Raw genomic sequence first — 53,890 nt, 5'->3', positions numbered from 1 at the left:
GGTCGAGGCCCCGAACGTGCTGAACCTGGCCGTTCGCGGGGACTTTGACGACTGCCAGCGGCTGGTGAAGGGGTTGCTGGCCGACGAGAGCCTGCGCGACGGGGGCCGCTTCTCCAGCGTGAACTCGATCAACTGGGCCCGGCTGGCGGGACAGATTCCCTACTATCTGTCAGCGGTTTCACAACTGGCCGCGCTGGGCGAGACGCGGGCGCCGGTCTTTGTGGTCCCGACGGGCAATTTCGGCGACGCTTTTGCCGGGATCGCGGCGTCGCGGATGGGGTTGCCTGTCGCCGGATTCGTCGCCGCCGTGAACCGCAACGACGCCCTGGCGCGCGCCATCAACGACGGCGTCTATGCCAGGAAAGCCGCCGTCGAGACCGCATCGGTCAGCATGGATGTGCAGGCCCCGTCGAACTTCGAGCGTCTGGTGTTCGAGGCCTCGGGTCGCGATGCGGACCTGACCCGCACCCTGTTCGAAACCTTCGCGCGCGAGGGCTCGGTGGCGCTCCCGCCGGCGCTGCTCGACGCGATCCGCGCCGAGGTCTCGGCCGTGTCAGTCAGTGAGGACGCGACGCGTGAACAGATCGCCCATGCCTACGCGACCTGGGGTCAGGTCGTCTGCCCGCACACCGCTGTCGCCCTTTCGGCTGCGCGGGGCGTGAACAGAAGCCGGGGTCCGGTGGTGGCGCTTTCGACCGCCCATCCCGCCAAGTTCGGCAAGGACGTCGCGCCGGTGCTCGGCTTCAATCCCGCCCCGCCCCGTGTCATTCGCGAACTGGGTGACCGGGCCGAGCGGTTCGAGATCATCGACGCCGACGCCGCAGCGGCGAGGGCGGCAGTAAATGGTTTCTCTGGCTAGGCCGAAGGTCCCGATCGCACGGGGTGCGCGCCGTCACGGTTGTTGCTATCGATGGGTGTGACCGATCCAACGCCCTCCGCCCGCCTGACCCACCTCCAGTCACTTGAGGCCGAGGCGATCCATATTTTGCGCGAGGTGGCGGCCGAGATCGAGCGGCCGGTGATGCTGTATTCGATCGGCAAGGATTCCGCTGTGATGCTGCATCTGGCGAGAAAGGCCTTCTTCCCGGGGCCGATCCCCTTCCCGTTGATGCACATCGATACGACGTGGAAGTTCCGGGACATGTATGCTCTGCGCGACCAGGTCGCGGCGGCGGGCGACGTCGATCTGAAGATCTGGGTCAACGAGGATGCGCGGTCGCGGGGGATCAATCCGTTCGATCACGGCTCCATACATACCGACCTGTGGAAGACCGAGGGACTCAAACAGGCGCTGGATCACCACGGCTTCCAGGCGGCGTTCGGCGGCGCCCGGCGCGACGAGGAGAAGTCTCGGGCCAAGGAGCGGGTCTTCTCCTTCCGTTCGGCCGGACATCGCTGGGATCCGAAGAACCAGAGGCCGGAGCTCTGGCGGCTGTACAACACGCGGATCGGGGCGGGGGAGAGCATCCGCGTCTTCCCGATCTCCAACTGGACCGAGCTGGATGTCTGGCAATACATCGAGCAGGAGGCGATCTCGATCGTGCCTCTGTATTTCGCTCGGCCGAGGCCGGTGGTCGAGCGCGACGGGGCGCTGATCATGGTCGATGACCAACGGATGCGGTTGCTGCCCGGCGAGACGCCTTCGGTAAGGTCGGTGCGGTTCCGGACCCTGGGCTGCTATCCGCTGACCGGCGCGGTCGAGAGCGAGGCGACCAGCGTCGCCGACATCATCGCCGAGATGAAGGCCTCCACCACCTCGGAGCGGCAGGGGCGGGTCATCGACCATGACCAGGCCGCCTCGATGGAGAAGAAGAAGGCGGAGGGCTATTTCTGATGAAGTCCTTGCTGCGCTTCATCACCTGCGGCTCGGTGGACGACGGCAAGTCGACCCTGATCGGGCGGCTGCTCTACGACACCAAGACGATCCTCGACGACCAGATGTCGGCGCTGGAAGCGGACTCGAAGAAGGTCGGGACCCAAGGTCAGAACATCGACTTCGCCCTGCTGGTCGACGGGCTGGCGGCCGAGCGCGAGCAGGGCATTACCATCGACGTGGCCTATCGCTTCTTCGCCACCGAGCGGCGGAAATTCATCGTCGCTGATACCCCGGGCCACGAGCAGTACACGCGCAACATGGTCACCGGCGCCTCCACGGCCGATGTGGCCGTGATCCTGATCGACGCGCGCAAGGGTGTGCTGGTCCAGACGCGACGGCACTCCTACCTCTGCGCCCTGCTGGGCATCCGCAAGGTCGTGCTGGCGGTCAACAAGATGGATCTCGTGGGCTGGGATCCGGCCGTGTTCGCCGGGATCGTTGCCGACTATCGCGCGTTCGCCGACAGCATCGGCCTGAGCGATGTGACGCCGATCGCCCTGTCGGGCCTGACGGGGGAGGGGGTGGTCGCGCGGGCGCCGGGCTTCGATCAGCCGACCCTGCTGGAGTGGCTGGAAGGCGTCGAGGTCGGCGACGATGCGGCGGCGCAGCCGTTCCGGATGCCCGTTCAGTGGGTCAATCGTCCGAACCCTGAGTTTCGCGGCTATGCAGGTCTGATCGCGGCCGGAACCGTGCTGCCGGGCGACCGGGTAAGGGTGCTGCCGGCCGGGCGCGAGAGCCGTATCGCGCGGATCGTGGCCATGCCGGGCGACCTCGCCGACGCGGCGGCCGGGCAGTCGGTGACCCTGACGCTCGAGGACGAGATCGACGTCTCGCGCGGCGACGTGATCGCGGCGGCCGAGGCCCCGCCCGAGGTCGCGGACCAGTTCGAGGCGACCGTCGTCTGGATGGACGAGGAGACCCTGTCGCCAGGCCGGTCCTATCTGCTCAAGATCGGCGCCCGTGCGGCGACGGCCCAGGTCACGGCGATCAAGCACCGGGTCAACGTCAATACCCTTGAGAAACTGGCGGCCAAGCGGCTGGAGCTGAACGATATCGCCGTCTGCAACATCTCGCTGGATCGGCCCATCGCCTTCGAGCCCTATGAGAGGAACCGGGATCTGGGCGGCTTCATCCTGATCGACCGGATCACCAACCGCACGGTCGGGGCGGGGATGGTCCGCTTTGCCCTCCGCCGGGCCGACAACATCCACTGGCAGGCCATCGACGTGGACCGCTCGGCGCGGGCGGCGATGAAGGGCCAGAAGGGCGCGGTCGTCTGGCTGACCGGACTGTCCGGGGCAGGAAAGTCGACCATCGCCAACCTGGTCGACAAGCGGCTGCATGCCTTGGGGCGGCACACCTATCTGCTGGACGGGGACAACATCCGTCATGGGTTGAACCGGGACCTGGGCTTCACCGAGGAGGACCGGGTGGAGAACATCCGCCGGGTGGCTGAGGTGGCGAAACTGATGGCCGACGCCGGCCTGATCGTCATCACGGCCTTCATCTCGCCCTTCCGGGCCGAGCGGCGGATGGCGCGCGAAATGATGGCGCAGGGCGAGTTCCTGGAGGTGTTCGTCGATGCGCCTCTGGCGGTCGCCGAGGCGCGCGACGTCAAGGGGCTGTACGCCAAGGCCCGGGCGGGCGACCTTAAGAACTTCACCGGGATCGACAGCCCGTATGAGGCGCCGGAAGCCGCCGAGATCGTCATCGACACCATGGTCCTTGGCGCGGTCGAGGCGGCCGAGGCCATTGTGAAGCGGCTGGGGTTGGGCTGACTTTCGGGCGTCTTGCGCGTATGGGGTCGCCGACGATGACCCATGCCGCCCACAGATTGTCCGTCGCGCCGATGATGGACTGGACCGACCGGCATTGCCGGGCGTTCCACCGCGCCCTGTCGAGCCGGGCGCTGCTCTATACGGAGATGGTCACGGCGCCGGCGGTGATCCATGGCGATCGAGAACGGCTGCTGGGCTTCGACGCGGTCGAGCATCCGGTGGCGCTGCAGCTCGGCGGATCCGATCCGGCCCAGCTGGCCGAGGCGGCGAAGATCGGCGCGGCCATGGGATACGACGAGATCAATCTGAATGTCGGCTGCCCGTCGGATCGGGTGCAGTCGGGGCGGTTCGGGGCCTGTCTGATGAGGGAGCCTGAACTGGTCGCCGACTGTATGGCGGCCATCCGCGAGGCGGTGGATGTGCCGGCCACGGTGAAGTGTCGCATCGGCGTGGACGATCAGGACCCGGCGGTGAGTCTGTTCGCCACGGTGGACGCCTCGGCGGCCGTCGGGGTGACGACCTTCATCGTCCATGCGCGCAAGGCCTGGCTGAGCGGCCTGTCGCCCAAGGAGAACCGCGACGTGCCGCCGCTGGACTATCCGCTGGTGCGCAGCCTGAAGCGGGAGCGGCCCCATCTGACCGTCTGCATCAATGGCGGCATCGGCTCGCTGGACGAGGCGGAGGCGCATCTGGACGCGAGCGACGGCGTGCAGCTGGACGGGGTCATGCTGGGGCGGGCCGCCTATCACGAGCCGGCCTTGCTGGGTCAGGTCGACCGGCGGCTGTTCGGCGCGGCGGGCGCCGATGTCGATCCGTTCGCGGCGGTCGAGCGGTACAAGCCCTATCTGGCCGCGCGGCTGGAGGAGGGCTGGGGCCTGCATGCCATGACACGGCATATGCTGGGCGTAATGCATGGGCGGCCGGGCGCGCGGGCCTTCCGGCGCATTCTGACGGTCGAGGCGATCAGGCCGGGCGCGGGTCTGGATGTCGTCGATCGCGCGGTCGAGGCGGTGCGCGAGGCCGAGGCGCGGCACGACCGGGTCGAAGAGGCCGCCTGACACGGTCAACGGTCCGTTAAGCGTAACCGGGACAAGGCTGCGGCCATGACCCGCATAGTGCTGATCGCTCTCACTCTTTTGACCGGCTCGGCCGGTATGGCGGAGGCCCAGAGCCGTCATCCGCGCTCCCCGATAACGGCCGCCCTGAACGCCGGGACGACGGGCTTGGGCGCCGAAGTGCAGCTTTCGCTGGGTCCAGTGTTTGTAGTGCGGGGGGGCATCGACACGCTGGGGTACGATTTCGATCAGTCGTACAGCGACGTCGATTATTCGGGCCGGTTCGACTTCGACACGGTGTCGGGGTTCGTCGATCTGCATCCGTTCCTGAATGGGTTCCTCATCTCCGGCGGGGTCTATGTGGGAGACCGCACAATCAATCTCAACGGGCAGCCGACGACGCCGGTGGAGATCGGCGGGGCGACGTTCACGCCGGCGCAGGTCGGGACGTTGAGCGGGCGGATCAAGCTGTCGGATACGGCGCCGTTCGTGGGCGTCGGCTATGACGACAGCTTCTATCGCGAGGGGCGTTGGGGCGTCCGCGGCATGGTCGGGGTGGCCTGGAGCCAGCAGCCGGAGGTCGGTTTGTCGTCGAGCGGCGGGACCCTGTCGAACGATCCCATCTTCCGCGCCCGGCTGGAGCAGGAAGCGCGGGACATCCAGGAAGACGCGAAGGACAAGGCCCTCTTCCCGGTCGTGCAGCTTGGCGTGACGGCGCGCTTCTAGAGACGGGCGGGTCGCGCTAGACCGCACCGGTGACTTCCCTTTCCCTGAACGAACTGGCCCTGCTGGCCGCTGCGGTGCTTGCGGCGGGGCTGGCGGGCGGCCTGATCGCGGGCCTGTTCGGGGTCGGCGGCGGGACGGTGCTGGTGCCGGCGCTGTTCTATGCCTTCTCGGTGCTGGGGCTGGGCGGGGAGAGCAACCTGCATGTCGCCATCGGCACCTCCCTGCTGACCATCGTGGCGACGTCCTGGCGGTCGCTGGGGGCGCACCGGGCCCACGGGGCGGTGGACGAACAGGTGCTGAAGACCTGGACGCCCTGGGTCGGGGCGGGCGCGCTGGTCGGTGCCGCGATCGCGGGCCTGACCTCGATGGAGGGGCTGGCGATCGTCTATGGCGTCTGTCTCGCCGTGGTCGCGGCGCAGATGGGGCTGTTACCGGAGAAGGTGCACGTCCGGGAGGACCTGCCGACGGGCTGGTGGCGGCGCGGGATCGGCGGGCTGATCGGCCTGCTATCCGCGATGATGGGGGTCGGGGGCGGCAGTTTCGGCGGGATGCTGATGACCCTGTGCGGGCGGCCGATCCATCAGGCCGTGGCGACGGCGTCAGGATTCGGCATCGCCATCGGGGCCGCGGCGACGGTGGGCTTCGTCGTGTTTGGATTTGGCGCAGATGGCAGGCCGCCGTTGAGCCTGGGTTACGTCAATGTGCCCGTGGCCGTGGCCATGGGCGTGCTGACGACGCTGGTGGCCCCCTATGGCGCGCAGTTGGCGCACCGGCTGAACCGCAAGGTGCTGAGGAAGGCGCTCGCGATCTATCTCTTGCTGACCGCAGTCTCGGTGGTGGTGAAGGCGCTCTAGGGATCGAATTGCAGTCCTGGCGACCTCCGATGAGTTCGCGGCGATTTCAGATAGTGAGTTGCGGCAAAATCCGACGATTTCGGCGAGGGAGGCTACGGCAATTTCTGCAGAAACTGCACAACGCTGCTGAGTCCGCAGAAGGGCAAACCGATGCGATAGGGCGGTGTGCCCGCTTTCTCATCCGTGCGTCCGCGCGACGGCGGGGACCCCAGGTTCAAGCCCCGGCCTGGTGCGCTGGATCTATGGCGGTCCAGACTCGGTAACGCCTGTCGCCCAAAGCACCGGGTCCCCGCCTTCGCGGGGATGCACGGTTGGTGTGGCTCAGGGCCGCAGCGTCAGGCCGCTGGGCCGCGCCTCGAAGGCGGACAGGCGGCCGAGGTAGCTCATGCCCAGAAGGGAGTGGGGCAGGCCTTCTTCGACGACGAGAGCACGGACCTTGTTCACCCGGGCGCCGGCGACGGCGACATGATCCAGATCGATGGGTGCGGCCTTGACGGGGCCCGACGCGGTCTCGACCGTCTGGGTGAAATCGGCAGGGGTCAGGCGCAGGCCGAGACGCAGGGCGTCCTGGCGGGTCAAGGCGACGACGGAGGCGCCGGTATCGACGAGGACGCGGATGGCCCGACCGTCGATGTCGGCCTCGGCCCAGTAATGGCCGTCTGCGGCGCGGGCGATCTGGGTGGGTTGGCCGGGTGCGGCGCGAACGTTGGCCGGAGCCTCGGCGGGGACGACCATAACTGCCGCCTCGGCCGTGCGTGGCTCCTGGTGAGTCAGCCACCAGGCGACGCTCAACGAGGAGACGGTTGCGATGCCCATGACGATCGCTGACTGGATATCTAGACGCAACGCGGCACACCTTCGTGACGGACCGCTTCTGCGGATGGCCGTACAGTGCCTGCGCCGGGTTGGGATGCGGTGAAGCGACGTGGCTGACGAGGGGTTAACGGTTCAACGGCCCAGCTTCGCGGGGTCTATGCGACCCTCTCGTGATGGAAGTTCAGCCATGATTTCAGTGCGTTGATTGTCGGTCAGCTGGCTCCAGCCGCCGATCTCCGCCAAGCTCCGGTAACACCCCAGGCACAGTCCCGTAGGTCCATCGACGATGCAGATCTGCACGCAAGGGGAGGCGATGGAGTGTGGCTGTGGGGCTGCATTTGAAGACATGATTGCGAAAACTGATCCGAAGCCGGACTAAAAAACTTGCAAATCTGCGGAAATGTGCGAGGGTGTCATCGACGCGAAACGACTGAGAGGGTGAAAATCCCTGCGAGCACGACGCGTCTCTTTTCATCGTTCAGCGAAAGGAGACGCCAAGATGAACGACAAGGAGAGAAACCTCCAGCACGCCATGATGTCCTTTGCCCTGTGGGGCGGGATGCTGGTGAGCAATCGACCGTCTCGCCAAAGCGAGCGGGTGGTCAGCCACCCGTCCAACTTCGTGCCCTTCCGGTACGGGAAGAAGGACTGAGATGCATGCCCTCTCCCCTTGCGGGAGAGGGAGATCGCGCACGGCGGCGGAGCCGTCGTTCTGGCGCGGTCGGGTGAGGGGTCACACAGACGCTCACCGGTGAGGCGGCCAGGACCCCTCACCCTTTCGGCTAAACCGCATCGCTACGCTCTGCGAGCCTCAAGCCCTCTCCCGCAAGGGGAGAGGGTCGATTGTCGTCAGCTCGCCGCCCGCGCTTCAGGCGTCTGCATCGAGCGGGTGGCGGGGACGCCGACGGTCGGGGTGCGCGCGGCGCCGGCGGCCTGGCCGGGCTTCATGAACTTCACCAAGACGCGCTGACCGATCAACAGGGGGGCGTCGCCGGCGGTGACGACCACTTCCACCACGCGTTCATCGGACCGCTGCGAGGGGTCGTCCGAGGCCAGTTTGCGGGCGCCGAAGACGGCGGCGCGACGCAGGACGGTGCCGATATAGACCTTCGACGGATCGCCCTCGGGGGTGATCTCGACAGCCTGGCCGGTCGTGACGTTGGGGATGTCCGACTCCACGATCTCGGCGCGGGCGATGCGGGGCGCATTGGGCTCCAGATCGAACATGTTGGACACGTTCAGGGTCGAGGCGCCGGCGCCCGGGTTGGCGTAGCGGCGCACGATGCGGCCGTTGGCCGGCGAGCGGATCACCGTCAGCTCGACATTGTAGGCGGCCTGGTCGCGGCGGGCGCGGGCAGTCTGGACCGCCGCCTGTTGCGAGCCGAGGCGCGCCTGGGCCTGGGCGATGCCGTCGCGGGCCTGGTCGAGACGCTGGGCGGCGACGAAGTTGGTGGCGACGAGGCGTTCCAGCCGATCGTACTCGCGCTGGGCGGTGCGGATATCGACCTGGATCAGGTTGAGCTGGCTCTGGGCCGAGGCGAGGTCGGCGTTCGAGGTCTGAAGCGCCAGACGGGCCTCGTCATCTTCCTGACGGGCCAGGATCTGGCCGGCGACGACGGTATCGCCCTCCTGGACCAGGACTTCGCGGACGATGCCGCCGCGACGGGCCGCGATCTGGATGATGCCGCCCTCAATATCGACCTTGCCGTTGGCGATGGCCGCGTAGGGGCTTTCGACCTTCTGGGCCTCGGCCTTCTCGGCTTCAGCCTTCTTGGACTCGCCCTGGCTGCGCATGAACGAGAATCCGGCCACGAGCACGATGATCAGCACGATGCCGATCCAGAGCCATTTGTTCTTCAGGAAGGCGGGCATGACGGTTTGAATCCTCGGGCGGTCTTAGTGGTGGGACGCCAGGGTGGCGTTCGGATTGGGCGTGCGGCGTTCGTCGGAGATGATGACGCCGTCCTCGATCTTGATGACCCGGTCGGCCCATTCCTCGAGCCGGGGGTCGTGGGTGACGCAGATGACGGCCGCGCCGTATTCATCCGCCGCGCGACGCAGCAGGCGGATGACGACCTGGCCGTTCTCTCCGTCGAGGGCGGAGGTCGGTTCGTCGGCGAACAGGATCTTGGGATCCTTGGCGAGGGCGCGGGCGATGGCGACGCGCTGCTTCTCACCGCCTGACAGGGCCGAAGGACGCTGATGCAGGCGCGGGCCCAGGCCCACCTCCTCCAGAGCCTGGGTGGCGCGCTTCTTCGCCTGGCCAGGCGTCAGGCCCTGGAACTTCAGCACCACCTCGACCTGCTGCAATGCGGTCAGGGCCGGGAACAGGTTGAAGCCCTGGAAGATGAAGCCGCAGTGATCCAGACGGAACTTGTCGATCTTGCCGAGCGACAGCTTCCACAGGTCATCGACGTCGAGGGCGTCCACACGGCCTTCCTCGGGCCGCAGCAGGCCGGACAGGGCGGCGATCAGGGTGGATTTGCCGGAGCCGGACGGGCCCATGACCATGGTCAGGTCGCCGTGACGGGCGTCGAAGTCCACGCCCTTCAGCACTTCGACGAAGGCCTTGCCGGACTTGAAGCGCTTGACCAGTCCCTTAGCCTCGATGGCGAAATCGCCATGCTTGCCGTGAACCTTGGTGTGCTGGACGAAGTCGGTCATCGCAGCAGGTCCGCGGGCTGGCTGTTCTTGAGGATGCCGAGGGACAGCAGGCCCGACAGCATGGCGATGACGATCAGGCCGCCGCCGACGACGACCAGCAAGATCGGCGGCAGGGCGATGATCACGGCGTTGGCCAAGGCGAAAGCCTGAATGCCCATCGTCAGCAGGATCGCGGCCAGCACTCCCACGCAGCCGACCCAGAAGCTGAGTTCCATGACGATGCGGTTCAGCGAGCCCATGCCGACGCCGAGCGCCCGCAGGGAGGCGAACTCCTTGATGTTGGCCATGATCGCGCCGCGCAGGGTCTGCCAGGTGATGGCGATGCCTATGACGGTGCCCAAGAAGACGCAGCCCCCGATGATGATGACGAGGATGCCTTCCTCGAACATGGCGCCGGCGTTGGCGTCAGCCAGTTCCTGACGCGTCCAGGCCTTCCACTGGCCATTGCCGGAGGCGTTGAGCTCGGCGGCGACGCGGATCGCCTGGGTCGGGTCCTTGAGCTTGACCATCAGGGGCCCGACTCTGGCCCCCGTGTCGGCCTGGCCCACCATGCGCAGGGTATCGCGCGACATGATCACGGTGGCCTGCATCATGTTCGGATAGCCGCGCGTGATGCCGACCACGGTGACCGTCTGGCCGTTGTAGAGGGCGCGGTCGCCCAGTTTGACGCCCAGCTTGCTGATGGCCGTCTCGTCGATGGCGACGGTGTAGGGCTGGCGCAGGGCGTCGACCAGTTCCCGGGAGTAGTCGGTCGGGATGGTCACCGAGCCCGGCGTGGTGTCGATGATGGAGGCCTGGACGAACTGCTGGCGCGGCGTGCCCATCTTGGCCCGTTCGGCCTGGGACATCGTCGGATCGATGTCCTTGACCGACTGGAAGCTGCCGCCGGCGCCGTCCAGCGGCTGGACCTCGACCACCTGCGGGTTGTTGTAGACGAGGGGAATGAAGCGGCGTGGCACGCCCGAAGGCCCGCCGATCAGCGACTTGGCCCCCGGTTGCATGACGATGATGTCGGCGCTGGAACGCTCGATGGTCGCGGTGAAGCCCTTGCCGATGCCGATAAAGACACCGGTCATGGCGAGAACGAGCAGACCGGACAGGGCCAGGGCCATGACGGCGGCCATGTAGCGGCGCCACTCGAAGAGCAGCGTGGAAAGCGCGAGCGACATCGTCTTTGAAACATCCCTGACTTGCAGCGTTATCTGACCTGCTGTCGGGTTCCCTCCAAGTTAAATCGGGGTAAGGGAAAATGGGCGTGCCATGGCCACGCTTGCCGCGCCGTCGGCGGCGGGACTAGCTATCGCCACACAAGATCGCCGGGTCGCCGGCGCACCGGGAAGAAACCAGATGCACCATCGTTCGCTCGCCGCCGCCGTTTCGATGGCGGCCCTCGTCTGCGCCGCCATGCCCGCTGCCCCGGCCCGGGCCGAGGAGGGGATGTGGACGTTCGACAACTTCCCCATCGCGCGGGCCAACGCGACGCTGGGGACCTCGATCGACCAGGCGTGGCTTGATCGGGTGCGGTTGAGCTCGGTGAAGTTCGGCGGCTGTTCGGCCGGGATCGTGTCAGGCGCAGGCCTGGTGATGACCAACAACCACTGCGTCGCGACCTGCGTGGCCAACCTGTCGACCCAGGCGGTGAACTACGCCGAGACCGGTTTCACCCCGCGCAATCGAGAGGACGAGGTGAAATGCCCGGGCGGCACGGCCGAGGTGCTGACCGACATCTCCGACGTTACCGACCGGGTGCATGCGGCGGGCGAGGGCCTGACGGGTCAGGCCTTCAACCGTGCGCGCGACGCCGAGATCGGGCGGATCGAGACCGAGGCCTGTGGCGACGCGACGGACAGGCGCTGCCAGGTCGTGACCCTGTATCGGGGCGGACAGTTCAAGCTCTACACCTACAAGAAATACACCGATGTCCGCCTGGCCTTCGCGCCGGAGGATCGGGCCGCGACCTTCGGCGGCGACCTGGACAACTTCTCCTTCCCGCGCTTCGCCATCGATGCGGCCTTTATCCGCCTGTACGAGAACAACGCCCCGGCCGTGACGGCGACCCACTTCGTCTGGAACGCCGACACGCCGGTGGAGGGGACGCCGGTGTTCGTGACCGGCAGTCCCGGCGCGACCCAGCGCCTGCTGACCCAGGATCAGCTGTTCACTGTTCGCGATGTGGTCCTGCCGCTGGACCAGCTGATCGCCTCGGAGCTGAGGGGGCGGCTGATCCGGTTCTCGGAGGAATCGGAGGAGAACGCCTTCATCGCCATGGATCCGATCGTCGGCCTGGAAAACACCTACAAGCGCGGCCTGGGGCGGATGCGCGCCCTGACTGATCCGGGCTTCATGGCGACGCGCGCCGAGGGCGAGGTCGATTTCCGCAGTCGGGTCGCGGCCGACACCGCCCTGGCCGAGCGCGCCGCCGATCCGTGGGGCGCGCTGGCGACCGTCCAGCCGATCGCGCGCGAGCTCTATCCCGCCTACGCCCTGCTGGAAGGCGGCACGGGCATCGGCACGACGCCGGTCGCCGGCGGGTCCCAGCTGTTCCTGTGGGCGCGGACCCTGGTGCGCGGCGCTCAGGAGCGGGCCAAACCCTCGGCCGAGCGCCTGCCGGAGTTCGGCGATGCGCGCCTGTCGGGTGTGCAGTCCGGCCTGTTCGCCGAGCGCCCGACCTATCCGGCGCTGGAGCAGGTGCGGATGGAGTGGTGGCTGTCCAAGACCCGCGAGTGGCTGACCGTCGACAATCCCGCGGTGCGGAGCCTGCTGGGCCGGGAATCGCCCGAGCAGCTGTCGGCGCGTTTGATCGAGGGGACGACACTGGCCGATCCGGGCGCGCGCCGCGCCCTGTGGGAGGGCGGACTGGCGGCCATTGAGGCCTCGGACGACCCGATGATCCAGTACCTGCTGTCGATCCAGGACGAGACCCGCGCCGTGCGTTCGGACTGGGAGACGCGCGTGCAGGCCCCCACCGATCAGGCCGCCGAACGCCTCGCCGCCGCGCGCTTCGCGGCCTATGGCGACACCGTCTATCCGGACGCGACAGGGACGTTGCGACTGACCTATGGCAAGATCGAGGGATCGGACGTGCCCGGCCAGCGCTGGGGGCCCTTCACGACCTTCGCAGGCCTGTGGGACCGGGCGACGGGCTCGGCGCCCTTCGACGTCGCGCCCAAGCTGCTGGCCGCGCGTGATGAGATCGACCCGGACACGGTGCTGAACATGACGCTGTCGTCCGACACCATCGGCGGCTCGTCAGGCTCGCCGGCGGTCAATGCGGCGGGCGAGATGCTGGGGGCTAATTTCGACTCCACCGTCCTGACCCAGCGCAACGCCTATGGCTACGACCGCAACGTCAATCGCAGCGTGATCGTCACCACGGGGGCGGTGACCGTGGCCCTGCGCGATGTCTACGACATGGGCCGGCTGGTGGAGGAGCTGGGGGTCGACTGACCCCCGTCGCCCTGGCCTATCTGGCGTCCGGATCGGCAAGGGACCGTCTCGCCGTGTCGAAATACTGCCAGCCGGTCCAGACCGTGGCGATGGCGGCGAACCAGATCAGGCTGTCGGCGAACAGCTGGAAGTAGGGCAGGTATTCGAAGTCGAGGCCGAAGCCGTCCCAGTTGCGGGCGAACAGCTGGCAGCCCAGGGCGACCAGCTGGACGGTGGTCTTCCACTTGGCCAGCAGGGTGACTTCCAGTGTGACGCGGCCGGCGATGGTTTCGCGCAGGGCCGAAACGGCGAACTCCCGGAACAGGATCAGGCCGCAGGGGATGGCGATCTGCGGCACCGAGCCCGAGGTCAGGACGCCGAGAATGGCGCCGGTGACCAGAACCTTGTCGGCGATGGGATCTAGGATGGCGCCCCAGCGCGTCTCGGCATGCCAGCGCCTGGCCAGATAGCCGTCAACCCAGTCGGTCGAGGCGGCGACCACGAAGATGTAGAAGGCCGCGCGATAGAGGCCGAACTGGTCCTCCGGGCTCAGATAGGACGACAGGATCGGCACCCCGCCGGTCGCGCCCGCCAGGATCAGGAACATCACCACGCCGGCGACCAGGCGCAGGCCGGTCAGGATGTTGGGGATTGGATTGACGTGGTGTGTGGGGGACATGGCGATTCCGTGGGCAGGGCAGGGCAGGGCAGGGCAGGGCAGGGCAGGGCTGGCCGGGACAGGATAGGCGGTCTTCAGCGAACGCGCGCCTAGCTTAGCGGTTCAAATCGGGGAGCCGAAGTCAGCTTGCGCAGCATGCCCTCAGCGATGCCGAAATGCAGACCGGTCAATTCGAGCCGCCCGTCCGCCTCGCGCCCGGCGATCCAGGGGAAGGTGCGCAGATTGTCGAGGGACAGGCGCACGACAGCCTCCTCGGTCGCCTGTTCACAGGATTCCGGCTCGCACATCTCGGCGATCCGGCGGACGACGGGCGTGCCCTGGGCAATCCAGGGGGCCACGAAGTCCTGGACGGTGTCGGGTGCGCCGTATCGCATGGCGGCGACGCCGCCGCAGTGGGCGTGGCCCATGACGACGATGCGGCGGACGTTCAGAACCTTCACCCCGAACTCCAGCGCGGCGGAGACGCCGTGCAACTGGCCGTCCGGCTCATAGGGCGGAACGAGGTTGGCGACGTTGCGGACGACGAACAGTTGGCCGGGCGCGGCGTCGAAGATCAGGGCGGGGTCGGCGCGGCTGTCGGAACAGGCGACGATCAGGGTGTGTGGTGTCTGACCGGCGGCCAGGGCCTCGTACTCCGCACGCGCCGCTGGCCAGTGGTTGGCGCGAAAGCGGTGGTAGCCGGAGATGAGGGGATCGGAAGAATCGTTCGACATGGCGACGGTATAGGCAATCCCCGATGCCGAGGGGAGGGCACCGGAAAGCCTGCTAGCGCCCAGGGGATCGCTTGCCATCGATCAGAACCGCCTGTTGCCAGCGGCTCGGGGCCTTGTCGGTCCGGTGGATGCAGCCGACCCAGCAGCAGGGCCGGGTCTTGCCTTCCAGCAATTCTTCGCCGGTTCTCTGGATGCGACGTTCGCGGGTCCTGGCCTGTTTCGCGTCGTCCACCCAGCAGATGAACTCATTGCGTCCCAGCGGCGTCAGCTTTTGCCACAGGGCGAAGACCTCCGGCGCCGATCGAACGGCGGATTCGAGGTCGGGTCCGGCATTGTGGACGACGCCCTGGGGGAAGTCGCTCAACTGACATCTCCTGTCGATGGTCATTTGGAGGGCATCACGTTAGCGCTGCGTCTCGGGATGGAAGAAGCCGTGAATACGTTCGGCCAGCGGCTGGTTGATGCCCTCGACCTTGACCAGATCGACGACGGCGGCGCGGCCGACGCCCTTGGCCGAACCGAAGGCGTGCAGCAGGGCCTTCTTGCGGCCGGGACCGACGCCCTCGATCTCGTCGAGCGGGTTCTTCTTGATGTCCATCGAGCGGCGGGTGCGGTGGGCGCCGTTGGCGAAGCGGTGGGCCTCGTCGCGCAGGCGCTGGATGTAGTAGAGGGCCGGCGACTTCAGCGGCAGCATGAAGGGCGGTTTGCCGGGTACGAAGAACCGCTCCATCCCCGCGTCGCGGTCCGGCCCCTTGGCGACGCCGACAGCGAGGATGTCGTCCAGACCCAGATCCGCCAGCACGGCCTGTACCTCGGCCAGCTGACCGGCGCCGCCGTCGATCAGCAGCAGGTCGGGACGGACCACCTCCTCGGCGCCGTCTTCCTCGTCCTTGACCAGGCGGCTGAAGCGGCGGCGCATGACTTCGCGCATCATGCCGTAGTCGTCGCCGGGAGTCAGATCGATGCCGCGAATGTTGAATTTGCGGTACTGCGACTTCTGGAAGCCCTCGGGGCCGGCGACGATCATGCCGCCCACCGCATTGGTCCCCTGGATGTGGGCGTTGTCGTAGACCTCGATCCGCTCGGGCGTGCCGTCCAGCCCGAACGCTTCGCAGACCTCGGTCAGGATTTTGCCCTGGGCCGAGCCCTCGGCCATCTTGCGGCCCAGCGCCTCGCGGGCATTGGTGTGGGCGTGGTCGACGAGAGACTTCTTGTCGCCGCGCATCGGCCGTTCGATCGAGACGACGCGGCGGCCGTCCGCCTCCTTCGCCTTCATGGAGAAGGCCTCTTCCAGCAGTTCCTTCTCGAACGGGACGACGTTGGACAGGATCAGGCGGGCGACCGGCTTGTCCTCGTAGAACTGGCCGAGGAAGGCCGAGAGGATTTCCGGATCGGTGTCGGACTTGTCCACGCGCGGGAAATAGGCGCGGCCGCCCCAGTTCTGGCCGCCGCGGTAGAAGAAGACCTGGACGCAGGCCTGACCGCCCTCGCTGAACAGGGCGAAGACATCGGCCTCGGCCACGCTGTCGGCGCTGACCGAATTCTCCATCGTGATGGCCGACAGGGCGCGGATTCGGTCGCGGACGCGGGCGGCCTGTTCGAAGTCCATGGCCTCCGCGGCGGTAGTCATTTCCTGCGACAGTCGGCCGATCACGGCGCGCGACTTGCCGCGCAGGAACAGTGACGCCTCCTCGACCAGGTCGCCGTAATCCTCGAGCGAAATCAGGCCGGTGCAGGGGGCCGAGCAGCGCTTGATCTGGTGCAGCATGCAGGGGCGGGTGCGGGTCTCGTAGACGCTGTCCGAACAGGATCGCAGCAGGAAGGCCTTCTGCAGGGTGTTCAGGGTCCGGTTCACCGCCCAGGTCGAGGCGAATGGGCCGAAATATTCGCCGTCGGTGGTATGGGCGCCGCGATGCTTGCGGACCTGGGGCGCGCGGTGGTCCTTGCGGATCATCAGTTCGGCGAAGGACTTGTCGTCGCGCAGGACGACGTTGAAGCGGGGCTTCAGCTTCTTGATGAAGTTGGATTCGAGCAGCAGGGCCTCGGTCTCGGAGGCGGTGACCACCAGCTCCATCGAGCGGGTCAGGGAGACCATCAGGCCAATGCGCTGGGTGTGGAACCTGCCCTGGGCATACTGGAGGATGCGCTTCTTGATCGAGCGCGCCTTGCCGACATAGAGGCAGGTCCCGTCCTCGCCGTACATGCGGTAGACGCCCGGCTTGTCGGGCGCGCGCCGGGCCTCGTCGCGGATCAGATCGGCGGCGACGAGTGGGACGGTCGAATCAATGGGCGGGGCGTCGGCGGGCATCCCGGCCAATATAGGCGTCGCGCAGCGATCTGTCAGAGCGGCTTGATCGGCTTCGGAGAATGACGGAGGATTCCCGCGACCGGCGGCGCGTCTCCGGTTTCGGGGGCTTCATCATGCAACGCATCGCCATCTCGATCGTCCTTTCGACCCTTGTGGCCGCGTGTGGACAACAGTCGCCCGCTGCCGGTGAGGCCGGGGGCCCGGTCGCCGAACTCGACTTCATCGAGGCTGTGCCGATCGTGGAGGATGAGGTCCCGCCTGTGGCTCAACCCCGGCCCGCCGCGAAGAAGGAAGAGCCCGAGGAGGACCGTGGGCCGGCCGGGGATCAGGCAGCTGAGGCCGCACCGGCCCGGACTGCGCCCCCGTCGCCCGAACCGGCCGCCGACGATGCGACGTCTGCGACGCGGCGGGCCAATGAGACGACGGCGACTCCCGACGTCGCCAAGCCGCCCGAAACCCCATCCCGGCCTGACCAGACGTGAATCAGGCTCCAGATCCTGGCGAGAGCCTGAGTTCCGCTTCGTGTCGGACCCGCGTGGCGTCTCCACCACAAGCGATCTTGCCCTAGGCGAACACATCCAGAAGCGCGCCGGCCATATCGTCGGCGGTCCTGAGCACGGCGATATTGGCCGAAACGGAGGCCCTGGCTTCGATCCGTTCGACCATCTCGGCCTCGAGGTTGTCGAGCGGGGCCCGGGCGGTTCGGACGGCGCTCTGCTCGAACCGGGCCACGGCCGAGGCGAGGCCTCCGGCGGCGATCGCGGCGGCGTTCATCGCGAGATCCTGAGGTTCTCGATGGCCCCGGCGATGCGATCGAAGGCGGCGCCGATGCCGGCCGCGCTGTCGACGGGGAAGTAGTGGTCGTCGTCGGTGGCGCAGCGGCGCAGCAGGGTCTGGGCCGAGCCATCGACCTGGACGGCGACGGTGTACACCTCGATGGCCTGGTCCTTCATGTTGCCGCACATGTCCTCGACCCCTGCGGTCGGGTGGTCGAAGCGGTTGTCCATGGCGGTGCGGCGCTGGGAATTGCTGCCGCTCGTGATGCCGAGCCGGTCCTGATAGATGTAGCCCAGGCCGTTGTAGGTGCCCCGGTTGGGGTTGCGGGCGTCGCTCATGACGTTCTCGCCGTCGGTCATGATGATGATGATCTTTGTCAGGCGCTCCGTGCCATAGGCCCGGCCGTCGCCGAACGGGGCATTGGGCGACAGGGTGTGCCAGCCCCACATCGTACCGAGCGGGACGTTGGTGTTGCCGCTGGCGATCATGTTGTCGACCGCAGTGCGCAGTGCACCATAGTTGTCGGTCAGCCGGATCAGGGGCTGGAGATCGCAGCCCCGGTTCGGACCCCAGTTGGTATTGAGCGTGCCCGACCGCTTGCTGGAGGTCCTGTACCTAGTGCGGTCCCGCAGGCGCAGACCCCACTCGGTCTCGCGCGCCGCGGTGTCCACAAAGGGAACAATAAGACCTTTGCGGGCGTCATCGAGATAGTCGTTGTCCTCGTAGGCGTAGTTCCGCCAGGTCCAGTCTATCGGGTAATCGCCCTCGTCGGGTTGGTCCGGGGCGAAATAGGGCACGAACATCCGGCCCTGGGTGCTCGACAGGGGGGCGGTGTCCCTGATGTCGAAGGGCGCGAGGCGGGCCTCGACACAGCCGCCCCAGGTCGTGCCGACGTTGCCGAACAGGGTGAAGCGGCCGACGGCGGCGCTGAACAGGCTGGTCGGGACGGTCGAATACTGACCGCCGCCCGTGTGGGTCGTGGCGTTCGACATATAACTGGGCACGGTGTTCGAGCCGCCCTGCGAGATGCGCACCGTCTGGGAGAAGGGCACCAGCGAGATCTTGATGGCGTCCGGCTCGATGGACCGGCTGTCGGCCGCTTCCAGCCGGTTGATCAGGTCGATGGCCGCAGCCTTGGTGTTGGTGAGCTTGGCACCGGACATGGATCCGGTGTTGTCGAGGACGAGGGCGACCTCGACGCGGTTGTTCGAACGCAGAACCTCGGAATGGGCGCCGACAGGGATCTGGTCGCCCGTGCCCTGGCCCACCATCGGCAGGATGATGTTGGCGACGAGGGCCGCGACATTGACCCTGGCGTCGCCGACCACGGCGCCGGTGCTGGGGTCCAGAACGAAGGTCGTCTGGGCGGTCAGCAGGGTGATGTCGTTGTAGGGCGCGAGGTTGGCGCGGAGAGAGGCCAGGCCCACGCGGGTGATATCGGTGTCGGCCGTGTACTGGGACCGGGCGGCGGCCAGGGTGGCGGCGTCCAGGGCGTCCTGCAGATTGGCCTTCACCGTCGAGGCACGGTGGATGTCGATTCCGCCGAAGGTGATCAGCAGCAGCACCGGGATCACGAAGGCCGAGATCATGGCGATATTGCCACGCGTGTCGGACGCGAAGCGGCGCGCGACATCCCGCAATCGACGGCTCCCCCGGTTCTCGGTCGTCATGGCCCACCCGTGTGCGCGGCGGCCCCGGACGGAGGGCCGCAATCGACCTCGTCTAGCGCGCGACGGTTAAGGTTTCGGCTAAGGCGGACGGTTAACGGACGATCAGTCCAGCACGCAGGACGCCAGCCCTTCGTTGCGAACGACGCGGGCGTTGGCCTGGACGCTGGCGGCGCGGCGGCGGACATAGGGGCCGGGCGAACCCGCGCTGTAACGGCGCGGACTGGGCAGGATGGCGGCGATGCGGGCGGCCTCGCGCGGGGTCAGGTCGGCGGCGGACTTGCCGAACCAGTGCCGGGCGGCGGCCTCCGCGCCATAGACGCCGGGCCCCATCTCGGCGACATTCAGATAGACTTCCATGATGCGGCGCTTGGACCAGACGGTCTCGATCATCAGGGTGTAGCCGGCCTCGAGACCTTTGCGGATCCAGTCGCGACCGGGCCAGAGGAAGACGTTCTTGGCGGTCTGCTGAGAGATGGTGGAGCCGCCGCGGACCTTGCGGCCGTTCTCGTTGTTCTTCAGCGCTCTTTCGATAGCTTTCATATCGAAGCCGCCGTGGCTGCAGAACCGGGCATCCTCCGCGGCGATGGCCGAGGCGACGAGGTTGGGCGAGATCTGGTTCAGCGAACGCCAGCGATAGTCGAGCCCGTGACCGGCGACGAACTCGCGCGCCATCAGAAGGGTCATGGGCGGGGGCGCCACGGTGTGGATCAACACCCCGCCGATCGGCAGGGCGGCGAGGACCAGCAGGACGGTCAGGATCGGACGGCGCTTGCGGCGCCGCGGCTGTTCGTCAGTCATGATCCCTCCCGGGGCGGAGTTTTGGCCGGGAAGCGTGGCCATGCAAGGGCGAGGCCGGGCCCAGCCTATTTTGCGTTCACGTCCCACAGGAAGATCACGACGAAGGCGCCGATGACGACAAGCACCAGAATGCCGACGGCCATGCAGCCGAAGGCCATTCGCGGCGTCTCGCCTCCCGGTCGACCGTTCATCAGGAACCCCCGTTCGCGCGGACGATAGGGTGCGTCGGCGCAGGGTGTCGAGGCTCAGAGATCGACGACGCCGGCCTGTCCGTCCTCGTCGGCCCAGGCGACGCGGGTCGCGTCGGGGCTCATGGCCAGGGCGATGATGGGCGAGCCCTTGTCAGCCTTGATGAAGTTGAGGCCCTGGCCCGCCGGATCCGCGACCCAGACGCGGCCGTCGGCCAGGCCGGCGGCGAGGCGGCTGTGCGGGTTGGCCGACGCGACGAGGTTGACCAGGGTGGTGTCGTTGAAGCCGATCTCGGACGCCTCGCGACCCATGGGGCCGTTGGAACTGTCGAAGGGCCAGAGCACCGCGCCTTGCGCGCCCGAGGTCGCCAGCAGCCGGCCCCTGGACATGAAACCGACAGAGCGGACCTTGGACGGATAGCCGCCCATCCGCATGTTCTTTGCATCCTTCAGTCGCCAGCCGTGCAGCTGGGCATCCTGCATGGTGGTGACGATGAAGGCGCCGTCGGGCGAGAAGGCCACGCCGGTGTGCGACCCGGCCCAGGCCAGCTTCGACGGCTTCTGTTCGGCGATCCGGGCGTACCACAGCCAGGCGCCACCGTAGGTGGACGCAGCGATCCGCCGGCCCTTGGGATCGAAGGCGACGCCGGAGACGGTTCGCTCATGCTGGAAGTCGCGGCGGAAGCCGGCGTCGGTCGCGTCGATGACGGACAGGGTCTTGCCGGCCGAGAAGGCGATCAGCTTGGTTTCCGCCGAGGCGTCGATGGAGTCGATCCACTGGCCCTTTGCGGTGGCGAGCACGCCCGCGTCGCCCTTGCGGCTCCAGATCACCCGGCCGTCGTCGCCGCCGGTCACCAGGCCGTCGCCGGACGGATGGACCACGGCGCACAGGATCGCGCCGTCATGCACCGCGTCGAAGGTCCGATCCTCGAACCTCACCGTGCCGTCGCCGAGGGCAAAGGCCGCGCCTGAGGATTCGAAATGGGCCGAGGTGACCTGGGCGTCGAAGGTGAATGTGGGCATCAATCTATCTTCCGATCATCCCCGCGAAGGCGGGGCCCCAGTTCTGTGGGCGGCCGGTATCACCAGGTCCGCGTTGAAATCGATCCCGCGCACCGTGCCTCCCAAAAGCACCGGGTCCCCGCATTGGCTGCCACGCGCCGCCCTTCGGGTCGCGGGGATGCACCGGTTGGGGCTAGGCCGCGCAGCTTTCGAAGCCGGCCCTGATCGCGGCCTCGTCGAGGTCGCGGCCGATGAAGACGGCGCGGGACCAGCGGCGTTCGGTGGCCCCCCATTCCCGCTGGAGATCGCCTTCGAGGATCATGTGGACGGCCTGAAAGACCAGACGTTTGTCCTCGCCCTCGACATTGATGATGCCCTTGGCGCGCAGAATGTCCTGACCCTTCTCGCCCAGCAGCTTGTCCAGCCAGGCGGTGAAGCGGACGCGGTTCATGGGTCGGTCGAGGCTGAGGGAGATTCCCTTGATGTCGTCGCCGTGGTCATGGCCGCGAGGGCCATGGTCGTGCCCATGATCATGGTCGTGGTGATCGTGGCCGCAGTGCTCGTCATGGACGTGGCCGGCCTCGCCATGGGCCGGGCCAGACCCTGAGTTGGCGAACTCGGGATTGATGTCGAGGATCCGCTCGAGGTCGAAGCCGTGCAGGCCCAAGACCTGATCCAGCGGCACATTGGCCCGTTCGGCCCGGGTGATGGGGGCCAGCGGGTTCAGCTTGCGCAGCCGCTGTTCGACGGCGACCAGTTCGGCCTCGGTCGCCAGGTCGGTCTTGTTGAGGATGATGCGGTCGGCGAAGGCGACCTGTTCGCGGGCCTCTTTCGAGTCGTCCAGCCGGGCCATGACGTGTTTGGCGTCGACCAGGGCGGTGACGCTGTCGAGCGTGGTCTTGGCCTTGACGTCCTCGTCGACGAAGAAGGTCTGGGCCACCGGGCCGGGGTCGGCCAGGCCGGTAGTCTCGACGATGATGGCGTCGAAGGCGGGGGCGCCGGGCTTCTGGCGCTTCATCAGGCCGGCGACGACACGGATCAGGTCGCCGCGCACCGTGCAGCAGACGCAGCCGTTGTTCATCTCGAACACATCTTCATCGGCGCCGACGACCAGGTCGTTGTCGATGCCGATCTCGCCGAACTCGTTGACGATGACGGCGTAACGCTTGCCGTGGTCCTCGGTCAGGATGCGGTTGAGCAGGGTGGTCTTGCCCGCGCCGAGATAGCCGGTGAGCACGGTGACGGGGATACGGGTGTCGGTCATGAGGCTCATCTAGGGGCACGAGGGCTCAAGCGAAAGGAGCGGTCTCCTCCCCATCGCGCAGCGATGGGGAGGTGGCTCGGAGCGAAGCGGAGAGACGGAGGGGATCTTCGCGCGGCAAGGCCCCCTCCGTCAGATCGCAAGGGCTAGCCACCGCCTCCCCGTGCGCAAGGGCGTGGGGAGGAGACCCCTGCAGGGTCAGCAGGTCGGGCAGTCCGGCATGACATCGGTTTCGAGCTGCAGCGTGGTGTGGCCGATGGCGAACCTTGTCTTCGCCAGGGTTTGGGCCTCGATCAGCAGGGCGCGGGGGTCGCCCCGGTCGTGAACGAGGTGGGCGGTGAGGGCCGTCGACGTCGTCGACATGTTCCAGACGTGCAGGTCGTGGACGGCCGAGACGCCGGGCAGGGCGGCGAGAGCCTCGCGCACCGCCGTGACGTCGACGGAGCGGGGGGCGGCGTCCATGGCGAGGCCGACAGAATCCTTCAGCAGGCCCCAGGTGCCCCACAGGATCACGGCGACGATGGCGATCGAGACGATCGGATCGAGGATCCACCAGCCACTGAACATGATGATCGCGCCGGAGATGACGACACCGATGGAGACGCCTGCATCAGCCATCATGTGCAGATAGGCACCCCGGGCGTTGAGGTCGCTGTGCTGGTCGCGCATGAACATCAGGGCGGTACCCAGATTGATGATGAAGCCGATGCCGGCGACGATCATGATTACGCCCGACTGGACCGGGGCGGGGTCGGTCAGGCGCTGGACCGCTTCGAAGGCGATGGCTCCGCAGGCGAAGATGAGCAGAAGTGCATTGGCCAGTGCGGCGAGGATGGTCGCCTTGCCGAAGCCGTAGGTCAGCTGTTTGCCCGCCGCACGACGGGCGAGGACGGCCGCGCCGCCGGCCATGGCGAGACCGAGCACGTCGGACAGGTTGTGACCGGCGTCGGCGAGCAGGGCGGTCGAGCCCGAATAGATACCGGCCCCGAACTCGCAGGCGACGAAGGCGAGGTTGACGAGCAGGCCGACGAGGTAGCGCCAGTCGCCGGTGTCGACCGGGCCGTGGGCGTGGCCCGCATGGCCGCCTGCGCCATGCGAATGACCATGGGCGTGGTCATGATCGTCGTGAGCGTGATCGTGTGCGGTCATGGTTCCAGCCTAGTGCTGGTGTGTCACGATGACCAACCCGATCGCGATCAGGGCGAGGCCGAGGATGGCGCCCTCGTAGCGCGCCCACCGTTCCAGCCTGAGCACGGAGGCGCCGGCGCGGGCCAGGGCCGTGAAAGTCGCCATGCCCAGAATGGTGCCGAGCGCGAAGGCGAGGGTCAGCAGGGCCAGGGCTCCGACGCCTTCCTGGGCGGACGACATATAGATGGGCAGCAGCACCTCGCCGGGCGACAGGGCCATGACAGCGACCAGGCCCCAGAAGGCGGCGGAGTGCGACACCGTGGGCTCGGCGAGGTCGAGGGCGGGGCCGCCGGCCATCACCGGCCGCCGGATCGCCGACTTGATCAGATAAAAGCCGCCGAAGGCGAAGAGCAGGACCGCCGACAGGTGGGGCAGAAATCCCGCCACCAGTCCGTCCAGCGCAAGGCCGGCGGCGACGATCAGGCTGCCGACGACTGCGGTGCTGGCGATGTGGGCCAGGCCGGCGGCGCTGACGGCCAGCAGGTTCTTCGTCAGGCTCCAGCGCTGTGCTCGGCCGACGAGCACGAACGGCAGCCAGTGCGTCGGCAGGGCCGCGTGCAGGAAGGCCGCGGCGAACCCGCCGGCGACGACAGAAAAGAGGACCGGCTGTTCAAAGGCGGGGGGCGACATTGACCCCGATATAGCGTGTTACTTTATAACGGTCGAGAGGTTTTTCCGGGTCCCTTTCCCGGTGGGAGAGGGACCCCAATCAACGATAAAGACTGCCCCGATCCATCGGAATGCCGCTCGGGCCCGCGCGGCGGCGCTGGGCGACCGTCTGGTAGACGAGGATCGAGCCGCGCTCGAAGCCCTTGGCGCACATGGCGAAGAAGATGAGCCAGAGGCGGGTGCGTTCCTCGCCGACCATGGCGACGGCCTCGTCGCGGCGGGCCATGAGGCGGCGCGACCATTCGGCGGTGGTGGCCTGGAAATGCTCGCGCAGGTCCTCGACGTCCAGAACCTCGAAGCCCAGCCGGCCCATGTTGGTGACCGTCATGCCGATGGTGTCCAGCTCTCCGCCCGGGAAGATGAAGCGGCCGATGGTCCGGGTGGCGTTGGTCTGGGGCGTAATGTTGCCGGCGACGCGGCCTCCACGACGCACGGAGGCCTGGTGGAAATAGAGGCCGCCGGGCTTCAGCAGCCGGCGCATCTCCAGGAAGTGGCGGTCGTGGTTGGCGAAGCCGACGTGTTCGAACATCTCGACCTGACTGACGGCGTCGAACTGCTCGGTCATCTCCAGGTCGCGGTAGTCCTTGAGTTCGAGCGTGATTCTGTCCTGGAGGCCGAGGCGGGCGATCTTCGCATTGGCGAAGGCGAGCTGTTCTTCCGACAGGGTCACGCCGTGGACGGTGACGCCATAATGCCGGGCCGCCCAGCACGACAGGCCGCCCCAGCCGCAGCCGACATCGAGCAGTTTCTGGCCCGGCTTGCGGCGGAGCTTGCGGCAGATGAGGTCCAGCTTGCGGGTCTGAGCGTCCTCCAGCGACTGGTCCGCGTCGGCGTAACAGGCGCTGGAATAGACCATCTCCGGATCCAGGAAGAGGCCGTAGAAGTCGTTGCCGACATCGTAGTGGAAGGAGATGAAGTCCTTGTCCTTGCGGGCGGACTTGTCCCGACGCTGGCCGGCCTCGCCGGTGGGGTCGTAGGCGGCGTCGCCGACGGTGCGGGTGGAGCCGTCGAGCAGGAAGGGAATCAGTTCGCGCGCGATCAGTCCCTTGTTCACGCGCTTGGGCAGGTGGACGGCGCGGCCGTGGTCCCAGCGGTCGGCGGCCTCCAGCGGCGAGCCGCCCTCGATACAGACATCGCCGGTGGCGTAGAGCTCGAACAGGGTCATCAGGCCGGGCTTCAGCACCAGGCGGCGCACGGCGGACGGGTCGGCCAGGACGATGCGGATGTCGTCGCGGGCGTTCGGACCCAGGGGGATGAGTTCGCCGGTCCAGAGCTGAAGCGACAGGTCGGCCTGCAACTGCTCTGCGATATGCGAGGCGATGCGGCGGGCGGCGGTGACCCGGCGGTCGATGGTCTGGGTCATGGTGTCTTCTCTCCTCCAACCTGCGTGCGCCCCGGCGCAATCCGGGGTCCAGTTGGCGGACACCGACCGCTGCAGATCACAGAGGGCTTTAATCCCGGCATCCCGCGTGTGATCTGGACCGCGGCCTTCGCCGGGGTGCACGGTAGAAGAATAAGGGTCAAGCCCAGCGCGGACGCCAATAAGAGGCTGACCAGCGCCTTTCACGTTGACTCCGAGGGGCCGGTCCGTATATGTCGCCGCTCTTCGCCCGCGGGGTCTACCCGGCGGGCGCATCCTTTTTTGCGTTACGCTGAGGCTCCAACATGTACGCGGTGATCAAGACCGGCGGCAAGCAGTACCGGGTTCAACCGGGCGACACGATCGTCGTCGAGAAACTCGATGGCGATGCCGGCCAGGAACTGAAGTTCGACAGCGTCCTGATGCTGGGCGGCGACAAGGGCGTGACCCTGGGCGCGCCGTTGATCGACGGCGCCTTCGTCGGCGCGACCCTGATCGAGACCCGCAAGGGTGAGAAGGTCAAGATCTTCAAGAAGACCCGTCGTCAGGGCTACCGCCGCACCAACGGCCACCGCCAGATGGAATCGGTCCTGCGCATCACCGGCATCGACGGCGCCGGCGAAGTCTCCAAGTGGGACGGCAAGATCGACCTGATGACCAAGGCCGAGATCAACCTGCGCGCCCGTGGCCTGGCCAAGCGCGAAGCGACGTCGGACCTGGGTTCGACCGAGACGGTTGTGACCTCGTCCAAGGGTGGCGAAGTGCAGGCCGCCGTGGTCGAGAGCTCGGCTCCCGCCAAGAAGGCTCCGGCCAAGAAGGCCGCCGCCAAGACCGAAACCGCCGCTTCGACCGACGAAGCCTAAACAAGACGCGCGCCAGCAGGCCCAACGGCCGTTAGCGCAACGAAAAGAGAGTTCAGATGGCTCACAAAAAATCCGGTGGTTCGTCGCGCAACGGTCGCGACTCCCAATCAAAACGCCTCGGCGTGAAGAAGTTCGGCGGCGAGCGCGTTCTGGCCGGCAACATCATCGTGCGCCAACGCGGCACCACCTTCCACCCGGGTGACAACGTTGGCCTAGGCCGCGACCACACCCTGTTCGCCACGGAACATGGCGCGGTGAAGTTCACCAAGAAAGCGAACGGCCGTTGTTACGTGTCGATCATTCCGGCGAACGACGACGCCCAAGTGGCGCTCGCCGCCGAGTAACGCAGAACCGGATGTCGGATCGCGTTGCTCCTTAAAAAGCAGCCGATCCGGACCAGGGAAATTTTCCGCGGGGAGTCTGGATCACAGGCTCCCCGTTTGCGTTCCCGCATCGAAGTCCGCCCGAGCCCTCCAAGGAGGCGGACCGCATACCGAGGCTGGAAACATGTGCGTCATCGAAACCTCTCCGGTCGTTGAGACCCGGCGTCTGGTGCTGCGCGCGCCCGCGTCCCAGGACGTGCCCGCGATCGCCCGCCTGGCCAACGACCATGACATCGCCCGCATGACCAAGCGGATGCCTCACCCTTTCGGACAGGGCGATGCGCAGGACTTCGTTATCGCTGTCGCGGCCCAGAACCCGGCCAGGGCCATGACCTTCCTGATCGAACATGAGGACCACGGTCCCGTCGGCGTCATCGGCCTGTTCAAAGACGAGGATCGGGTTCCGGAGACCGGCTACTGGATCGGGCGGGAGTTCTGGGGCCGCGGCCTGGCGACCGAGGCGCTGGAAGGCGCCCTGGTCTGGGCCTCTAAGCGCTGGAAGCGCCGGGCGCTGGTTGCGGGGCATTTCGCGGACAACCCGGCGTCCGGTCGCGTGCTGGAGAAGGCGGGCTTCCTCTACACCGGCGAGATGCGGCGGGCGTTCAGTCGCGCGCGAAAGGCGGACATCGACACGCGCATGATGGTGTGGCTGGCTTGATCTGAATCCTCCCCCGATGGGGGAGGTGGCGCGGCGCGCCTTCGCGCCGTGACGGAGGGGGCTAACCGCAGACCCAGTTTCCGGGGTCGGCCCCCTCCACCGCTACGCGGTCCCCCTCCCCTGATGGGTGAGGACTTAGCCCGCCAGGCTCGGACCGAACGCCACAACGGCCGCGACGACGCCGCCGATCACGGCCGCACAGGCACCGGCCACGAAGGCGAAGGCCGTGCGGGTCTGGCGGCGGCGCATGCCGCCGGTGCGGACCGAGCGGATGATGACGAACGGCGACCGGTCGAAGGCTTCCGAGCCGATGATATTATGCTGGGACATGGAGACGCTCCCCGAACTGAAGACCGGTCCGTGGCGGACCGGGATCGACGAAGGCGGGGCCGGTGCGTCTGAAAGATGGCGAACGACGTTCAGGCGCGAACCTGTGATCGAATGACCGTGGTTATCCGCAGAAGACCAGTCGACCCGACCAGGCGCGGTAGTAGCCGCTGACCGGGTCGTAGGAGCGATAGCGCGAGGCGCAGTAGGCCGACCGCCCCGAATCGCGACCGTTCGAATATCCGGCGCCGTAATAGTTCTGGACCTGACCGCCGTAACCCGAGCCGGGATAGACCTGATCCGGGCGACCATAGGCGCCGTAGTATTGGGTTCCCTGATTGTAGGGCTGATAGACGTAGCCCCCGCCGTCGTGCTCGCGGCCATAGCGGCTGTAGCGAGGGTTCGAGCTGTAGGACCTGTAAGGCCGCTGGTCGCGCCAGCGGGCGTCGCAGTCTTCGCGAGCCCGGTCCCAATAGGCGTCGCAGCGATAGTCGCCGGGCCGATCCTGCTGGCCGTTGTAGTCGTTTCCGTAGCGGCCGTAGCTCGACCAGGTCCGGGCCTGGTCCGGGTAGCCCCAGTTCTGTGCGGCTACGGGGGCCGCAGCCGGAAGAGCGACCGAGGCGGTCAGGAGGGCGGCGGCTAGGGCTGCGGCTTTCATGGTCAACGCCTCGGCTTGTGCGGGATCGGCCCGCCAGTGGATCGGGGGTAAGCCTTTTACAGGGTGACGTTTGCGGTCGCGCCGGCGCGGGTGACGACGTGGCGCATCAGGACGATACGGTCGCCGCCGGCGCTGACCGGGGTGATCAGGAACCAGCCGCCGTCTGGCAGGCCGTCGAAGCGGAAGCGGCCGTTCTCGCAGGTCGTCGAGCGGACGTAGGAGCGGTAGTCGGCGTTGGGGTCCGGCACGGTGCGGGCGCGGATCACGGCCTCCGGCACCGCAGCCTGATCGGTCGAACCGTACAGGGTCTGGAACCGGGCGCGGGTATAGGGGGTGTCGGGCGTCAGGGCGACCGAGCCCGTGCAGGCGAAGTTCTGGCCATCGCGACCGTAGGCGACGCGGCCGTCGATGCCAGCCGTGCCGGTCCGGACCGACCAGCCGAAATCCGTGGCGTTGAAGGCGGCGGACGGCGAGGGGCCATAGCCGCTGGGGCCGGGGACCGGCGCACAGGCGGCCAGGGTCGAGGCGAACGCAGCGGTGGCGGCGAGGATGGAAACGAGGCGCATGGACATCGGAACTCTCTCTGTCAGGCATGCGGAATCGCCTGACGGGCGAAGCCACATGACGCCTAACGCAGGCGTAAGGTCAAGGTTGCGGGACCTGACGCCGGGCGCCACAAGTCCGGGATAACAGAGCGGCCGGCCGGTTCGGACCTCGCCGCCAAGCTGGTCTACAGGGACCCCATGACAGTCGTATTTGCAGACATCCAGGCGGCACAGGCGCGCATCGCCGGCCAGGTCGATCGCACCCCCGTTCGCCATTCCCGGCGCCTGTCGCAACTGACCGGGGCCGAGGTGTGGGTGAAGTACGACAATCTCCACTTCACCGGCAGCTTCAAGGAGCGCGGGGCGCTGAACCGGCTGCTGTCGCTGACGCCGGACGAGATGAAGCGGGGCGTGGTGGCGGCTTCGGCCGGAAACCATGCCCAGGCCCTAGCCTATCATGGCGGACGGCTGGGCGTGCCGGTGACCATAGTCATGCCGGAGGGCACGCCCTTCACCAAGATCGACGGCACGCGCAGTCACGGGGCGACCGTGGTCATCAAGGGCGCGGACTTTACCGGCTCGACCGAGGAGGCGCATCGTCTGAGAGACGAGGAAGAGTTCGTCTTCATCTCCGCCTTCGACGACGCGGGCATCGTCGCGGGGCAGGGCGTCTGCGCCATCGAGTTTCTCGAGGACGCGCCGGACCTCGACGCCCTGATCATTCCCATCGGCGGCGGCGGGCTGATCGCCGGGTGTTCGATCGCGGCCAGGGCGATTAAGCCGGACATCCGAATCTTCGGCGTCGAGGCGGCCATGTATCCGTCGTTCAGCGCACGTAGGAAGGGCGAGACGCCGAAATGCGGCGGGGCGACGATCGCCGAGGGCATCGCGATCAAGGCCGTCGGCGACATTCCGTTCGCGCTCGCCGATCCGCTGGTCGAGGACGTGCTGGTCGTCGACGAGGAGGATTTCGAAAAGGCGGTGGCCCTGTTCACGACCCTCGAAAAGACGGTAGCCGAGGGCGCCGGCGCCGGCGGTCTGGCGGCCCTGTTGCGCTATCCGGAAAAGTTCAAGGGGATGAAGGTCGGGCTGGTCCTGTGCGGCGGCAATATCGACCCGCGGATGCTGGCCGTGGTGCTGAACCGCGAGATGGTCCGTGAACGGAGGCTTATCGTTTACCGGATCCTCGGCGACGACCGGCCGGGCATGCTGTCGGCCATGGCGGCAGTGATCGGGGGCCTCGGCGGCAACATCATCGACGTGGTCCACAACCGGCTGGCGCTGGACGTCCCGGCCAAGGGGGCGGAGTTCGACATCATGGTCGAAACGCGCGATAGCGCCCACTCCGACGCGATCGGACAGGCTTTGAAGGACCAAGGATATGCGCTTCGGATGGGTTAGCATCGCCGTCATCGGCAGTCTCGCCCTGGCGGGCTGCACCCGTGATGCAGCGGGCGGCGCTGATCTTGAAGCCAATGCCCGGGCGGCGGCCTTCTTCATGGAGACCAACGCCAAGGCCGACGGGATCGAAACCCTGCCGAGCGGCCTGCAGTACAAGGTGGTTCAGTCGGGTCCGTCGGGCGCCGCGACGCCGGACCGCAACGACCTCGTGCGGGTGGACTACGAGGGCGCCCTGACCGACGGGTCGGTGTTCGACAGCTCCTTCTCGCGCGGCCAGCCCTATGTGACGACGGCGGAGCAGGTCGTGCCCGGCTGGACAGAGGCCCTGCAGCGGATGAAGGTCGGCGACGAGTGGATGCTCTATGTGCCGCCGGCGCTGGGCTATGGTGAGCGCGGCCAGGGGGCGGACATTCCGCCGAACTCGGTGCTGGTGTTCCGGATCAAGCTGCTGGACGTGGCGCCCGTGCCGGGCGGGGGACGCGGGACGGGGCTGGCGACGGGGTAGAACGCAGGTTTTTCCATCCCCTTCGGGGAGGGGCGTCGCGTAGCGACGGGGTGGGAACGGCCCGAAATCTGGATTCATACGGTGATTGGCTCGCCTTGCCGCGCCCACCCGGTCTCCGCTTCGCTCCGACAACCCTCCCCCGAGGGGGAGGGAGAGGCCATGCGCCACTCCGCCAACACGCTCTCGTCCTCTTCGCCGGCAAGTCTCGCATCGTGCGCGCCTGCGAACGCATCCGCCTTCATCAACCGCGACAGCGCCCAAACAGCCGCTCCGCGCACCAGTGGCGACCCATCGTCCAGCAGCCGCGTCGCGACCTCGATCAACGCCGCATCCCCGCTGTTGCCGATCGCATAGAGGACGTTGCGCACGAAACGGTCGCGGCCGATGCGCTTGATCGGGCTCTTCGAGAACAGGATGCGGAACGTCGGGTCGTCGAGCGCGGCGAGGTCGGCGAGGCGTGGGCTGACCGAGATTTCGCGCGCAGCCAGCCGCGTTTCGCGCGAGGCGACCGCGAACTTGTTCCAAGGACAGACCGCCAGACAGTCGTCACAGCCGTAGATGCGAGAACCGGTCAGGGCGCGGAACTCCACGGGCCAGGGTCCGGCGTGTTCGATGGTCAGGTAGGACAGGCAGCGCCTCGCATCGAGCTGGAACGGCGCGGGGAAGGCCTTGGTCGGGCAGGCGTCGAGACAGGCGGTGCAGGAACCGCAGTGTTCAGTCTCGGCCGCGTCGGGCTCGATTTCGGCGGCGCAGAGGATTACGCCGAGGAACAGCCAGCTTCCGTGCTCGCGGCTCAGGAGGTTGGTGTGTTTGCCCTGCCAGCCGAGGCCGGCGCGCTGGGCCAGGGGCTTTTCCATCAAGGGGGCGGTATCGACGAAGACCTTCACTTCGGCATTGAGGAGCGAAGCGAGCTGGCCGGCGAGGGTTTTCAACCGGCCCTTGATGACCTCGTGATAGTCGTCGCCGCGGGCGTAGACCGAAATATAGCCGGCGCTTCTGTCTTCCATTTCGGGCAGGGGATCATGTTCGGGCCCGTAGTTAATGCCGAGCACGATGGCGGTGCGGGCGGCGTCCCACATGGCCGTCGGATGGGCGCGGCGTTCGAGGGTGGTCTCCATCCAGCCCATCTCGCCGTGTCGCCCGGCCTCGACGAAATGCTGAAGCCGTTCGCCGGCGGACCAGGGCTCCGATGCCGACGCGAACCGGCACACGTCGAACCCGAGTTCGGCGGCCTTGGCGCGGAGGGTGTCGCGGAGGTCGGACATCCGTGAGCCTTACTCAATCCTCACACACGGGGGGAGGGGGACCACGAAGTGGTGGAGGGGGGCGGCTCCAAACACCGCGTGTGAGGTCAGCCCCGTCCGTCACGTCGCGAAGGCGCGCCGCGCCACCTCCCCTGAAGGGCGAGGATTAAAAATCCAGATCCGCGTACTGCGCCGCCGGGGCCAGGCCCTGGAACCGGTCCGCGAGCAGGGGCCGGAAGCAGGGGCGGGATTTGATCTTCATGTACCAGGTCTTGAGCGCCGGCCAGTGGGCCCAGGACACCTCGCCGAAATAGTCGAGGGTCGACAGATGGGCGGCAGCGACGATGTCGGCCTGGGACAGGCGGCACCCGGCCAGCCAGTCGCGTCGGGCCAGCAGGGCGTCGAAGATGGCCAGGTGGTGCTTCAGGGCCTCGCGACCCTCGCGCAGCATCCGCGCCTCTGGCGGGCCGAGGCGCAGCAGGGGCTTCTCCATCCGCTCGTGCAGCAGGACGGCGTTGACCTCGTCGGTGAAGCGGCGGTCGAACCAGGCGGTCAGCCGACGCGTCTCCGCGCGCTCGGCGGCGTCGGCAGGCATCAGTAGCGGCGTCTTCTGCGCATCCTCGATCCAGCCGAGGATGGCGGGCGCCTCGCACAGGGTCAGGCCCTCGACCTGAAGCACGGGCGGCATGCCGGAGGGGTTCAGGTCGCCGAGGGGGCAGTCCGCCTCCCAGGGGCGGACGAGAACCTCGGTCCATTCGATGCGTGCTTCGCCCAGGGCCAGACGCGCAATGCGGCTGCCGGGATCGAAGGGGAAATGGAACAGGACGTTCGCCGACATCGGCCTGTCCTGCACCGGTCGCCGTTAAAACCTCGTTTACGCTGAGGGCGACGCTGTGACGGGGACTGACGGACCGACCGGACCGCGCGGGTCGGCGTGGATCAGGACGTCGGCGCCGGGGAAGGCGGCCTTAACCCGGTCCTCGGCGGCGACGACGATGTCGTGCGAGGCCTCGAACGACAGGCTTCGGTCAAGATCGATATGCATCTGGACCATCAGCCGGTCGCCCGACATCCGGGTGCGAAGTTGGTGCACCCCGCCGATCCGGATGTCGGACAGGACGGCGTTGGTCAGGGCGACGCGGTCGGCGTCCGACGCCTCGCGGTCGAGCAAATGGTCGCCCGCGCCCTTGAGCATGCCGACCGCGCCCCAGAACAGCCAGACGGCGACCACGAGACCGGCGGCCGCGTCGAGGCCGGGCGCGGCGAGCCAGGCGCCGGAAATCACGCCGATCAGGACCACGGAGCTGGACGCCAGGTCGGCCGCGTAGTGGGCGCGGTCGGCCGAGACGGCCATGGAGCCCGAAGCCTTCAGCGACCGGGTCTGGAGCCAGACCAACAGGCCTGTCACCAGGATGGAGAGGATCACAATGCCCACGGCCCAGGAGCCGCCGACGACCGGCCGGGGGTCGAACATCCGCTGCAACGCTTCCCAGCCGATGAAGACGGCCGAGGCGAAGACGAGCCCGGCCCGGACCAGCGCGGCCATGGCCTCGCCCTTGCCGTGGCCGAACCGGTGGTCGGCCACGGCGGGGGCGGCGGCCCAGCGCACGGCGAAGAAGGTTGTCAGGGAGGCGATCAGGTCGAGCGCAGAATCGGCCAGTGAGGCGAGGATGGACACCGACCCGGACGCGCCCAGGGCGAAGGCCTTCATCGCGATCAGAAGCACCGCGACGCCGACCGACAGGCCGGTGATCTGGCGCGTCGAAAGGGTGGCGACGGCGCCCCAGGCACCGGATCCAGGGGCAGGTGTCGGCGGCGGCGAGACAGGGGAGGTCATCGCCGCCCTTTTCGCTGATCGCCCGTCGGTTGCCAATGGAGGACTCTTCGGGAACCGCCGTTAGGCTTGCGGTCATCAAAGCGCCCCAAGGTGCGCGCGGATTAACCGTGAGGGGACGGGGACTTGCAGCGATGACGCCAGGCGTTAGCGAGCGGGACGGAGAGACGGCGGATCGATGGATCCCCCGCGCCGAGGTCCTGTCGCTGCTGGGGGTCAAGACCCAGACACTCTATGCCTATGTCAGCCGGGGGCGGATCACGGCCCGACCTGACCCCAACGATCCTCGCCGCAGCCTCTATGCCGCCGCCGATGTGGCGCGGCTGAAGGGCGCGAGCTCGGGCGAGCCGGCGGGCGTGGTCGTGCCGTTCGAGCCGGCGGTGAAGGGCGAGAGTCTGATCCGGTCGACGGTCAGCCTGATCTCCGACGGGCGGCTCTACTACTGCGGCCGCGACGTGGCCCAGTGGGCCCAGAACGCGACGCTGGAGGAAACCGCCCGGCTGCTGTGGGGCGCCGGGGACTCGAACCCGTTCGCGGGCCTGGGCGTGCGCGTCGCCAGCGCCGGCGGATCGTCGCATCGGGCGCGGCTGTTCGCGGCCCTTGCCCGACGCGCGGAGGAAGACCCGTCCTCGACCGGCCGGTCGCCGGAGGTGCTGAAGATCGAGGCCGCCGTGGCGCTGAACGAGGTGGTCGATGCCATGGCGGGGCCGGGTCCGCGTCTGTTCTTCCATCAGCGCCTCGCGCGCGGCTGGAAGATGCTGGAGCGCGACAGCGTGCATCTGAGACGCGCCCTGGTGCTGGCGGCCGATCTTGATCTCGATCCGGCGGTTCTGGCGACGCGGGCGGCGGTTTCGGGCGGGGCTTCCCCGGCGGGAGCGGCGTTCGCGGGGCTGACCACGACGGCCAAATCGCCAGCGGCCCGGACCCTGACCCAGGCGATCGCCTATGTCGCCGAAGCGCGGCGCGACCCCGCAGGCGCGGCCCAGCGGCGGATGGCCGACGAGGGCTCCATCCCCGGCTTCGGCAGCGAAACCTTTCCGCACGGTGATCCGCGCGTCGAAGCCTTGCTCGCGCTGGCGGACCTGCCCAACGACCTGACGGCGGTGATCCGCGAGGGGGAGGAGGCGAGCGGCCAGAGGACCGGGTTCGCTGGGGCGCTGGCGATCATGGCGCGGCGTCTGGACCTGCCGCGCGACGGGGCCTCGGACGTGCTGCTGATCGGCCGGCTGACCGGTCTGATGGCCCATGCGCTGGATCAGATCATCGACGGCTCGCCTATCCGGGTGCGCCTGCGCTATGTCGGACCCCGACCTTGATCGGCGAAGCCGAGAATCGAGGTCGCACTTTTATTCTCCGCCTGATTGAAGATCAGGCTGGGGACCGGCGAGCGACTGAACGCGAGCCCGGAGCGGGGATTTCATGTCGGACTGGATTGCAGCGATCATCCTGGGGCTGGTCGAGGGACTGACGGAGTTCATTCCCGTCTCTTCTACGGGCCACCTGCTGCTGCTCGGCCACTTCATCGGCTTCGAGAGCGAGGGCAAGACCTTCGAGATCGTGATCCAGCTGGGCGCGATCCTGGCCATCATCAGCGTCTATTTCCAGCGGCTGTGGGCTCTGGCCACGCGCTGGCCGCATGACGCCCGGGCCCGTCACTTCATCATCGGGGTGGTGATCGCCTTCCTGCCCGCCGCCTTTGCGGGCGTGTTCATGTACGACATCATCAAGGAAATCTTCTTCGAGACCCCGGTGATCATCTGTATCGCCCTGATCGTCGGAGGCGTGCTGCTTCTCCTGCTCGACCGGATGAAGAAGGTCCCGAAATACCTGGACGTGAACACCTATCCGTTCCGGGTCTATGGCCTGATCGGCCTGTTCCAATGTCTGGCCCTGCTGCCCGGTGTGTCGCGTTCGGGCGCGACCGTCGCGGGGGGGCTGCTGTTGGGAACCGACAAACGATCGGCGGCGGAGTTCACCTTCTTCCTCGCCCTGCCCACCATGGGCGGCGCGGTGGCCTATGACCTGTTCAAGAGCCGCAACGATCTGGACTTCACCGACGTCGGACTGATCGCCGTCGGCTTCCTCACCGCCTTCGTGACGGCGCTGGTGGTGGTGCGGTTCCTGCTGGATTTCGTGTCGAAACACGGCTTCGCGCCATTCGCCTGGTGGAGGATAGCGGTCGGCGTGCTGGGGCTGGGCCTGTTGTGGGCCGGCGTCGGGGCGTGATGGCCTGACTTGTCAGCCGGCAAGTTTCGGAGGCAAGCTGAGGTTATGACCAGCCAGCCCGTCAACGGCGAACGCTTCGCCTCGTTCGCAGCCTTCTATCCGTATTACATCCACGAGCATTCCAATCCGGTCTGCCGGCGCATCCATATCGTCGGATCGGCGCTGGTCATCGTGGCCGCATTGCTGGGGCTGTTCGTGAACGCCTGGTGGTTCGCGGCCATGCCGCTGGTCGGCTACGGGTTCGCCTGGGTCGGGCATTTCTTCTTCGAGAAGAACCGTCCGGCCACCTTCAAATACCCATTGTGGAGCCTGTTGGGCGACTGGCGGATGTTCTTCGAGACCGTCAGCGGCAAGCGCCGGTTCTGATCAGCGGTTGGCCGGATCACGGAAGGCCCACAGGCTGATGGCGAAGACGGCAACGGCGTCACGGTCGGTCGAACCGGCAGGCGGCAGATAGAAGGTTGGCCGCATCCCGTTCAGGTCAATGCCGCCGATCTCGATCCCGTCGCGGGTGATGACATAGCCCATGACGCTGCCGCCGCCGAACGGCAGGCCGCCGATGCGCCGCGTCTCGGTCCGGTATTCGACCCCGTTCCATATCAGGCTTCCGGCGCGCTGGGGCTGCTGGATCCGGCGCAGGATCGAACCGCGCGCGAGGGCCAGCCCCATGCCCGCGTCGGCGGGGGCCGCGCCGCCGTACTCGCAGTCATAGCTCAGGGTTTCGCGGTCGAAGGTGATGCCCAGGATGTTGCGATGACTCTGGCCGCCGCCGCAGTTCCCCGTGACCTCTCCGGCCGGCGTGGCGATCAACAGTTCGGCGGTGGCGAAGTCGCGCGATTGCCAGGGCAAAATCACTGCGGAATCCCGCAGGCTGGCCCAGCCCGTGTATTCGCCGATGGCGAAGCCGGGGCGGAACAGGCTCGGGCCGCGCCGGCCCGACAGGCCGATCCGCTCGGTGCGGTCGCGCATGGGAACGGCGGCGTCCTGTGCCGAAGCCAGGACGGGAGCCGCCAATGTAAGGGCGGCCAGGACGATAGAAACAAGGCGGATGCGCATTCGGACCTCCTCCAGTTCAAGGCAGCCAAGCTAGACCATATGCGTGGCGGCTGGAATGCGGTCAGTTCGATGCGGCGCCCTGATCCGCGATCCGCGTCAGACGGGTTTGATTGCGGAACCGCCAGGCGTCGTCCCCCGCTCCGACCGGCCGCACCTCCTTGATCTCGACGAGCGCATCGCCGTCGCGCGTCTCGGTGATTCGGATATCGGCGGGCGCGTCGTCATCCTCGCCGACCCGGCGATAGATGAGGGTCCAGTGGGTGGAATCGACCAAGGCGGCGACCTCTACTGCCTCCGTCGACAGGTCGGGCGCCTTCCCGGCGCGGAAGCTGGCCGAGGTCGATGTCGCCGCTTCGGCGTCGTCGAGACTGATCGTCGTGATCCAGACCGGATTGTTCGGGCCGTCGTTGAACAGCGAGCGGCGGATCAGGGTGGCGCCGTCGCCCGGCGTTTCGATGGTGGTGACGACCGGGATCTCGAACAGCTCATCGGTCTGGTAGTCCCTGTAGCCCAAGGCTCCGGACCAGCGCCCGATCAGGCCCAGACGAAGCTCGACCGCCGTCTGGGCAGGCTGTGCCTCGGCCACGACGGGCAGGAAGAGGGTGAGGGAGAGGAGGAGCAGCAGAAGGCGAACGGGCATGTCGGGTCTCCGGTCCTGTCAAAAGCGACCCGCGGACCCTGATGGCGATCCGTTCGGTTCGCGCCTCATTTCCGGTTCCGAAAGCCGAAAATCATGATCTGAGACGCGTCGACGATAGCGCGAGGGGGCGACGCCGAAGCGGGCCTGGAAGGCGCGGTTGAAGCTGGCCTTGGAACTGAACCCGGCGTCGAAGGCAAGGGTGAGCAGGTCCTCCGACGATCCTGCATCGAGGGCGGCTGCGACCGCCTCGGCGCGGACGCCGTTGATCCAGGCGGCGAAGTTCAGGCCTAGCCCCAGATTGATCGCCCGCGACACCCGACCGGTGTTGGTCGCCAGACGCCGGGCGACGCCGGGCAGGCTCAGGTCCGGCTCGCTGGCCCATCCGCCTGCCCGGAGTCGGGCGTCGAAGTCCTGTCCGATCGACGGCCAGTCGGGACTTGAACGCGCATCGTCCCTGGTCGGCGCGGTCAGGACCGGGAACCGCTGCGTCGAGTGACGCCAACCCTCCACGCCGAGATAGAGGCCGATCCCGGCGAGGGCGAGATAGAGGCCCGTCTCCTGGAAGAAGTCGATGCCCCCGGACAGCCGGTCCCAGAGGGTGAAGGCCAGATACAGGAGGAAGGTCACGATCAGCGCCACGATGACGCGGCTCAACCAGCGTGCTGCGAAGCGGTCGCCATCGCTTCGCTGATCGGCGAGCGTCGCCCGGTAGGCTCGCAGAAGTCGCAGCGCCGCCACCGAATAGACCGCCAGCGAGACCAGCTGCAGGACGTCGAACGCCGGTCCGATCCAGTGTCGGTGGCCCGACGTGTACCAGCTCCACTTGGCATCCAGCGGCAGGGTGAAGGCGACGAGGAAATAGACCAGTTGGATGAAGGCGGGCGTGAGGTGCAGACCAAACCGCTCGGGGCGCCGGCCCTGCACCAGGGCGCTGGTATAGCCGTACAGCAGCGGAGGCAGGGCCAGGGTGATCGCGAAAGGTGCGAAGGTCAGCCATCGCCAGGCATCATAGGCGCCGGCGAAACCTATTACATAGGGGGTCAGCAAGCCTGCGAGCACGACCAGGACTGCGGCGAGCAGCCGGTTCGAGAGATGGTTGGGCGCCGGCAGGGTCAGGGCGACGGCCAGGGCGAGCATCTGGATCGCGGCGAAGCCGAGGATCGCGACGCGCCATCCGAAATACAGGGTCACGCCATCCATCGCGTCAACCTAGGCCACGACAGCCGGCGTCGGCATAGCCGTTAGTTGGAAGCGGTGTTCCAGGCGGGGGGGCAGCCGTCGAAGCGGCCGGCGTTGGTGATCGTCAGGCGTTGCTGGTTGAAGCGCAGCACCGGCTGCATCGAGCCGCGGCCGTTGCCGGTGTAGAGATCGACGCGCTGGCCGCGGATCGCGCCGCCGGTGTCCGAGGCGTACCAGTAGCCGTCATGGATCGTGCCGTCGGCCATCCGCATGCCGACGGTCTCGCGGATGAACAATTTGGTGCGGCGGGGAATGACACGCGGGTCGGTGGCCAGGGTGCGCATCGGGATCGGACGGCAGCCGAGCGAATCGTTGCCCGTCGCTCCGCCGCCGCCTGCATGATAGAGGCTGGCGCGCGCGTTCCAGTCGGGGTCTTCGGCCATCAAGGCGGCCTGTTCGGGGGTCAGATCTGCTGAAACCTCGCTGGAACCGTCCGCGATGTCAGGGCTTATCGCTACCACGGGGTCGGCCGCGACGGCCGTCTCGTAAGGCACCGGATCTCCGGCTGGAAAAGCCGAAGCCCAAAGCATGGCGAACGCCGCGAGGGTGTTGAACACAGATCGAACTCATCGTGACACCGGTCCCCAGAAACGTACCGGCGGCAGGCTTGTCGTTCGGGCCTGTGGCGAGAATGTGTCGAATGCCCCGCTGCGACCGTCTGTCCCCATGCGTGCATGGATCAGTCAACCGTTGCCTGAGATAAGCGGAACGGGGGTTGGGCAACGTCTGCAATCGCGATAGCAGTATAGCCGGATCAGAAATCCTTTGCTGGGATGAGATGCTTACTGTTCATGGAGATATTCGCTCAGGCAACTGCTTGAAGGTCAAGTGGATGCTGGACGCGCTCGGGCGTGATTATCAATGGGTTGAGGTTGATATCATGTCGGGTGGGAGCCGGACGCCGGAATTTCTCCTGCGGAATCCGTTCGGTCAGGTCCCAACCCTGACGCTGGAGGACGGCCGGACCCTGGCTCAGTCGAACGCCATCCTGTTGCATCTGGTCGAGGGGACGGCCTGGATCCCGGCCGACGCCTGGGAGCGGGCGAAGATGCTGGAGTGGCTGTTCTGGGAGCAATACAGCCACGAACCCTATGTCGCGGTGGCCCGGTTCCAGCGGGTCTATGCCGGCAAGACCGCGGACGAAGTCGAGCCGCGCCTGATCGAACGGGGGCATGCGGCGCTGGCGCGGATGGAAACGGCTCTGGCCGGGACGGACTGGCTTGCGGGCGGGCAGGCGGCGACCGTCGCCGACCTCGCCCTGGTCGCCTATACGCGCGTCGCCGACGAAGGCGGGTTCGACCTGTCCGCCTATCCGAACGTCAGGGGCTGGATCACGCGTGTTGAGACGGCGTTCGGGATCAAGTGATCCTTCTCCCCTTGCGGGAGAAGGTGGCAGCCGAAGGCTGACGGATGAGGGGTCACGCAGGCGGATGAAGTGAAGCTCGAAGCGCGGATCTTTGGCGTCAGCACGACCCCTCATCCGACTTCGCTGCGCTCAGCCACCTTCTCCCGCAAGGGGAGAAGGGAAGAGACTACTCCGGCCGACCACCGTCCGACCACTCAGGCGTGAAGTCGCCGTCGGCCATGGCTTTGAGCGGTTCGACCAGGGACTGGATGGCGTTGGTCATGAAGGGGATGTCGAGGTTCTCGATCGTGTCCTCGGCCGTGTGATAGGTCGGAATGGTGGCCCAGCCCGAGATGGTGTGGGCGACGATGCCCTTCAGGGCCAGGGCGTAGTTGTCCGAGCGCTGGAAGAAATTCTGTTCCGGATAGGGGTCGGGCCCCACCAGGGCGCCGCGCTCCTTCAGGGCCGCGCCGAAGTTGGAGCGCTCGAAGCCGGTCATCATCATCACCCCCGCAGGCAGCTGAGGATCCTGATCGCCGATCATCTCGATCTCCAGGTTGGCGGCGATGTCCTCCAGCGGGATGGGCGGGTGGTCGACGAAGTAGCGCGAACCAAGCAGGCCGGCTTCTTCGGACCCATAGGCGACGAACATGATGCTGCGTTCGTGCGGCCCCGAGGCGGCGAGGGCGTTGGCCAGTTCGATCACCGCCACCGTGCCCGAGGCGTCGTCGTTGGCTCCGTGCATCACGACGCCGTCCGAGCGGACGCCGATGTGGTCGAGGTGGGCCGAGACCATCAGGACGCCGGTCGAAGGATCGGTTCCCTGCAGCCAGCCGATGGCGTTTGAGGTGAAGCCTTGCTGCACCTCCGACGGACCAGGATCGTAGGAGGCTGTTCCGCCAGCGGACGCGAGACGGTCATAAGCCTCGGTCGCCAGGACCAGGACGACCGGCCCGACGCGCGGCGTGGCGTCGGCGAGGCGGATAACTGGATCGCGCGAACCGCCGTCGCCGGTGGCCGCGGCGAGCGCCTCCGTCCTGCGCAACAGGATCAATCTCGCGCCGCTGCGCATGGCGGCGCCGAACAGGGCGCGCACTCCCGGACCCTCGGCCGGGGCGATCATCAGGGTCTCGCGCCCGGAGGGCAGGGCGGCCGGGTCGGCGGCGACCGTCACGGCGCCCGAGGCTGCGTTCAGCCCGCCCGTCAGGATGGCGAAGTCGGCGCCCTGGTTCAGGGTGCTTCCGCCGACAGTCACGGTCGCGGCGCCCGAAGGCGTGGTCTTCACCACCGGGGCGCGCTGCACGAAGCCGGTCATTCCCGGAGCCGGGGTCAGGCCGGCGAGGCGGAACTGGGCGGTGACATAGGCGGCGGCGATGGCCTCGTCGCGCGTGGCGCTGCCCCGGCCCTGCAACTCGTCTCCGGCCAGAAAGCCGATGTGGGCGGCGACCGCGTTCTGGTCGATGACCGGCGTTTGTTGCGCCACCGCGGGCGCGGCGAGCAGGGCGATCAGAGAGACGGCGGCGAACGAGAGACGTTTCATGACGAGCCCCAAAAGAACAGGCGCAAGGCGTAGGGGGCTGGTCGCCTTGCCGTCAAGCCGGGTGGAGCTTCGGCCTGTCAGCCGCTAGGGTTTGCCGCATGAAGGATCATCTCGCGACGCCTCTCCCCGGCTATCCCGACATCGACGACGCCGAGTGCCTGCGAAGGGCCGAACGTTTTCACGGGATCATGACGGGTCGCAGGACAGTGCGGGAATTCTCGGACCGGCCGGTCGACCGGGTGGTGGTGGAAAAGGCGATCCTGACGGCCGCCTCGGCTCCGTCAGGCGCCAATCACCAGCCGTGGTTCTTCTTCGTCATCGAAAGCCCCGAAACCAGGGCGCGCATCCGCTCGGCGGCGGAGGCGGAGGAGCGCGACTTCTATGAGACGAAGGCGCCGCAGGAATGGCTGGACGCCCTGGCGCCGCTCGGCACCGATCCGGACAAGGGCTTTCTGGAGGTCGCGCCGGTCCTGATCGCCGTGTTCGGCCAGAAGCGCGGCGGGCCGCGCCCGGGTGACGCCAAGAAGAACTACTACGTCCCGGAGAGCGTTGGCATCGCCACCGGCTTCCTGATTGCGGCCCTGCATCACGCCGGCCTCGCGACCCTGACGCACACGCCCGCGCCGATGAGTTTCCTGTCCGAAATCTGCGGGCGGCCGGAGGGCGAGAAGCCCTTCCTGCTGCTGGTGGCGGGTCACCCGGCCGCCGATGCGACCGTGCCGCTGGCCGCGCTGGACAAGAAGCCGCTGGACGCCGTCGCGGCGTGGATTTAACGGCGGGGCATCCCAGCCGGAGCCCCGCCATGAAGCGCCCTTCCCTCAAGCATCTGGCCCTCGTCGCCGCCGCCGCCCTGATCGTCGGAGCCGGCGGCGTCTTCACCGCCACCCGGGTCGATGCCTGGGGCGCGACCGGCCACCGCACCATCGGCGTCGCCGCCATGCGCGGCCTGTCCGACGAGCTGCCGGCCTTCCTGCGCAATCCGGGCGCCGTGGCCGAGGTCGGCGAACTGTCGCGCGAGCCCGACCGCACCAAGGGCGCCGGCCAGCCGCACGACCGCGAGCGCGACACGGCCCACTTCGTCGACCTGGACGACAACGGTCATGTCATGAACGCCTCGGGCCCGACCCTGTCGGAGCTGCCGCAGCTGAAGAGCGAATACGACGCCCTGCTGGCCGCCTCGGGCATCGAGGTCAACGACGCCGGCTACCTGCCCTATGCGATCATGGACGGCTACCAGCAGCTGGCCCGCGACTTCGCCACCTGGCGCGTCCTGAACGCGGCCGAGGCCCGCGAGCTCGATCCCGGCAAGCGCGCCTGGTACCGCGAGGACCGCCTGCGCCGTGAGGCCTTGATCCTGCGCGACATCGGCTACCTGTCGCACTACGTCGGCGACGGCTCGCAGCCGCACCATATGTCGATCCATTACAATGGCTGGGGCGACTATCCGAACCCGGAGGGCTTCACCAACGCACGCAGCACCCACGGCGCGTTCGAGGGCGGGTTCATCCGTCGCAACCTGCGCCTGGACGCCGTCGAGGCGGTCATGCCGGCCCCGAATCTGGACGGCTTCGACCTGCGCGCCCGGACGGCGACCTATCTGAACACGACCCTGGCCCAGGTCATTCCCTTCTACCGGCTGGAAAAGACCGGCGCCTTCGCGGCGGATGCCGAAGGCGCTGTTCTGGCGCCGGGCGCCGAGTTCGCCACCACGCGGATCGCGGCGGGTGCGGCCGAACTGCGCGACCTGATCACCCTGGCTTGGCGCGACGCGGGCACGCAGTCGATCGGCTGGCCGGCGGTCAAGGTGGCCGAGGTCGAGGCCGGCACGGCGGACCCGTGGCTGGCCATGATCGGCGAGGACTGATCCGGTTTGACCGAGCCTACGCCTCCCGTCGTCATCCTCGACCGGTCCCAGATGGCCGAGAACATCGGCGCGGTCGCGCGGGTGATGGCGAACTTCGGGCTCGATGAACTGCGGCTGGTCAGCCCGCGCGACGGCTGGCCCCAGGATCGCGCCTGGCCCCTGGCCTCCGGGGCCGACTGGGTTCTGGACGGGGTCCAGGTGTTCGACAGCGTGGCCGCCGCCGTCGCCGACCTGACCACCGTCTTCGCCACCACCGCCCGCCCGCGTGAGACCCGCCAGCCGGTTCGGACGCCGCGCGCGGCCTCGCGCGTCCTGTATGATGACGCCGCCTCCGGTCTGGGCGTCGGCCTTCTGTTCGGCAGCGAGCGGGCCGGGCTGGAGACCACCGACATCGCCCTGTGCCAGGGCATCGTCACCATCCCCATCGACCCGCGCCACCAGAGCCTGAACCTGGCCCAGGCTGTGGCGATCAACGCCTATGAGTGGCGCACCCTGGTGCTTGACGCCCCGCCGCCGAACTTCCGCGAGGGTGAGGCGCCGGCGTCAGGCGACCTCCAACTCGGGATGTACGAACATCTGGAGCGCGAGCTCGACGCCGCCGGCTTCTTCCATCCGCCCGAGAAATTCCGCTCCATGAGCCAGAACCTGCGCGTCATGCTGGGCCGCTCGGCCTTCAGCGCGCAGGAGGTCGCCACCTTCCGGGGCGTGATCACCGCCCTGTCGAAGGGGCGCGGCCGGGTGCTGGAAAGGCTTGCGCGCGAACAATCCTCCCCCGTAGGGGGAGGGGGACCGCGAAGCGGTGGAGGGGGCCCACCCCAAACACCGCATCTGGGGCAGGCCCCCTCCGTCACGGCGCAAAGCGGCGCCGCGCCACTTCCCCCGACGGGGGAGGAATAACCAGGAGCTACCGATGAAAACCCGCGCCGCCGTCGCTTTCGAGGCCAAACGTCCGCTTGAGATCGTCGAGGTCGATCTGGAGGGTCCGCGCGCCGGCGAGGTCCTGATCGAGATCAAGGCGACCGGCATCTGCCACACCGACGCCTACACGCTGGACGGTCTGGACTCCGAGGGCATCTTCCCCTCGATCCTGGGCCACGAGGGCGCGGGCATCGTCGTCGAGATCGGCGCGGGCGTGACCAGCTTGGCGGTCGGCGATCACGTCATCCCGCTCTACACGCCGGAATGTCGCCAGTGTAAGTCTTGCCTGAGCCGCAAGACCAACCTGTGCACGGCCATTCGCTCGACCCAGGGCAAGGGCGTCATGCCCGACGGCACCTCGCGCTTCAGCTACAAGGGTCAGGCCATCGCCCACTACATGGGCTGCTCGACCTTCTCGAACTTCACCGTCCTGCCCGAGATTGCGGTGGCGAAAATCCGCAAGGACGCGCCGTTCGAAAGCGCCTGCTACGTCGGCTGCGGCGTGACCACGGGCGTCGGCGCAGTGGTCAATACGGCCAAGGTCGAGCCGGGCGCCAACGCCGTCGTCTTCGGCCTGGGCGGTATCGGTCTGAACGTTATCCAGGGGCTGAAGATGGTCGGGGCCGACATGATCGTCGGCGTGGACATCAACCCGGACAAGGAAGAGTGGGGCCGCCGGTTCGGGATGACCCATTTCGTCAATTCGAAGGACACGCCGGACGTCGTCGCCCATCTGGTCGCGCTGACCGGCGGCGGGGCCGACTACACCTTCGACTGCACCGGTAACACCACAGTGATGCGCCAGGCTCTGGAGGCGTGCCACCGGGGCTGGGGCGAAAGCATCGTCATCGGCGTGGCCGAGTCCGGCAAGGAAATCTCCACCCGCCCGTTCCAGCTGGTCACCGGCCGCGTCTGGCGCGGTTCGGCCTTCGGAGGCGCGCGGGGCCGCACCGACACGCCCAGGATCGTCGACTGGTACATGGACGGCAAGATCGAGATCGACCCGATGATCACCCACACCCTGCCGCTGGAACGGATCAACGAGGCCTTCGACCGGATGCATTCGGGCGAGAGCATCCGTTCGGTCGTGGTGTTCTAGGGCTTGCGCTGCAACGGTAGTTGTTTAAAAAAACTGACCTGACACCGGGAGAGGGAAAGCCATGTTCACCCATATGACTGTCGGCGCGAACGAAATCGAGGCGTCGCGCCGGTTCTATGATGCGGCGCTCGGGGCGCTGGGGATCGATGCGTCGAGCGGCCCGGACGCCAAGGGGCGATTCTGGTGGCGCACGCCGCGCGGGGCCTTTGCGGTCTGCAAGCCCATCGACGGCGAGGCGGCCTGTCACGCCAACGGCGGCACGATCGGCTTTGCGGCGAAGGATATGGAGGCGGTCGCCGCCTTTCATGCCGCAGGGATCGCGGCCGGCGGTACGGCCATTGAGGACCCGCCCGGCCCGCGCGAAGGGCCGTTCGGTACGCTGAACCTGGCCTATCTGCGCGATCCTGCGGGCAACAAGATCTGCGCCATGCACCGGGCCGGCTAGCTCCGGCTCGCCGCGAGGTGTTATCCGGGCGGCATGGAAGTCCTCAAGACCCACGCCGTTTACGGCGGCACCCTGCGTTACCTGCGCCACGACAGCGCCGTGACCGGCACGCCCATGACCCTGTCGGTCTACGTTCCGCCGGGCGAGGGCCCGTTCCCTGTGCTGATCTGGCTGTCGGGCCTGACCTGCACCGAGGACAATTTCACCAGCAAGGCCGGAGCATACGCCTCCGCCGGGGAACATGGCTTGATCATCGTCGCGCCCGACACCTCGCCGCGCGGAGAGGGTGTGGCCGACGACCCGGCCTATGACCTGGGCCAGGGCGCGGGCTTTTATATCGATGCGACGCAAACGCCTTGGGCGAAGCATTTCCGCATGGAAACCTATGTCGTCGAGGAACTGATCGCCCTGATCGACGTCGAGTTTCCGACGACGGGCACGCGGGCGATCAGCGGCCATTCGATGGGCGGACACGGAGCGCTGACCCTGGCGCTGCGTCACCCGGAGCTGGTCCGATCCGTCTCGGCCTTCGCACCTATTTCGTCGCCGACGCGCTGTCCCTGGGGCGAGAAGGCGTTCACCGCCTATCTGGGCGAAGACCGAGCCGAATGGGCCAAACACGACGCCGCTCTTTTGATCGAGGCCGGTACCGCGCGCGGACATTTCGGCGACATCCTGATCGACCAGGGTGACGCCGACCCCTTCCTGGTCGAACAGCTGAAGCCCGAGTTGCTGACTGCCGCGGGTGAGGCGGCGGGGCAGGCGATCCGCCTGCGGATGCAGCCGGGCTACGACCACTCCTATTTCTTTATGGCCAGCTTCATCGCGGACCATGTCGCCTTCCATGCGGAAAGACTGAAACTATGACTGACGCGACCTATGACGACCTGTTCGCCGCCCTGTGCAACGAGCTGGGCCACTGCCTGCACGACAAGGGTCAGAAGAAGGTGATCGCCGCCCTGCCGTCGGGGCTCGATGCGACGGTGAAGGTGGTGCTGGAGGCTGACGGGGTCGATTTCCTCAACGCGCCGGGCAGCCTGAAGCGGGCGGTGCGGGACTGCCTGAAGGCCAATCTCCCGGCGGAGGCCGTCTAGACGGGAAAGGGCGTGATCGCGCCGGAGCAGAGACGTTCTTCGACCCGATCATGGATCTTGCACCGCAGCCGGCGCCGGTTCCGCAGCGTATCGTGCAGTGCGTCGGCGACGCACAAAATCTGGTCGTCTGCCATGAACTCGGCCGCGTAGAGAAGTTCATGTCGCAGGGCGTCAAGCGCGTGCCGGCTGAGTTTCGGCGGGGCGCAGGCAGGAGGGGGCGTAGGCGAATGTCTGTCCCATCGGGTGACATCTCCTTCCACACGTATCAAGGGTCGCGGGGAATAACCGTTCCCCGGCAAGATGCTTAAGCGGTCGGCGAGGCGCAGGGAGCGGCGGCGAGGCGGCGGGCGAGGTACGACGCCAGACCAAGTCGTTCAGCCACCGGCGTCGGAGGCTCGGGGTCTGCCGCGGGCCCGTTCTCTGTATCGGTCTCGGGTGTGCGAGGCTTCTTGTCTAACATCGCAAGACAAGATGCGATCGCGGTGAGAAATTTGACGCCATTCATCGACATCGGGGCGATTTTTCGTTCGTCGTTCTCTTTCGAGTTTGGATAGAAGATGAGATGTGCATCCCGGGGTATACCCGTTCGGAAGAACAACTGGTGAGGAATACCATTGTTCCGTCTTTTGTTTCCGATGTCGTACGCAAACAGGCTGTTTTTCTCTGCCCAAGCCTTTGGTGGCGGACACCGGACGCCTACATACGCGTCACCGATACATCGAAAACAAGGAGCCTCTCCCCATGGCCTTCACCCTGCCGCCGCTGCCCTACGCCTATGATGCACTGGAGCCCGCCATCGACAAGGAGACGATGACCTTCCACCACGACAAGCATCACCAGGCCTATGTCGACAACCTGAACAAGGCCGTCGACGCCGATGCGAGCCTGCAGGGCAAGTCGCTGGAAGATCTGTTCGCCTCGATCTCGACCGCGCCCAAGGCCGTGCGCAACAACGGCGGCGGTCACTGGAACCACGCCCTGTTCTGGGAACTTCTGGCCCCCGCCGGTCAGGGCGGCGAGCCCTCGGCCGAACTGGCCGCCGCGATCGATCGCGACCTGGGCGGGCTCGACAAGTTCAAGGATGACTTCAACGCCGCCGGCGCCGGCCAGTTCGGCTCGGGCTGGGCCTGGCTGATCGTCCAGGACGGCAAGCTGAAGGTCACGTCCACCCCGAACCAGGACAACCCCCTGATGGATGTCGCCGAACAGAAGGGCGCGGTCGTCCTGGGCGCCGACGTCTGGGAACACGCCTACTATCTGAAATACCAGAACCGCCGTCCGGACTACCTCAAGGCCTTCTGGACCGTGGTGAACTGGAAAAAGGCCAACGCCCTGTTCGCGGCCGCCTCGGCCTGATCGGGCACTTTTGCAACAGGCGGCGGGTCGTGAAAAAGCTTCACGATACGCCGTCTGGCGCCTTGCGCGCGCCGACCTATCTGCGCTGAGCCGTTCGCTCGCCCCGAGGACATCATGACCACCCAGTTCAAGCTCGCCGCCGCCTTGATCCTGTCCGGGATGATCGTCGCCGGATGCCAGAAACCCGCCGAGAAAGCCGATGCGCCCGTTGCTCCGGCGGTGCAGTCGGCGGCCAGCGTCGATGTCTATCCCTTCACCATCGGCACGCTTCAGGCCGTCGCGCTGAAGGACGGCGACCTGACGCTGGACAACGCGGCCGGCTCCAGCCCCTGGAGCGACACGGCCGGTGTCGCCGAAGCGTTGCGTCCGACGGGCGATGCCGAGATCCATCTGTCGATCCAGCCGCTGCTGATCCGGGGCGATGACAAGGTCGTGCTGATCGACACCGGCGCGGGCGGCGGCATGGGCACAGCCAACAAGCTGCCGGCCTCGCTGGCGGCGGCCGGGGTCCAGCCGGCCCAGGTGACCGACATCCTTATTTCGCACGGCCATGGCGACCACGTCGGCGGTCTGGTGTCCAACGGCGCCCTCGCATTCCCGAACGCCACGATCCGGATGAGCGCCGCCGAATGGACCGCGCTGCAGGCCGACGCCGCAGTGGCCGCCCTGATCCCGATCATCACGCCCAGGGTAGAAGCCTTCGAGCCCGGCGCCCAGGTGACGCCCTCGATCACCGCCGTCGCCCTGCAGGGCCACACGGCCGGCCACACCGGCTATGAGATCGTCTCCGGCCAGGACCGGCTGCTGTATCTGGGCGACGCCCTGCACAGTTCGATCATCTCGGTCGAGCGGCCCGAGTATATGAACCAGTGGGACTTCGATTCCGACGCCGCCATCGCGACGCGGCTGGCGGTGCTGGGGCGGGGCGCGACGCAGTCCCTGCGCGTCTATGGCGTCCACTTCCCCTACCCGGGCCTGGGCAAGTTCCAGCGCCGGGCGGACGGCTTCATCTGGGTTCCGGAAACACCGGCCCAGCCTTGACTCCACAGGGCGGGGAACGCATAAGCCGCCCCTTCACGTGCCTGACCCTGGTCCGGCGCGAGAATTGACTACGGACGATGCGTGGACCGCCGTTGAGATCGTCCCTCCATTCGCGGAGGGGCCGGGCCGCATCATTTAAAAGAGAACACAATGTCGAAGCGCCATAGCGCCAAGTATAAAATCGATCGGGCCATGGGTGAGAACCTGTGGGGCCGCGCCAAGTCGCCGGTCAACAAGCGTTCCTACGGTCCCGGCCAGCACGGCCAGCGCCGCAAGTCCAAGGTCTCCGACTTCGGCCTGCAACTGAAGGCCAAGCAGAAGCTCAAGGGCTACTACGCCAACCTGACTGAGAAGCAGTTCCGCAAGACCTATGACGAGGCCGCTCGCCGTAAGGGCAACACCTCGGAAATCCTGATCGGCCTGCTGGAAGCCCGTCTGGACGCCACGGTCTATCGCGCCAAATTCGTGCCGACCCCCTGGGCAGCCCGTCAGTTCGTCAACCACGGCCACGTCACCGTCAACGGCAAGAAGGTGAACATCGCTTCGTATCGCCTGCGCGTCGGCGACGTCGTCGAGGTCAAGGAAAAGTCCCGCAACATGGCGCTGGTGCTCGAAGCCCAGCAGTCCGGCGAGCGCGACATCCCCGACTACCTGGAACTGGGCGACCGTGGTTTCTCGGTCCGCTTCGTCCGCTTCCCCGAACTGGCCGACGTGCCCTTCGCGGTGAAGATGGAGCCGAACCTGGTCGTCGAATACTACTCTTCCTGATCGTTCTACGATCTGGACTGGAAAGGCCCCGGAGCAATCCGGGGCCTTTTTCGTGCGCGGATTACAGACTGTTCACTTGCCGTCGGACGTAAAGCACGCTTTCCATGTCGCTTCCACGGGGAGAGGCATGATGGATCGCAGGCAGGTGCTGGCCGCAGGCGTGGTCATGGGGGCCTTGCCGGGCTTGAGCTGGGCCCAGGCGCTCGAGCCCGCGTGGATCAAGCTGCCGACCGAGCCCTATCGCGGCAAGCAGGACGACGTGGTCTTCGTCGACGCCCTGACCGGCTGGTACGGCAATGGCGCGGGCAAGCTGTTCAAGACGACGGACGGCGGCCAGAGCTGGACGCGGATCCTCGACAGGCCCGGCACCTTCGTGCGGGCGCTCGGCTTCGTCGACGCCGACCTGGGGTTCTTGGGCAATATCGGGCCGGACTATTTCCCCGGCGGGACGGATGCGACGCCGCTTTATCGGACCCGGGATGGCGGCGCGTCGTGGGAGGCAGTGACGATCGAGGGGCCGGCGGTGACCGGCATCTGCGCCATCGATGTGCACAAGGCGTCGTTCATCAATGCCGGTGTTCTCGGCCATCGGGTCACGATCCGCGCGGGCGGACGGGTCGGAGGCCCGGCTCTGCTGGCCACCTCGCGCGACGGCGGCGAGACCTGGACCTCGGAGGATCTGTCCGCCCTGACGGCGATGATCCTGGATGTGCATTTCGTCGACGAACGGATCGGCTTCATCTGCGGCGCGTCGGACACCAATGTCGAACAGTCCCACGCGGTGGTCCTGCGGACCGCTGACGGCGGCCGGACCTGGGCACGGGTCTATGAGGGCTCACGGCCGTTCGAACTGACGTGGAAGATGGCCTTCCCGACCGAGAGCACCGGCTACGTGACGGTGCAGAGCTACAATCCGGATACGACCGTGTCGCAGCGGGTCTTCGCCAAGACCACTGACGGCGGCCTGACCTGGTCGGAACTGCCGCTGATCGACAATGCAGCGGTTCGCGAATTCGGCATCGGCTTCGTGGACGAGAATCGCGGCTGGATCGGCGCAGTTCCAAACGGGTTCGAGACCCGGGACGCCGGGGCGACCTGGGCCCCGGTCGCCATGGGTTTGGCGGTCAACAAGGTCCGGATCGTACCGAACGGGGACGGGGTGGCGGTGTTCGGCATCGGGGTCGAGCTGCATCGGCTCGACCTGCCGGGGTGACCGGCTCGCCCTATCGGCGAAAATCAGGTGCGGAAACGGCCGAATTGGGCGATGGTGGTGGCCAAGGCTGTTCAAGGACCCGGGACATGGTGCCGATCCGCACGTTCGCACTGATCGCGGCAGCCGCGCTGGCGACGTCCGGCTGCGCCTGGTTCCAGCGAGATACGCCAATGCAGACGGTCGCCATGCCGGGTGAGCTGGAACCGATCCACGCCGCCGCGATCACGCGCGACCTGGCCGTGTTCTGGGTCAGCTCGAACGGCTGCACCGACAAGTCCGACCTGCGGCCGGTCGTGGACCACATGGGTGCCGACTCGACCATCACCCTGCGCCGCATCGAACAGGACGATTGCGAGACCCCGTTGGCCGACGGCGTCGAGTTGATCTGGTCGTTCGAGGAGCTGGGCCTGATCCCCGGCTCGCGGGTGTCGGTCAACAACCCCTATCAGCTGCCGTCGACAATTCCGACGACCTAGGCGGCGGCGCCGCTGCTGGCGGCGAGCGAAGGGGTCTCGACGGCCGCGAGCGGGCTGTGGATCAACGAGATGACGACCCCACGGCCTGGACTTTCCACCTGGATACGGGCCTGAAGCTGCTTCGCCAGGGTCTCGACGATGCTGGTGCCCAGGCCGGGCGTTGTGCTCGCCGCGTCCTTCGGCATACCGACGCCGTCGTCGCGGACCGTCAGGGTCCAGTTGCGGCCGTGGCTTGAGTATCCCACCACGATCGTGCCGGATCGGCCGCCCGGGAAGGCGTGCTTCAGGGCATTGATCACCAGTTCGGTGACGATCAGACCCAGGCTGACGGAGACGTCGGCGCTGGTGGCGCTGTCGTCGGCCTCCACTCGCAGCGACAGGCGCGTGGGGTCATGGATCATCGACGCCGCGATGCTCTTGCACAGTTGGGTGAAATACGGGGCCAGTTCGACCTCGCCGAGACGGGAGGTCGACAGTTGCTGTTGCAGGGCGGCGACCGACAAGACGCGGCTGTGGGCGTCCGTAAGTTGGACGCGCGTCTCGTCCGAGGTGGTCTTCCTGGCGCTCTGCAGGATGACGCTGGCGATGATCTGCAGGCTGTTGGCGGCCCGGTGCTGCAGCTCCTGCAGCAGGATGGCCTTTTCGCGCAGCAGGTCGTCCTTCTGTTTCTCGCCCTCGCGCGCGGCCGTGACGTCCTCGACGGTCAGCAGAAGGCGAACGGGCTGGTCGTCCGCAAGGACCAGCCTTTGCGCCTTGATGACCAGCTTGCGCACACCCTGGCGCGGATCCTTCATGTCCATTTCATAGGCGTCGATGTCGGCGTCGCCTGAGGCCGTGGCGTCCAGCAGCACGCGAAGCTGGGGCTCGTTCCATTCCCCGGCGCCGATCTCGTCCAGGAAGCGGTCGACGATGCGGTTCGGGTCGATGGCGAAGACGCGGCAGAAGGAGGTGCTGGCGGCGATGACCTTCAGCGATTGGTCCAGCATCAGCAGCGGCACCGTCGAGGAGCCCACTACGGCAAGCGCGAGGCTGAGGGGGCCGTCGGGATGCAGCGGCGGGTGGGCAGCCATCGCTGACCCTCCAGGTGATCCGGAGGCTCGCGGTGCGAAAGCCATACCCGGCCGAATTGTCGAGGAAGAGGCTCAGGCCACATCGCCTAAGTCGGAAAATCAACTTAGGTGGTGTGGACAAAGTGTCTGATCCACAGTCGGATGGATGCGACGACGACGAAGCCGAGGAAGCTGTCGGCGGTCTTGTCGTATCGGGTAGCCAGTCGTCGGCTGTGTTTGAGCTTTGAGAAGCATCGCTCGACGAGGTTTCGCAGGCTGTAGATGTGGCCGTCGA

Annotated in this window: 60 protein-coding genes and 2 pseudogenes (1 of these 62 cut by a window edge); 31 read left to right on the top strand and 31 right to left on the bottom strand. The window is 67.3% G+C overall.

The window, feature by feature from the left end; genetic code table 11:
* The 6 genes in view from thrC to ACP7AU_RS02655 are tightly spaced (at most 57 nt apart) and all read left to right on the top strand, a layout consistent with a single transcriptional unit that may run on beyond the window.
* Nucleotides 1-859 carry the 3' portion of a threonine synthase gene (thrC, locus tag ACP7AU_RS02680; protein ID WP_426050464.1) on the top strand. The gene continues 545 nt to the left of window position 1, outside the view, so the window shows 859 of its 1,404 coding nt (coding positions 546-1,404); its start codon lies beyond the left edge, outside the window; the stop codon is at nt 857-859.
* A gap of 57 nt (nt 860-916) precedes the next feature.
* Nucleotides 917-1,834 (top strand): sulfate adenylyltransferase subunit CysD, encoded by a 918-nt coding sequence (cysD, locus tag ACP7AU_RS02675; RefSeq protein ID WP_426050463.1) that lies wholly within the window; start codon nt 917-919, stop codon nt 1,832-1,834.
* Entirely contained in the window at nt 1,834-3,654 is a 1,821-nt protein-coding gene (gene cysN / locus ACP7AU_RS02670) for a sulfate adenylyltransferase subunit CysN (protein WP_426050462.1), read from the top strand. The genes cysD and cysN overlap by 1 nt, the downstream gene beginning before the upstream one ends.
* A gap of 35 nt (nt 3,655-3,689) precedes the next feature.
* Nucleotides 3,690-4,712 (top strand): tRNA dihydrouridine(20/20a) synthase DusA, encoded by a 1,023-nt coding sequence (gene dusA, locus ACP7AU_RS02665; protein WP_426050461.1) that lies wholly within the window; start codon nt 3,690-3,692, stop codon nt 4,710-4,712.
* Nucleotides 4,713-4,757: 45 nt separating this feature from the next.
* Nucleotides 4,758-5,435 carry a hypothetical protein gene (locus ACP7AU_RS02660; RefSeq protein WP_426050460.1) on the top strand — a complete coding sequence of 226 codons (678 nt, stop codon included), beginning with the start codon at nt 4,758-4,760 and terminating at the stop codon, nt 5,433-5,435.
* 29 nt (nt 5,436-5,464) lie between these two features.
* Nucleotides 5,465-6,289, top strand: coding sequence for a sulfite exporter TauE/SafE family protein (locus ACP7AU_RS02655; RefSeq protein WP_426050459.1), 825 nt, complete (start codon nt 5,465-5,467; stop codon nt 6,287-6,289).
* A 321-nt stretch (nt 6,290-6,610) separates the two neighbouring features.
* Here ACP7AU_RS02655 and ACP7AU_RS02650 read toward each other — a convergent pair whose 3' ends face one another.
* Together ACP7AU_RS02650 and ACP7AU_RS02645 are read right to left on the bottom strand one after the other, a co-directional pair.
* Nucleotides 6,611-7,105, bottom strand: a complete 495-nt coding sequence (locus ACP7AU_RS02650; protein ID WP_426037331.1) for a TIGR02281 family clan AA aspartic protease — start codon at nt 7,103-7,105, stop codon at nt 6,611-6,613.
* A gap of 132 nt (nt 7,106-7,237) precedes the next feature.
* Nucleotides 7,238-7,453: a DUF1289 domain-containing protein gene (locus ACP7AU_RS02645; protein WP_426037333.1), complete on the bottom strand. Its 216-nt coding sequence runs from the start codon at nt 7,451-7,453 to the stop codon at nt 7,238-7,240.
* Nucleotides 7,454-7,604: 151 nt separating this feature from the next.
* Here ACP7AU_RS02645 and ACP7AU_RS02640 point away from each other — a divergent pair, with 151 nt between their 5' ends.
* Nucleotides 7,605-7,757, top strand: coding sequence for a hypothetical protein (locus tag ACP7AU_RS02640; RefSeq protein ID WP_426037335.1), 153 nt, complete (start codon nt 7,605-7,607; stop codon nt 7,755-7,757).
* Nucleotides 7,758-7,954: 197 nt separating this feature from the next.
* Here the strand turns inward: ACP7AU_RS02640 and ACP7AU_RS02635 are convergent, their stop codons facing one another.
* The 3 genes from ACP7AU_RS02635 to ACP7AU_RS02625 are packed head-to-tail and all read right to left on the bottom strand — an operon-like array spanning nt 7,955 to nt 10,938.
* Entirely contained in the window at nt 7,955-8,977 is a 1,023-nt protein-coding gene (locus tag ACP7AU_RS02635; protein ID WP_426037337.1) for an HlyD family secretion protein, read from the bottom strand.
* Nucleotides 8,978-9,001: 24 nt separating this feature from the next.
* A complete protein-coding gene (locus ACP7AU_RS02630) occupies nt 9,002-9,769 on the bottom strand; it encodes an ABC transporter ATP-binding protein (RefSeq protein WP_426037339.1) in 768 nt (255 codons plus the stop codon).
* Entirely contained in the window at nt 9,766-10,938 is a 1,173-nt protein-coding gene (locus ACP7AU_RS02625) for an ABC transporter permease (RefSeq protein ID WP_426037341.1), read from the bottom strand. The genes ACP7AU_RS02630 and ACP7AU_RS02625 overlap by 4 nt, the downstream gene beginning before the upstream one ends.
* Nucleotides 10,939-11,116: 178 nt before the next feature.
* Between ACP7AU_RS02625 and ACP7AU_RS02620 the strand changes: the two genes are divergently transcribed.
* Nucleotides 11,117-13,216 (top strand): S46 family peptidase, encoded by a 2,100-nt coding sequence (locus tag ACP7AU_RS02620; RefSeq protein WP_426050458.1) that lies wholly within the window; start codon nt 11,117-11,119, stop codon nt 13,214-13,216.
* A 16-nt stretch (nt 13,217-13,232) separates the two neighbouring features.
* Here ACP7AU_RS02620 and pgsA read toward each other — a convergent pair whose 3' ends face one another.
* From pgsA to uvrC, 4 genes are all read right to left on the bottom strand, one after another.
* Nucleotides 13,233-13,874 (bottom strand): CDP-diacylglycerol--glycerol-3-phosphate 3-phosphatidyltransferase, encoded by a 642-nt coding sequence (pgsA, locus tag ACP7AU_RS02615; RefSeq protein ID WP_426037345.1) that lies wholly within the window; start codon nt 13,872-13,874, stop codon nt 13,233-13,235.
* 89 nt (nt 13,875-13,963) lie between these two features.
* Complete coding sequence (locus ACP7AU_RS02610) at nt 13,964-14,587, bottom strand: carbonic anhydrase (RefSeq protein ID WP_426037347.1); 624 nt, start codon at nt 14,585-14,587, stop codon at nt 13,964-13,966.
* 52 nt (nt 14,588-14,639) lie between these two features.
* On the bottom strand, nt 14,640-14,951 hold the full coding sequence (locus tag ACP7AU_RS02605) for a YdeI/OmpD-associated family protein (RefSeq protein ID WP_426037349.1): 312 nt from the start codon (nt 14,949-14,951) through the stop codon (nt 14,640-14,642).
* 39 nt (nt 14,952-14,990) lie between these two features.
* Complete coding sequence (gene uvrC / locus ACP7AU_RS02600; RefSeq protein ID WP_426050457.1) at nt 14,991-16,895, bottom strand: excinuclease ABC subunit UvrC; 1,905 nt, start codon at nt 16,893-16,895, stop codon at nt 14,991-14,993.
* A 59-nt stretch (nt 16,896-16,954) separates the two neighbouring features.
* Between uvrC and ACP7AU_RS02595 the strand changes: the two genes are divergently transcribed.
* Nucleotides 16,955-17,377, top strand: coding sequence for a hypothetical protein (locus ACP7AU_RS02595; protein WP_426050456.1), 423 nt, complete (start codon nt 16,955-16,957; stop codon nt 17,375-17,377).
* Nucleotides 17,378-17,459: 82 nt separating this feature from the next.
* Here ACP7AU_RS02595 and ACP7AU_RS02590 read toward each other — a convergent pair whose 3' ends face one another.
* From ACP7AU_RS02590 to ACP7AU_RS02550, 9 genes are all read right to left on the bottom strand, one after another.
* The gene (locus tag ACP7AU_RS02590; protein WP_426050455.1) at nt 17,460-17,669 is read right to left on the bottom strand and encodes a flagellar hook protein FlgE; all 210 of its coding nucleotides are present in this window, start codon (nt 17,667-17,669) and stop codon (nt 17,460-17,462) included.
* Nucleotides 17,666-19,312, bottom strand: coding sequence for a pilus assembly protein TadG-related protein (locus tag ACP7AU_RS02585; RefSeq protein WP_426050454.1), 1,647 nt, complete (start codon nt 19,310-19,312; stop codon nt 17,666-17,668). The genes ACP7AU_RS02590 and ACP7AU_RS02585 overlap by 4 nt, the downstream gene beginning before the upstream one ends.
* A gap of 132 nt (nt 19,313-19,444) precedes the next feature.
* Nucleotides 19,445-20,140, bottom strand: a complete 696-nt coding sequence (gene mtgA, locus ACP7AU_RS02580) for a monofunctional biosynthetic peptidoglycan transglycosylase (RefSeq protein ID WP_426050453.1) — start codon at nt 20,138-20,140, stop codon at nt 19,445-19,447.
* Nucleotides 20,141-20,205: 65 nt separating this feature from the next.
* Nucleotides 20,206-20,331, bottom strand: a complete 126-nt coding sequence (locus ACP7AU_RS02575; RefSeq protein ID WP_426050452.1) for a hypothetical protein — start codon at nt 20,329-20,331, stop codon at nt 20,206-20,208.
* A 54-nt stretch (nt 20,332-20,385) separates the two neighbouring features.
* A complete protein-coding gene (locus tag ACP7AU_RS02570) occupies nt 20,386-21,351 on the bottom strand; it encodes a WD40 repeat domain-containing protein (RefSeq protein ID WP_426050451.1) in 966 nt (321 codons plus the stop codon).
* A gap of 172 nt (nt 21,352-21,523) precedes the next feature.
* A complete protein-coding gene (locus ACP7AU_RS02565; RefSeq protein WP_426050450.1) occupies nt 21,524-22,594 on the bottom strand; it encodes a CobW family GTP-binding protein in 1,071 nt (356 codons plus the stop codon).
* 195 nt (nt 22,595-22,789) lie between these two features.
* Nucleotides 22,790-23,740, bottom strand: coding sequence for a cation diffusion facilitator family transporter (locus ACP7AU_RS02560; RefSeq protein ID WP_426037367.1), 951 nt, complete (start codon nt 23,738-23,740; stop codon nt 22,790-22,792).
* Between the two features lie 9 nt (nt 23,741-23,749).
* Nucleotides 23,750-24,409, bottom strand: coding sequence for a hypothetical protein (locus ACP7AU_RS02555; RefSeq protein ID WP_426050449.1), 660 nt, complete (start codon nt 24,407-24,409; stop codon nt 23,750-23,752).
* A gap of 79 nt (nt 24,410-24,488) precedes the next feature.
* Complete coding sequence (locus ACP7AU_RS02550; RefSeq protein WP_426050448.1) at nt 24,489-25,811, bottom strand: class I SAM-dependent methyltransferase; 1,323 nt, start codon at nt 25,809-25,811, stop codon at nt 24,489-24,491.
* Between the two features lie 302 nt (nt 25,812-26,113).
* Here ACP7AU_RS02550 and rplU point away from each other — a divergent pair, with 302 nt between their 5' ends.
* The 3 genes from rplU to ACP7AU_RS02535 all read left to right on the top strand — a co-directional run bounded on the left by rplU (nt 26,114) and on the right by ACP7AU_RS02535 (nt 27,712).
* Nucleotides 26,114-26,671: a 50S ribosomal protein L21 gene (gene rplU, locus ACP7AU_RS02545; RefSeq protein WP_426037372.1), complete on the top strand. Its 558-nt coding sequence runs from the start codon at nt 26,114-26,116 to the stop codon at nt 26,669-26,671.
* 56 nt (nt 26,672-26,727) lie between these two features.
* The gene (rpmA, locus tag ACP7AU_RS02540) at nt 26,728-27,015 is read left to right on the top strand and encodes a 50S ribosomal protein L27 (RefSeq protein WP_426050447.1); all 288 of its coding nucleotides are present in this window, start codon (nt 26,728-26,730) and stop codon (nt 27,013-27,015) included.
* Nucleotides 27,016-27,178: 163 nt separating this feature from the next.
* Nucleotides 27,179-27,712, top strand: coding sequence for a GNAT family N-acetyltransferase (locus ACP7AU_RS02535; RefSeq protein WP_426050446.1), 534 nt, complete (start codon nt 27,179-27,181; stop codon nt 27,710-27,712).
* Nucleotides 27,713-27,847: 135 nt separating this feature from the next.
* On the opposite strand, the gene ACP7AU_RS02530 is transcribed toward ACP7AU_RS02535, so the two are convergent.
* The 3 genes from ACP7AU_RS02530 to ACP7AU_RS02520 form a co-directional block, all read right to left on the bottom strand.
* Nucleotides 27,848-28,042 carry a hypothetical protein gene (locus tag ACP7AU_RS02530; protein ID WP_303694067.1) on the bottom strand — a complete coding sequence of 65 codons (195 nt, stop codon included), beginning with the start codon at nt 28,040-28,042 and terminating at the stop codon, nt 27,848-27,850.
* Between the two features lie 121 nt (nt 28,043-28,163).
* The gene (locus ACP7AU_RS02525) at nt 28,164-28,697 is read right to left on the bottom strand and encodes a BA14K family protein (protein WP_426037377.1); all 534 of its coding nucleotides are present in this window, start codon (nt 28,695-28,697) and stop codon (nt 28,164-28,166) included.
* Between the two features lie 56 nt (nt 28,698-28,753).
* Nucleotides 28,754-29,269: a hypothetical protein gene (locus ACP7AU_RS02520; RefSeq protein WP_426037379.1), complete on the bottom strand. Its 516-nt coding sequence runs from the start codon at nt 29,267-29,269 to the stop codon at nt 28,754-28,756.
* Between the two features lie 171 nt (nt 29,270-29,440).
* On the opposite strand from ACP7AU_RS02520, the gene ACP7AU_RS02515 reads away from it, so the two are divergent.
* Entirely contained in the window at nt 29,441-30,643 is a 1,203-nt protein-coding gene (locus tag ACP7AU_RS02515) for a threonine ammonia-lyase (RefSeq protein ID WP_426050445.1), read from the top strand.
* On the top strand, nt 30,624-31,148 hold the full coding sequence (locus ACP7AU_RS02510; protein WP_426037383.1) for an FKBP-type peptidyl-prolyl cis-trans isomerase: 525 nt from the start codon (nt 30,624-30,626) through the stop codon (nt 31,146-31,148). Before ACP7AU_RS02515 ends, ACP7AU_RS02510 begins: the two co-directional genes overlap by 20 nt.
* A 74-nt stretch (nt 31,149-31,222) precedes the next feature.
* Here ACP7AU_RS02510 and queG read toward each other — a convergent pair whose 3' ends face one another.
* The 3 genes from queG to ACP7AU_RS02495 all read right to left on the bottom strand — a co-directional run bounded on the left by queG (nt 31,223) and on the right by ACP7AU_RS02495 (nt 34,229).
* On the bottom strand, nt 31,223-32,413 hold the full coding sequence (gene queG, locus ACP7AU_RS02505; RefSeq protein ID WP_426050444.1) for a tRNA epoxyqueuosine(34) reductase QueG: 1,191 nt from the start codon (nt 32,411-32,413) through the stop codon (nt 31,223-31,225).
* Nucleotides 32,414-32,558: 145 nt separating this feature from the next.
* Entirely contained in the window at nt 32,559-33,230 is a 672-nt protein-coding gene (locus tag ACP7AU_RS02500; RefSeq protein ID WP_426050443.1) for a glutathione S-transferase family protein, read from the bottom strand.
* 36 nt (nt 33,231-33,266) lie between these two features.
* A complete protein-coding gene (locus tag ACP7AU_RS02495) occupies nt 33,267-34,229 on the bottom strand; it encodes a cation diffusion facilitator family transporter (protein WP_426050442.1) in 963 nt (320 codons plus the stop codon).
* 131 nt (nt 34,230-34,360) lie between these two features.
* Here ACP7AU_RS02495 and ACP7AU_RS02490 point away from each other — a divergent pair, with 131 nt between their 5' ends.
* The 3 genes from ACP7AU_RS02490 to ACP7AU_RS02480 all read left to right on the top strand — a co-directional run bounded on the left by ACP7AU_RS02490 (nt 34,361) and on the right by ACP7AU_RS02480 (nt 36,818).
* A complete protein-coding gene (locus ACP7AU_RS02490) occupies nt 34,361-35,542 on the top strand; it encodes a citrate/2-methylcitrate synthase (protein WP_426050441.1) in 1,182 nt (393 codons plus the stop codon).
* Between the two features lie 103 nt (nt 35,543-35,645).
* A complete protein-coding gene (locus ACP7AU_RS02485) occupies nt 35,646-36,452 on the top strand; it encodes an undecaprenyl-diphosphate phosphatase (protein ID WP_426037393.1) in 807 nt (268 codons plus the stop codon).
* Between the two features lie 45 nt (nt 36,453-36,497).
* Nucleotides 36,498-36,818 carry an Mpo1-like protein gene (locus tag ACP7AU_RS02480; protein WP_426037395.1) on the top strand — a complete coding sequence of 107 codons (321 nt, stop codon included), beginning with the start codon at nt 36,498-36,500 and terminating at the stop codon, nt 36,816-36,818.
* On the opposite strand, the gene ACP7AU_RS02475 is transcribed toward ACP7AU_RS02480, so the two are convergent.
* The 4 genes from ACP7AU_RS02475 to ACP7AU_RS02460 all read right to left on the bottom strand — a co-directional run bounded on the left by ACP7AU_RS02475 (nt 36,819) and on the right by ACP7AU_RS02460 (nt 39,944).
* Complete coding sequence (locus ACP7AU_RS02475) at nt 36,819-37,508, bottom strand: hypothetical protein (protein ID WP_426050440.1); 690 nt, start codon at nt 37,506-37,508, stop codon at nt 36,819-36,821.
* A 61-nt stretch (nt 37,509-37,569) separates the two neighbouring features.
* Nucleotides 37,570-38,148 carry a hypothetical protein gene (locus ACP7AU_RS02470; protein ID WP_426050439.1) on the bottom strand — a complete coding sequence of 193 codons (579 nt, stop codon included), beginning with the start codon at nt 38,146-38,148 and terminating at the stop codon, nt 37,570-37,572.
* Nucleotides 38,149-38,166: 18 nt separating this feature from the next.
* Nucleotides 38,167-39,348, bottom strand: a complete 1,182-nt coding sequence (locus tag ACP7AU_RS02465) for a helix-turn-helix domain-containing protein (protein ID WP_426050438.1) — start codon at nt 39,346-39,348, stop codon at nt 38,167-38,169.
* A 41-nt stretch (nt 39,349-39,389) separates the two neighbouring features.
* Nucleotides 39,390-39,944 carry a 3D domain-containing protein gene (locus tag ACP7AU_RS02460; RefSeq protein WP_426050437.1) on the bottom strand — a complete coding sequence of 185 codons (555 nt, stop codon included), beginning with the start codon at nt 39,942-39,944 and terminating at the stop codon, nt 39,390-39,392.
* A gap of 221 nt (nt 39,945-40,165) precedes the next feature.
* Between ACP7AU_RS02460 and ACP7AU_RS02455 the strand changes: the two genes are divergently transcribed.
* Nucleotides 40,166-40,753 (top strand): glutathione S-transferase family protein, encoded by a 588-nt coding sequence (locus tag ACP7AU_RS02455; RefSeq protein WP_426037405.1) that lies wholly within the window; start codon nt 40,166-40,168, stop codon nt 40,751-40,753.
* 166 nt (nt 40,754-40,919) lie between these two features.
* On the opposite strand, the gene ACP7AU_RS02450 is transcribed toward ACP7AU_RS02455, so the two are convergent.
* Nucleotides 40,920-42,272, bottom strand: coding sequence for a M28 family metallopeptidase (locus ACP7AU_RS02450; RefSeq protein ID WP_426050436.1), 1,353 nt, complete (start codon nt 42,270-42,272; stop codon nt 40,920-40,922).
* Between the two features lie 98 nt (nt 42,273-42,370).
* Here ACP7AU_RS02450 and ACP7AU_RS02445 point away from each other — a divergent pair, with 98 nt between their 5' ends.
* The 13 genes and pseudogenes from ACP7AU_RS02445 to ACP7AU_RS02385 all read left to right on the top strand — a co-directional run bounded on the left by ACP7AU_RS02445 (nt 42,371) and on the right by ACP7AU_RS02385 (nt 52,546).
* Complete coding sequence (locus ACP7AU_RS02445; protein WP_426050435.1) at nt 42,371-43,045, top strand: nitroreductase family protein; 675 nt, start codon at nt 42,371-42,373, stop codon at nt 43,043-43,045.
* Between the two features lie 29 nt (nt 43,046-43,074).
* On the top strand, nt 43,075-44,136 hold the full coding sequence (locus ACP7AU_RS02440; RefSeq protein WP_426050434.1) for a S1/P1 Nuclease: 1,062 nt from the start codon (nt 43,075-43,077) through the stop codon (nt 44,134-44,136).
* 6 nt (nt 44,137-44,142) lie between these two features.
* Nucleotides 44,143-44,904 (top strand): annotated as a pseudogene (locus ACP7AU_RS02435) (RNA methyltransferase); the annotation flags it as partial.
* Between the two features lie 10 nt (nt 44,905-44,914).
* Nucleotides 44,915-45,019: pseudogene (locus ACP7AU_RS02430) on the top strand (hypothetical protein); the annotation flags it as partial.
* Between the two features lie 27 nt (nt 45,020-45,046).
* Complete coding sequence (locus tag ACP7AU_RS02425; protein ID WP_426050433.1) at nt 45,047-46,153, top strand: S-(hydroxymethyl)glutathione dehydrogenase/class III alcohol dehydrogenase; 1,107 nt, start codon at nt 45,047-45,049, stop codon at nt 46,151-46,153.
* 61 nt (nt 46,154-46,214) lie between these two features.
* Nucleotides 46,215-46,598 (top strand): VOC family protein, encoded by a 384-nt coding sequence (locus ACP7AU_RS02420; protein WP_426050432.1) that lies wholly within the window; start codon nt 46,215-46,217, stop codon nt 46,596-46,598.
* A gap of 33 nt (nt 46,599-46,631) precedes the next feature.
* Complete coding sequence (fghA, locus tag ACP7AU_RS02415) at nt 46,632-47,465, top strand: S-formylglutathione hydrolase (protein WP_426050431.1); 834 nt, start codon at nt 46,632-46,634, stop codon at nt 47,463-47,465.
* Nucleotides 47,462-47,692: a hypothetical protein gene (locus ACP7AU_RS02410; RefSeq protein ID WP_426037421.1), complete on the top strand. Its 231-nt coding sequence runs from the start codon at nt 47,462-47,464 to the stop codon at nt 47,690-47,692. Before fghA ends, ACP7AU_RS02410 begins: the two co-directional genes overlap by 4 nt.
* Nucleotides 47,693-48,433: 741 nt before the next feature.
* Nucleotides 48,434-49,048: a superoxide dismutase gene (locus ACP7AU_RS02405; RefSeq protein WP_426050430.1), complete on the top strand. Its 615-nt coding sequence runs from the start codon at nt 48,434-48,436 to the stop codon at nt 49,046-49,048.
* Nucleotides 49,049-49,162: 114 nt separating this feature from the next.
* Nucleotides 49,163-50,089, top strand: a complete 927-nt coding sequence (locus ACP7AU_RS02400; protein WP_426050429.1) for an MBL fold metallo-hydrolase — start codon at nt 49,163-49,165, stop codon at nt 50,087-50,089.
* A gap of 150 nt (nt 50,090-50,239) precedes the next feature.
* Entirely contained in the window at nt 50,240-50,857 is a 618-nt protein-coding gene (rpsD, locus tag ACP7AU_RS02395; RefSeq protein ID WP_292152148.1) for a 30S ribosomal protein S4, read from the top strand.
* A gap of 127 nt (nt 50,858-50,984) precedes the next feature.
* Nucleotides 50,985-52,070: a WD40/YVTN/BNR-like repeat-containing protein gene (locus tag ACP7AU_RS02390; protein ID WP_426050428.1), complete on the top strand. Its 1,086-nt coding sequence runs from the start codon at nt 50,985-50,987 to the stop codon at nt 52,068-52,070.
* Between the two features lie 86 nt (nt 52,071-52,156).
* Entirely contained in the window at nt 52,157-52,546 is a 390-nt protein-coding gene (locus ACP7AU_RS02385; RefSeq protein WP_426050427.1) for a hypothetical protein, read from the top strand.
* Here the strand turns inward: ACP7AU_RS02385 and ACP7AU_RS02380 are convergent.
* Both ACP7AU_RS02380 and ACP7AU_RS02375 read right to left on the bottom strand, forming a co-directional pair.
* Nucleotides 52,543-53,616, bottom strand: coding sequence for a sensor histidine kinase (locus ACP7AU_RS02380; RefSeq protein WP_426050426.1), 1,074 nt, complete (start codon nt 53,614-53,616; stop codon nt 52,543-52,545). The two genes, ACP7AU_RS02385 and ACP7AU_RS02380, sit on opposite strands and share 4 nt — an antisense overlap.
* A gap of 104 nt (nt 53,617-53,720) precedes the next feature.
* Nucleotides 53,721-53,890, bottom strand: a 170-nt coding sequence (locus tag ACP7AU_RS02375; RefSeq protein WP_426050551.1) for a transposase, incomplete at its 5' end; no start/stop codon positions are given.

It is taken from the genome of Brevundimonas sp. SL161 (genome assembly GCF_049896985.1).
GTDB lineage: Bacteria > Pseudomonadota > Alphaproteobacteria > Caulobacterales > Caulobacteraceae > Brevundimonas.
Note: the sequence above shows the minus strand (reverse complement) of the source record. Positions and strands in the feature narration are given on the sequence as shown.

Coding starts and splice junctions, on each gene's coding strand:
- cysN (WP_426050462.1), top strand. CDS start 1,834: ATGAAGTCCTTGCTGCGCTTCATCACCTGCGGCTCGGTGGACGACGGC.
- dusA (WP_426050461.1), top strand. CDS start 3,690: ATGACCCATGCCGCCCACAGATTGTCCGTCGCGCCGATGATGGACTGG.
- ACP7AU_RS02660 (WP_426050460.1), top strand. CDS start 4,758: ATGACCCGCATAGTGCTGATCGCTCTCACTCTTTTGACCGGCTCGGCC.
- ACP7AU_RS02650 (WP_426037331.1), bottom strand. CDS start 7,105: ATGGGCATCGCAACCGTCTCCTCGTTGAGCGTCGCCTGGTGGCTGACT.
- ACP7AU_RS02645 (WP_426037333.1), bottom strand. CDS start 7,453: ATGTCTTCAAATGCAGCCCCACAGCCACACTCCATCGCCTCCCCTTGC.
- ACP7AU_RS02640 (WP_426037335.1), top strand. CDS start 7,605: ATGAACGACAAGGAGAGAAACCTCCAGCACGCCATGATGTCCTTTGCC.
- ACP7AU_RS02635 (WP_426037337.1), bottom strand. CDS start 8,977: ATGCCCGCCTTCCTGAAGAACAAATGGCTCTGGATCGGCATCGTGCTG.
- ACP7AU_RS02630 (WP_426037339.1), bottom strand. CDS start 9,769: ATGACCGACTTCGTCCAGCACACCAAGGTTCACGGCAAGCATGGCGAT.
- ACP7AU_RS02625 (WP_426037341.1), bottom strand. CDS start 10,938: ATGTCGCTCGCGCTTTCCACGCTGCTCTTCGAGTGGCGCCGCTACATG.
- ACP7AU_RS02620 (WP_426050458.1), top strand. CDS start 11,117: ATGCACCATCGTTCGCTCGCCGCCGCCGTTTCGATGGCGGCCCTCGTC.
- pgsA (WP_426037345.1), bottom strand. CDS start 13,874: ATGTCCCCCACACACCACGTCAATCCAATCCCCAACATCCTGACCGGC.
- ACP7AU_RS02610 (WP_426037347.1), bottom strand. CDS start 14,587: ATGTCGAACGATTCTTCCGATCCCCTCATCTCCGGCTACCACCGCTTT.
- uvrC (WP_426050457.1), bottom strand. CDS start 16,895: ATGCCCGCCGACGCCCCGCCCATTGATTCGACCGTCCCACTCGTCGCC.
- ACP7AU_RS02595 (WP_426050456.1), top strand. CDS start 16,955: ATGACGGAGGATTCCCGCGACCGGCGGCGCGTCTCCGGTTTCGGGGGC.
- ACP7AU_RS02590 (WP_426050455.1), bottom strand. CDS start 17,669: ATGAACGCCGCCGCGATCGCCGCCGGAGGCCTCGCCTCGGCCGTGGCC.
- mtgA (WP_426050453.1), bottom strand. CDS start 20,140: ATGACTGACGAACAGCCGCGGCGCCGCAAGCGCCGTCCGATCCTGACC.
- ACP7AU_RS02575 (WP_426050452.1), bottom strand. CDS start 20,331: ATGAACGGTCGACCGGGAGGCGAGACGCCGCGAATGGCCTTCGGCTGC.
- ACP7AU_RS02570 (WP_426050451.1), bottom strand. CDS start 21,351: ATGCCCACATTCACCTTCGACGCCCAGGTCACCTCGGCCCATTTCGAA.
- ACP7AU_RS02565 (WP_426050450.1), bottom strand. CDS start 22,594: ATGACCGACACCCGTATCCCCGTCACCGTGCTCACCGGCTATCTCGGC.
- ACP7AU_RS02560 (WP_426037367.1), bottom strand. CDS start 23,740: ATGACCGCACACGATCACGCTCACGACGATCATGACCACGCCCATGGT.
- ACP7AU_RS02555 (WP_426050449.1), bottom strand. CDS start 24,409: ATGTCGCCCCCCGCCTTTGAACAGCCGGTCCTCTTTTCTGTCGTCGCC.
- ACP7AU_RS02550 (WP_426050448.1), bottom strand. CDS start 25,811: ATGACCCAGACCATCGACCGCCGGGTCACCGCCGCCCGCCGCATCGCC.
- rplU (WP_426037372.1), top strand. CDS start 26,114: ATGTACGCGGTGATCAAGACCGGCGGCAAGCAGTACCGGGTTCAACCG.
- rpmA (WP_426050447.1), top strand. CDS start 26,728: ATGGCTCACAAAAAATCCGGTGGTTCGTCGCGCAACGGTCGCGACTCC.
- ACP7AU_RS02535 (WP_426050446.1), top strand. CDS start 27,179: ATGTGCGTCATCGAAACCTCTCCGGTCGTTGAGACCCGGCGTCTGGTG.
- ACP7AU_RS02530 (WP_303694067.1), bottom strand. CDS start 28,042: ATGTCCCAGCATAATATCATCGGCTCGGAAGCCTTCGACCGGTCGCCG.
- ACP7AU_RS02525 (WP_426037377.1), bottom strand. CDS start 28,697: ATGAAAGCCGCAGCCCTAGCCGCCGCCCTCCTGACCGCCTCGGTCGCT.
- ACP7AU_RS02520 (WP_426037379.1), bottom strand. CDS start 29,269: ATGTCCATGCGCCTCGTTTCCATCCTCGCCGCCACCGCTGCGTTCGCC.
- ACP7AU_RS02515 (WP_426050445.1), top strand. CDS start 29,441: ATGACAGTCGTATTTGCAGACATCCAGGCGGCACAGGCGCGCATCGCC.
- ACP7AU_RS02510 (WP_426037383.1), top strand. CDS start 30,624: ATGCGCTTCGGATGGGTTAGCATCGCCGTCATCGGCAGTCTCGCCCTG.
- queG (WP_426050444.1), bottom strand. CDS start 32,413: ATGTCCGACCTCCGCGACACCCTCCGCGCCAAGGCCGCCGAACTCGGG.
- ACP7AU_RS02500 (WP_426050443.1), bottom strand. CDS start 33,230: ATGTCGGCGAACGTCCTGTTCCATTTCCCCTTCGATCCCGGCAGCCGC.
- ACP7AU_RS02495 (WP_426050442.1), bottom strand. CDS start 34,229: ATGACCTCCCCTGTCTCGCCGCCGCCGACACCTGCCCCTGGATCCGGT.
- ACP7AU_RS02490 (WP_426050441.1), top strand. CDS start 34,361: ATGACGCCAGGCGTTAGCGAGCGGGACGGAGAGACGGCGGATCGATGG.
- ACP7AU_RS02485 (WP_426037393.1), top strand. CDS start 35,646: ATGTCGGACTGGATTGCAGCGATCATCCTGGGGCTGGTCGAGGGACTG.
- ACP7AU_RS02480 (WP_426037395.1), top strand. CDS start 36,498: ATGACCAGCCAGCCCGTCAACGGCGAACGCTTCGCCTCGTTCGCAGCC.
- ACP7AU_RS02475 (WP_426050440.1), bottom strand. CDS start 37,508: ATGCGCATCCGCCTTGTTTCTATCGTCCTGGCCGCCCTTACATTGGCG.
- ACP7AU_RS02470 (WP_426050439.1), bottom strand. CDS start 38,148: ATGCCCGTTCGCCTTCTGCTGCTCCTCCTCTCCCTCACCCTCTTCCTG.
- ACP7AU_RS02465 (WP_426050438.1), bottom strand. CDS start 39,348: ATGGATGGCGTGACCCTGTATTTCGGATGGCGCGTCGCGATCCTCGGC.
- ACP7AU_RS02455 (WP_426037405.1), top strand. CDS start 40,166: ATGCTTACTGTTCATGGAGATATTCGCTCAGGCAACTGCTTGAAGGTC.
- ACP7AU_RS02450 (WP_426050436.1), bottom strand. CDS start 42,272: ATGAAACGTCTCTCGTTCGCCGCCGTCTCTCTGATCGCCCTGCTCGCC.
- ACP7AU_RS02445 (WP_426050435.1), top strand. CDS start 42,371: ATGAAGGATCATCTCGCGACGCCTCTCCCCGGCTATCCCGACATCGAC.
- ACP7AU_RS02440 (WP_426050434.1), top strand. CDS start 43,075: ATGAAGCGCCCTTCCCTCAAGCATCTGGCCCTCGTCGCCGCCGCCGCC.
- ACP7AU_RS02425 (WP_426050433.1), top strand. CDS start 45,047: ATGAAAACCCGCGCCGCCGTCGCTTTCGAGGCCAAACGTCCGCTTGAG.
- ACP7AU_RS02420 (WP_426050432.1), top strand. CDS start 46,215: ATGTTCACCCATATGACTGTCGGCGCGAACGAAATCGAGGCGTCGCGC.
- fghA (WP_426050431.1), top strand. CDS start 46,632: ATGGAAGTCCTCAAGACCCACGCCGTTTACGGCGGCACCCTGCGTTAC.
- ACP7AU_RS02410 (WP_426037421.1), top strand. CDS start 47,462: ATGACTGACGCGACCTATGACGACCTGTTCGCCGCCCTGTGCAACGAG.
- ACP7AU_RS02405 (WP_426050430.1), top strand. CDS start 48,434: ATGGCCTTCACCCTGCCGCCGCTGCCCTACGCCTATGATGCACTGGAG.
- ACP7AU_RS02400 (WP_426050429.1), top strand. CDS start 49,163: ATGACCACCCAGTTCAAGCTCGCCGCCGCCTTGATCCTGTCCGGGATG.
- rpsD (WP_292152148.1), top strand. CDS start 50,240: ATGTCGAAGCGCCATAGCGCCAAGTATAAAATCGATCGGGCCATGGGT.
- ACP7AU_RS02390 (WP_426050428.1), top strand. CDS start 50,985: ATGATGGATCGCAGGCAGGTGCTGGCCGCAGGCGTGGTCATGGGGGCC.
- ACP7AU_RS02385 (WP_426050427.1), top strand. CDS start 52,157: ATGGTGCCGATCCGCACGTTCGCACTGATCGCGGCAGCCGCGCTGGCG.
- ACP7AU_RS02380 (WP_426050426.1), bottom strand. CDS start 53,616: ATGGCTGCCCACCCGCCGCTGCATCCCGACGGCCCCCTCAGCCTCGCG.